Source organism: Streptomyces sp. NPDC001068 (assembly GCF_042897315.1).
Classification (GTDB): domain Bacteria; phylum Actinomycetota; class Actinomycetes; order Streptomycetales; family Streptomycetaceae; genus Streptomyces.
Window position 1 is genome coordinate 283,848 of record NZ_JBIAYD010000013.1, and the last position, 56,462, is coordinate 340,309.

At 69.7% G+C, this 56,462-nt stretch carries 57 protein-coding genes and 1 pseudogene (2 of these 58 cut by a window edge); 38 read left to right on the forward strand and 20 right to left on the reverse strand.

Annotated elements, in window-relative coordinates:
• From ACFY3I_RS34075 to ACFY3I_RS34100, 6 genes are all read right to left on the reverse strand, one after another.
• On the reverse strand, window positions 1-222 hold the 5' portion of the coding sequence (locus ACFY3I_RS34075) for a hypothetical protein (protein ID WP_390864857.1). The gene continues 165 nt to the left of window position 1, outside the view; 222 of the gene's 387 nt are visible here — the first part of the coding sequence; it begins with the start codon at window positions 220-222; its stop codon lies off the left edge, out of view.
• A gap of 75 nt (window positions 223-297) precedes the next feature.
• Window positions 298-708: a hypothetical protein gene (locus ACFY3I_RS34080; RefSeq protein ID WP_390864858.1), complete on the reverse strand. Its 411-nt coding sequence runs from the start codon at window positions 706-708 to the stop codon at window positions 298-300.
• 334 nt (window positions 709-1,042) lie between these two features.
• Window positions 1,043-1,489 carry a hypothetical protein gene (locus tag ACFY3I_RS34085; RefSeq protein ID WP_390864859.1) on the reverse strand — a complete coding sequence of 149 codons (447 nt, stop codon included), beginning with the start codon at window positions 1,487-1,489 and terminating at the stop codon, window positions 1,043-1,045.
• Between the two features lie 59 nt (window positions 1,490-1,548).
• Complete coding sequence (locus ACFY3I_RS34090) at window positions 1,549-2,097, reverse strand: SigE family RNA polymerase sigma factor (protein ID WP_390864926.1); 549 nt, start codon at window positions 2,095-2,097, stop codon at window positions 1,549-1,551.
• Window positions 2,098-2,150: 53 nt separating this feature from the next.
• On the reverse strand, window positions 2,151-2,375 hold the full coding sequence (locus tag ACFY3I_RS34095; protein ID WP_390864860.1) for a hypothetical protein: 225 nt from the start codon (window positions 2,373-2,375) through the stop codon (window positions 2,151-2,153).
• Between the two features lie 106 nt (window positions 2,376-2,481).
• A complete protein-coding gene (locus ACFY3I_RS34100) occupies window positions 2,482-2,946 on the reverse strand; it encodes a hypothetical protein (RefSeq protein WP_390864861.1) in 465 nt (154 codons plus the stop codon).
• 362 nt (window positions 2,947-3,308) lie between these two features.
• Here ACFY3I_RS34100 and ACFY3I_RS34105 point away from each other — a divergent pair, with 362 nt between their 5' ends.
• Window positions 3,309-4,034 carry a DUF1990 family protein gene (locus ACFY3I_RS34105; RefSeq protein WP_390864862.1) on the forward strand — a complete coding sequence of 242 codons (726 nt, stop codon included), beginning with the start codon at window positions 3,309-3,311 and terminating at the stop codon, window positions 4,032-4,034.
• Window positions 4,035-4,117: 83 nt separating this feature from the next.
• Entirely contained in the window at window positions 4,118-5,104 is a 987-nt protein-coding gene (locus ACFY3I_RS34110; protein WP_390864864.1) for a YihY/virulence factor BrkB family protein, read from the forward strand.
• Between the two features lie 405 nt (window positions 5,105-5,509).
• Here the strand turns inward: ACFY3I_RS34110 and ACFY3I_RS34115 are convergent, their stop codons facing one another.
• The 3 genes from ACFY3I_RS34115 to ACFY3I_RS34125 form a co-directional block, all read right to left on the reverse strand.
• Complete coding sequence (locus ACFY3I_RS34115; protein ID WP_390864865.1) at window positions 5,510-6,508, reverse strand: slipin family protein; 999 nt, start codon at window positions 6,506-6,508, stop codon at window positions 5,510-5,512.
• Between the two features lie 151 nt (window positions 6,509-6,659).
• Window positions 6,660-7,055, reverse strand: a complete 396-nt coding sequence (locus ACFY3I_RS34120; RefSeq protein WP_390864866.1) for a DUF5994 family protein — start codon at window positions 7,053-7,055, stop codon at window positions 6,660-6,662.
• 84 nt (window positions 7,056-7,139) lie between these two features.
• On the reverse strand, window positions 7,140-7,412 hold the full coding sequence (locus ACFY3I_RS34125) for a hypothetical protein (protein WP_390864867.1): 273 nt from the start codon (window positions 7,410-7,412) through the stop codon (window positions 7,140-7,142).
• A gap of 791 nt (window positions 7,413-8,203) precedes the next feature.
• Here ACFY3I_RS34125 and ACFY3I_RS34130 point away from each other — a divergent pair.
• A pseudogene (locus ACFY3I_RS34130) lies at window positions 8,204-8,614 on the forward strand (MarR family winged helix-turn-helix transcriptional regulator); the annotation flags it as partial.
• 137 nt (window positions 8,615-8,751) lie between these two features.
• Here ACFY3I_RS34130 and ACFY3I_RS34135 read toward each other — a convergent pair.
• Both ACFY3I_RS34135 and ACFY3I_RS34140 read right to left on the reverse strand, forming a co-directional pair.
• Window positions 8,752-9,204: a nuclear transport factor 2 family protein gene (locus ACFY3I_RS34135; protein ID WP_390864868.1), complete on the reverse strand. Its 453-nt coding sequence runs from the start codon at window positions 9,202-9,204 to the stop codon at window positions 8,752-8,754.
• Between the two features lie 64 nt (window positions 9,205-9,268).
• Window positions 9,269-10,243 (reverse strand): aldo/keto reductase, encoded by a 975-nt coding sequence (locus ACFY3I_RS34140; protein WP_390864869.1) that lies wholly within the window; start codon window positions 10,241-10,243, stop codon window positions 9,269-9,271.
• Window positions 10,244-10,337: 94 nt separating this feature from the next.
• Here ACFY3I_RS34140 and ACFY3I_RS34145 point away from each other — a divergent pair, with 94 nt between their 5' ends.
• Window positions 10,338-10,910: a TetR family transcriptional regulator gene (locus ACFY3I_RS34145; RefSeq protein ID WP_351328743.1), complete on the forward strand. Its 573-nt coding sequence runs from the start codon at window positions 10,338-10,340 to the stop codon at window positions 10,908-10,910.
• 152 nt (window positions 10,911-11,062) lie between these two features.
• Entirely contained in the window at window positions 11,063-11,833 is a 771-nt protein-coding gene (locus tag ACFY3I_RS34150; RefSeq protein ID WP_390864870.1) for a DUF4142 domain-containing protein, read from the forward strand.
• Window positions 11,834-12,036: 203 nt separating this feature from the next.
• Here ACFY3I_RS34150 and ACFY3I_RS34155 read toward each other — a convergent pair whose 3' ends face one another.
• Complete coding sequence (locus tag ACFY3I_RS34155; RefSeq protein WP_390864871.1) at window positions 12,037-13,029, reverse strand: LacI family DNA-binding transcriptional regulator; 993 nt, start codon at window positions 13,027-13,029, stop codon at window positions 12,037-12,039.
• 113 nt (window positions 13,030-13,142) lie between these two features.
• Complete coding sequence (locus tag ACFY3I_RS34160; RefSeq protein ID WP_390864872.1) at window positions 13,143-14,078, reverse strand: hypothetical protein; 936 nt, start codon at window positions 14,076-14,078, stop codon at window positions 13,143-13,145.
• A gap of 787 nt (window positions 14,079-14,865) precedes the next feature.
• Between ACFY3I_RS34160 and ACFY3I_RS34165 the strand changes: the two genes are divergently transcribed.
• From ACFY3I_RS34165 to ACFY3I_RS34175, 3 genes are all read left to right on the forward strand, one after another.
• Window positions 14,866-15,519, forward strand: a complete 654-nt coding sequence (locus ACFY3I_RS34165) for a TetR/AcrR family transcriptional regulator (protein WP_390864873.1) — start codon at window positions 14,866-14,868, stop codon at window positions 15,517-15,519.
• Window positions 15,520-16,023 carry an acetoacetate decarboxylase family protein gene (locus ACFY3I_RS34170; protein WP_390864874.1) on the forward strand — a complete coding sequence of 168 codons (504 nt, stop codon included), beginning with the start codon at window positions 15,520-15,522 and terminating at the stop codon, window positions 16,021-16,023. It abuts the gene before it with no gap.
• Window positions 16,024-16,164: 141 nt separating this feature from the next.
• Window positions 16,165-17,100 carry an alpha/beta hydrolase family protein gene (locus ACFY3I_RS34175; RefSeq protein ID WP_390864875.1) on the forward strand — a complete coding sequence of 312 codons (936 nt, stop codon included), beginning with the start codon at window positions 16,165-16,167 and terminating at the stop codon, window positions 17,098-17,100.
• Window positions 17,101-17,166: 66 nt separating this feature from the next.
• Here ACFY3I_RS34175 and ACFY3I_RS34180 read toward each other — a convergent pair whose 3' ends face one another.
• Both ACFY3I_RS34180 and ACFY3I_RS34185 read right to left on the reverse strand, forming a co-directional pair.
• Window positions 17,167-17,853 carry a TetR/AcrR family transcriptional regulator gene (locus tag ACFY3I_RS34180; protein ID WP_390864876.1) on the reverse strand — a complete coding sequence of 229 codons (687 nt, stop codon included), beginning with the start codon at window positions 17,851-17,853 and terminating at the stop codon, window positions 17,167-17,169.
• A gap of 52 nt (window positions 17,854-17,905) precedes the next feature.
• Entirely contained in the window at window positions 17,906-18,856 is a 951-nt protein-coding gene (locus ACFY3I_RS34185) for an amidohydrolase family protein (protein WP_390864877.1), read from the reverse strand.
• Between the two features lie 272 nt (window positions 18,857-19,128).
• On the opposite strand from ACFY3I_RS34185, the gene ACFY3I_RS34190 reads away from it, so the two are divergent.
• From ACFY3I_RS34190 to ACFY3I_RS34255, 14 genes are all read left to right on the forward strand, one after another.
• Window positions 19,129-19,971, forward strand: a complete 843-nt coding sequence (locus ACFY3I_RS34190) for an IclR family transcriptional regulator (RefSeq protein WP_390864878.1) — start codon at window positions 19,129-19,131, stop codon at window positions 19,969-19,971.
• A 19-nt stretch (window positions 19,972-19,990) separates the two neighbouring features.
• Window positions 19,991-20,638, forward strand: coding sequence for a TetR/AcrR family transcriptional regulator (locus ACFY3I_RS34195; RefSeq protein WP_390864879.1), 648 nt, complete (start codon window positions 19,991-19,993; stop codon window positions 20,636-20,638).
• Window positions 20,639-20,845: 207 nt separating this feature from the next.
• Entirely contained in the window at window positions 20,846-21,655 is an 810-nt protein-coding gene (locus ACFY3I_RS34200) for a 2-keto-4-pentenoate hydratase (RefSeq protein ID WP_390864880.1), read from the forward strand.
• Between the two features lie 514 nt (window positions 21,656-22,169).
• A complete protein-coding gene (locus ACFY3I_RS34205; RefSeq protein ID WP_390864881.1) occupies window positions 22,170-23,408 on the forward strand; it encodes an NAD(P)/FAD-dependent oxidoreductase in 1,239 nt (412 codons plus the stop codon).
• A gap of 50 nt (window positions 23,409-23,458) precedes the next feature.
• On the forward strand, window positions 23,459-24,355 hold the full coding sequence (locus ACFY3I_RS34210) for an acetaldehyde dehydrogenase (acetylating) (RefSeq protein ID WP_390864882.1): 897 nt from the start codon (window positions 23,459-23,461) through the stop codon (window positions 24,353-24,355).
• The gene (dmpG, locus tag ACFY3I_RS34215; RefSeq protein ID WP_390864883.1) at window positions 24,352-25,431 is read left to right on the forward strand and encodes a 4-hydroxy-2-oxovalerate aldolase; all 1,080 of its coding nucleotides are present in this window, start codon (window positions 24,352-24,354) and stop codon (window positions 25,429-25,431) included. Before ACFY3I_RS34210 ends, dmpG begins: the two co-directional genes overlap by 4 nt.
• Before the next feature lie 483 nt (window positions 25,432-25,914).
• Window positions 25,915-26,826 (forward strand): VOC family protein, encoded by a 912-nt coding sequence (locus ACFY3I_RS34220; protein ID WP_390864884.1) that lies wholly within the window; start codon window positions 25,915-25,917, stop codon window positions 26,824-26,826.
• A 12-nt stretch (window positions 26,827-26,838) separates the two neighbouring features.
• Complete coding sequence (locus tag ACFY3I_RS34225) at window positions 26,839-28,167, forward strand: aromatic ring-hydroxylating dioxygenase subunit alpha (RefSeq protein ID WP_390864885.1); 1,329 nt, start codon at window positions 26,839-26,841, stop codon at window positions 28,165-28,167.
• Complete coding sequence (locus tag ACFY3I_RS34230; protein ID WP_390864886.1) at window positions 28,164-28,733, forward strand: aromatic-ring-hydroxylating dioxygenase subunit beta; 570 nt, start codon at window positions 28,164-28,166, stop codon at window positions 28,731-28,733. The genes ACFY3I_RS34225 and ACFY3I_RS34230 overlap by 4 nt, the downstream gene beginning before the upstream one ends.
• 43 nt (window positions 28,734-28,776) lie before the next feature.
• The gene (locus tag ACFY3I_RS34235; RefSeq protein ID WP_390864887.1) at window positions 28,777-29,130 is read left to right on the forward strand and encodes a bifunctional 3-phenylpropionate/cinnamic acid dioxygenase ferredoxin subunit; all 354 of its coding nucleotides are present in this window, start codon (window positions 28,777-28,779) and stop codon (window positions 29,128-29,130) included.
• A gap of 1 nt (window position 29,131) precedes the next feature.
• Complete coding sequence (gene hcaB / locus ACFY3I_RS34240; RefSeq protein ID WP_390864888.1) at window positions 29,132-29,926, forward strand: 3-(cis-5,6-dihydroxycyclohexa-1,3-dien-1-yl)propanoate dehydrogenase; 795 nt, start codon at window positions 29,132-29,134, stop codon at window positions 29,924-29,926.
• 98 nt (window positions 29,927-30,024) lie between these two features.
• Window positions 30,025-30,894 (forward strand): alpha/beta fold hydrolase, encoded by an 870-nt coding sequence (locus ACFY3I_RS34245; RefSeq protein WP_390864889.1) that lies wholly within the window; start codon window positions 30,025-30,027, stop codon window positions 30,892-30,894.
• The gene (locus tag ACFY3I_RS34250) at window positions 30,895-32,325 is read left to right on the forward strand and encodes an MFS transporter (protein WP_390864890.1); all 1,431 of its coding nucleotides are present in this window, start codon (window positions 30,895-30,897) and stop codon (window positions 32,323-32,325) included.
• Window positions 32,326-32,384: 59 nt separating this feature from the next.
• Window positions 32,385-33,239 (forward strand): NAD(P)H-binding protein, encoded by an 855-nt coding sequence (locus ACFY3I_RS34255; RefSeq protein WP_390864891.1) that lies wholly within the window; start codon window positions 32,385-32,387, stop codon window positions 33,237-33,239.
• A 65-nt stretch (window positions 33,240-33,304) separates the two neighbouring features.
• On the opposite strand, the gene ACFY3I_RS34260 is transcribed toward ACFY3I_RS34255, so the two are convergent.
• A complete protein-coding gene (locus ACFY3I_RS34260) occupies window positions 33,305-33,769 on the reverse strand; it encodes an SRPBCC family protein (RefSeq protein WP_390864892.1) in 465 nt (154 codons plus the stop codon).
• A gap of 337 nt (window positions 33,770-34,106) precedes the next feature.
• Between ACFY3I_RS34260 and ACFY3I_RS34265 the strand changes: the two genes are divergently transcribed.
• Entirely contained in the window at window positions 34,107-35,264 is a 1,158-nt protein-coding gene (locus ACFY3I_RS34265) for an alkane 1-monooxygenase (RefSeq protein WP_390864893.1), read from the forward strand.
• A 142-nt stretch (window positions 35,265-35,406) separates the two neighbouring features.
• Here ACFY3I_RS34265 and ACFY3I_RS34270 read toward each other — a convergent pair whose 3' ends face one another.
• From ACFY3I_RS34270 to ACFY3I_RS34280, 3 genes are all read right to left on the reverse strand, one after another.
• The gene (locus ACFY3I_RS34270) at window positions 35,407-36,021 is read right to left on the reverse strand and encodes a TetR family transcriptional regulator (RefSeq protein WP_390864894.1); all 615 of its coding nucleotides are present in this window, start codon (window positions 36,019-36,021) and stop codon (window positions 35,407-35,409) included.
• A 214-nt stretch (window positions 36,022-36,235) separates the two neighbouring features.
• Complete coding sequence (locus ACFY3I_RS34275) at window positions 36,236-36,886, reverse strand: response regulator (RefSeq protein WP_390864895.1); 651 nt, start codon at window positions 36,884-36,886, stop codon at window positions 36,236-36,238.
• Window positions 36,883-38,028, reverse strand: coding sequence for a sensor histidine kinase (locus ACFY3I_RS34280; RefSeq protein WP_390864896.1), 1,146 nt, complete (start codon window positions 38,026-38,028; stop codon window positions 36,883-36,885). Before ACFY3I_RS34280 ends, ACFY3I_RS34275 begins: the two co-directional genes overlap by 4 nt.
• A gap of 132 nt (window positions 38,029-38,160) precedes the next feature.
• Here ACFY3I_RS34280 and ACFY3I_RS34285 point away from each other — a divergent pair, with 132 nt between their 5' ends.
• From ACFY3I_RS34285 to ACFY3I_RS34325, 9 genes are all read left to right on the forward strand, one after another.
• Complete coding sequence (locus ACFY3I_RS34285; protein ID WP_390864897.1) at window positions 38,161-38,889, forward strand: class I SAM-dependent methyltransferase; 729 nt, start codon at window positions 38,161-38,163, stop codon at window positions 38,887-38,889.
• The gene (locus tag ACFY3I_RS34290) at window positions 38,886-39,530 is read left to right on the forward strand and encodes a DedA family protein (RefSeq protein ID WP_390864898.1); all 645 of its coding nucleotides are present in this window, start codon (window positions 38,886-38,888) and stop codon (window positions 39,528-39,530) included. Before ACFY3I_RS34285 ends, ACFY3I_RS34290 begins: the two co-directional genes overlap by 4 nt.
• A gap of 164 nt (window positions 39,531-39,694) precedes the next feature.
• Window positions 39,695-40,258, forward strand: coding sequence for a TetR/AcrR family transcriptional regulator (locus tag ACFY3I_RS34295; protein WP_390864899.1), 564 nt, complete (start codon window positions 39,695-39,697; stop codon window positions 40,256-40,258).
• Window positions 40,259-40,361: 103 nt separating this feature from the next.
• Window positions 40,362-41,198 carry an oxidoreductase gene (locus tag ACFY3I_RS34300; protein WP_390864900.1) on the forward strand — a complete coding sequence of 279 codons (837 nt, stop codon included), beginning with the start codon at window positions 40,362-40,364 and terminating at the stop codon, window positions 41,196-41,198.
• A gap of 631 nt (window positions 41,199-41,829) precedes the next feature.
• Window positions 41,830-42,603 (forward strand): ChbG/HpnK family deacetylase, encoded by a 774-nt coding sequence (locus ACFY3I_RS34305; RefSeq protein WP_390864901.1) that lies wholly within the window; start codon window positions 41,830-41,832, stop codon window positions 42,601-42,603.
• A gap of 35 nt (window positions 42,604-42,638) precedes the next feature.
• On the forward strand, window positions 42,639-43,640 hold the full coding sequence (locus tag ACFY3I_RS34310) for an aldo/keto reductase (protein WP_390864902.1): 1,002 nt from the start codon (window positions 42,639-42,641) through the stop codon (window positions 43,638-43,640).
• Window positions 43,641-43,777: 137 nt separating this feature from the next.
• Entirely contained in the window at window positions 43,778-44,617 is an 840-nt protein-coding gene (locus ACFY3I_RS34315) for an alpha-galactosidase (protein WP_390864903.1), read from the forward strand.
• A gap of 183 nt (window positions 44,618-44,800) precedes the next feature.
• Window positions 44,801-46,867, forward strand: a complete 2,067-nt coding sequence (locus ACFY3I_RS34320) for a glycoside hydrolase family 52 protein (RefSeq protein ID WP_390864904.1) — start codon at window positions 44,801-44,803, stop codon at window positions 46,865-46,867.
• 199 nt (window positions 46,868-47,066) lie between these two features.
• A complete protein-coding gene (locus tag ACFY3I_RS34325) occupies window positions 47,067-47,885 on the forward strand; it encodes a hypothetical protein (protein ID WP_390864905.1) in 819 nt (272 codons plus the stop codon).
• Between the two features lie 66 nt (window positions 47,886-47,951).
• On the opposite strand, the gene ACFY3I_RS34330 is transcribed toward ACFY3I_RS34325, so the two are convergent.
• The gene (locus ACFY3I_RS34330; RefSeq protein ID WP_390864906.1) at window positions 47,952-49,124 is read right to left on the reverse strand and encodes a helix-turn-helix transcriptional regulator; all 1,173 of its coding nucleotides are present in this window, start codon (window positions 49,122-49,124) and stop codon (window positions 47,952-47,954) included.
• 323 nt (window positions 49,125-49,447) lie between these two features.
• Between ACFY3I_RS34330 and ACFY3I_RS34335 the strand changes: the two genes are divergently transcribed.
• The 6 genes from ACFY3I_RS34335 to ACFY3I_RS34360 all read left to right on the forward strand — a co-directional run.
• On the forward strand, window positions 49,448-50,470 hold the full coding sequence (locus ACFY3I_RS34335; protein ID WP_390864907.1) for a LacI family DNA-binding transcriptional regulator: 1,023 nt from the start codon (window positions 49,448-49,450) through the stop codon (window positions 50,468-50,470).
• 410 nt (window positions 50,471-50,880) lie between these two features.
• Window positions 50,881-51,867: an ABC transporter permease gene (locus ACFY3I_RS34340; RefSeq protein WP_390864908.1), complete on the forward strand. Its 987-nt coding sequence runs from the start codon at window positions 50,881-50,883 to the stop codon at window positions 51,865-51,867.
• On the forward strand, window positions 51,867-52,841 hold the full coding sequence (locus ACFY3I_RS34345) for a carbohydrate ABC transporter permease (RefSeq protein ID WP_390864909.1): 975 nt from the start codon (window positions 51,867-51,869) through the stop codon (window positions 52,839-52,841). Before ACFY3I_RS34340 ends, ACFY3I_RS34345 begins: the two co-directional genes overlap by 1 nt.
• A gap of 131 nt (window positions 52,842-52,972) precedes the next feature.
• Window positions 52,973-54,664 carry an extracellular solute-binding protein gene (locus ACFY3I_RS34350; protein WP_390864910.1) on the forward strand — a complete coding sequence of 564 codons (1,692 nt, stop codon included), beginning with the start codon at window positions 52,973-52,975 and terminating at the stop codon, window positions 54,662-54,664.
• Between the two features lie 52 nt (window positions 54,665-54,716).
• Window positions 54,717-55,913: a Gfo/Idh/MocA family protein gene (locus ACFY3I_RS34355; protein WP_390864911.1), complete on the forward strand. Its 1,197-nt coding sequence runs from the start codon at window positions 54,717-54,719 to the stop codon at window positions 55,911-55,913.
• Between the two features lie 116 nt (window positions 55,914-56,029).
• A protein-coding gene (locus tag ACFY3I_RS34360; RefSeq protein WP_390864912.1) for a sugar phosphate isomerase/epimerase family protein crosses the window boundary here: on the forward strand, window positions 56,030-56,462 show its 5' portion. Its footprint extends 314 nt past the window's final position; the window shows 433 of its 747 coding nt (coding positions 1-433); the start codon lies at window positions 56,030-56,032; its stop codon lies beyond the right edge, outside the window.

The following is a 56,462-nucleotide window of genomic DNA, read 5'->3' on the forward strand; positions in this document are numbered from 1 at the left end:
GTTGGAGTACATGTACCCGACGACGCGGCTGGAGTCGGGGTAGAGGCGGGCGAGGTCCTTGTAGCCGTAGACCGGCGCTCCCACGCGGTTGTTGCACCACCAGTGGCCGCCGCTGTACCAGCAGCCGGACGCCGCCGAGGCGCTGGGCGCCGCGGTGGTTCCGAGCGCCAGTGCCAACGCCGTGGCCCCGAACAGGGTGGCAAGGGTCTTCCGTGTACGCATGTGGGGTGACTCCAGGGTGCGTTGCAGAAGTGGATCATGGATGGGCGGCCGATGACGCGGCTCGGCCGTCGCCGGTCACCCGAAGCAGTCGGGGAGCGGGTTCGTCTCGCTGGAGATCGCCGTGTCCTTCATGAAGCCGAGCTGGCCGTTGTCCGCGACCGTCATCTCCCAGCGCGTGGAGTGCGGCCCGCCCACCCATGCCTGGTTGTCCTCCTTGCAGTAGAACCAGCTCGGGTTGGAGTACATGTAGCCGACGACGGTGTTCGGGTCCGGGTAGATGTGGTTGTTGCCGACGGTGCCGTACACCCGCGCACCGGAGACGTTGTTGCACCACCACTTGGTGGAGCCGTCGTTCCAGCACGGGCTCGCTGCGGCCGCGGAGGGCGCGGTAGCCACCGCGACTCCCACGGTGAGCGCCGTGGCCGCCAGCAGGGCGGCCACCCTCCTGGACCTCGTGCCCCTGCCCGCCCGACCTTCCTTGCGCATGTGCTCCTCCTCGGTTTCACAGACTGAGTCCGTCCGTCCGAGTCTGGAGTGGTCGCCGTACTCCGGTCACACCTTTCGACGACGGTCGAAAGGCTCGCCCGGCAGAGGCGATCCGAGGCGATGCGAGGCGATGCGAGGCGATGCGCGATGACCCGCGATGACCCGCGGTGGTCGGCGCTGATCCGCCTCAAGGAGGCCGTGATCGGGGCGGACACGCACCGTGCGGGGGTGGACGCGTGGTGAAATGCGGGGAGTTGGTGGCCCCGGTTCCGACGGGGCCACCAACCCCTCTCGACCTCTCAGCCTCTTTCCGGCCGGGCGGGTCCCGCCGGGATCAGCGGAAGCAGGTGGTCACGAGGACCGTGTCACCCGCACGCACCACCGTCGGGGCGTGCGGCGAAATCGCGACCACCGAGTCCTCCGGCTGCTCGCAGTCGGACATCTTGACCCGGGTGAAGGTGGGCGTGAGGCCGAAATGGACCAGCGCCCCCCGTGCCCTCGACGCGCTCACGCCGGCCAAGTGCTCCTTGGCGACCGTGCCGTCGCCGGTGCGGACGAGCAGCGTGGTGTCGTCGGCGCCGGTGCGGTCGGCGGTGGTCTGCGCCGAGGTGTGCGAACCGCTGCCGACGACGCCGGCGGCCAGGGCGGTGCCCGCGCCGCAGGCCACGACCAGCGCGGTGGCGATGCCCGCGATGGCGGTGGCCCGCTTGCGGCGCGCCCCGCGCTCGATGACGGCCGTGTCGAAGCGCGGCGTCTCGGCGGTTTTCACGAAGTCGTTCATGGCGTTCACCAGTTCCTGTTCGAAGAATGTGCAGCCAGAAGGCCGCGAGTCCAGTGGCCTCATCGGATTCCTTCCGTCGGCTGCTGTGGTGAGGGGGCGGCGAGTGCGGGGAACTGGACTCTGAGCTTGTCGATGCCGCGAGCGAGCTGGGACCGCACGGTGCTCGGTGAGATCTTCAGGTCTGCCGCGATCTCGTCATCCGACAGGTCGTGGAAATACCGCAGCACCACGACCGTCCGCATGCGCGTCGGCAGACCCTGCAGGGCCCGTACCAACTGGTCCCTCGTGTCCACCTGCCCGTACTGGTCCCCAGGGGCGGCACGGTCGCCGCCGTCCTGGTGCGGGACCGTGCGACGGAACCTCCGCCACCGGTCGTTGACCAGGTTCACCATGATCCGCCGCACGTAGGCCTCCGGAGCGTCCTTCGCGGCGATGACACGCCACTTGCGGCAGGCCCGCTCCAGGGTCTCCTGGACCAGGTCCTCCGCGGTCTCACGGTCTCCCGTCAAGACCAGGGCCCCGCGGAACAGCACAGCCGACCGGGCGACGACGAAGTCGTGGAAGTCGTACGCCGACGACTCCGACTCCGCCGGTGCGGGCTCACTGATTCCGACACGGACATCGCGCTCGGTTGCCAGATCCACATCCCCATCCCTTCCTGTCACCCCTCCTCGACGGGGAAGCGGTCTCGTCTGCTGCACGCATGACGTGAGACCTGGGTCACAGCGCCGGCCCCGAACGGCTCGGCGCCCGTGTGGAAGATCTCGATCACGACCGCGAAGGTGAGGAAGTCGAAGACGGAGCTGACGGGCCCGAAGAACAGCATGACGCGACGGATGCTGTCGATCCGGCCCTGGATCCGGTCGAGGACCTGCAACACACGCACCACACCTCGGTCGGACCCGCTGCCGAGGTCGACGTGACCGAACTGGTGCCGGCGGAATACGGAGGACTGGCGGCATCCGGCACACAAGGGATTCTGTCCCCAGAGCTCACGGGGTTCTGTCCGGCCGCTCGGTGCCGAACCCGACAGTCCGGGGAGCCGTGCGCACCGGTGCTCCAGTCGGAGACTCGAGCCGACGGGTGGCGATGTGCACGCCGTCCATCAACCGGCCCCCTGACGCCTCGACCGCGCCCAGGCAGAACCGCACCCACATGTTGAGCTGCGCCTCCTTGGCCACGCGCAGACGCGAGTACAGGAGGTCGACCAGATGGCTTCCGGCACGTGCCCACAGCTCGACTTCGAACTCCAGCGGTGCGCCGTATCCGCCGCGTGCCCGGAAGTGGACCTGCCCAGCCTCCCTGTGGCCGCGCAGGGTCACCAGACAAAGACGGTCCCGGTCGCGGCGGACGACCCGCACGGGCCCGTTCCAGGGGCCCGGAATGACCACCACGAGTTCGTCCGCGAGGCCCAGTCCGCCCACGCGGGCGGGCGGCTGCTGGGAGCGTATGCCCACAACCTCCCTGGGTGCGAAGCGCCCGAAGTCCTCGCAGAGCCGGAGAATGAGTCGTTCGGCATCGACTTGTGCCGAGGCGATGCGCACCATGAAGCGTCGGTGGAGCAGGGGGCCGTAGCCGTTCTCCGAGAGCTGGACCCGGTCGTCAAACGTCTCGGCGGGTACCCGCGGCGGGCAGTCCCGGTCGTCTCCAGGTCGCTCACCTCCGCGGTGGAGGGGAGTCGTGGCCCACAAATAGCGCCACGTGACCAGGATCGTTCCCAGAGCCCATTGTCCGAGGACAGTGAGCGCGCGGGGTTGGTGACAGCGTGACACCGGGGTCTCTTGTACTTTCGGTAGTTTATGCCCGGCAATGCGCATATTTGACCCCTGTCGCCTCCCGCGATCGCGTCTTCGGACGCGTCGACGCAGCTCGCCTTCTGCGGAGGCTCGCGGACGCTCGCGTCAATTACGCCGTCGAGGAGGTGCGGCGCCCGGCCTGGAACATCGACACGTACAGTGCGCCCCTGCCGGCGGAAGGTCCAGGGTTTCCGGATCCGGGCGGAACGTGGGAGCGGGCCTGCCGGTTCGTCCGGGACTACGAGTTCTCGCCTCCGCGAATCGTGCGGGCGGTGTACGACCCGGAGAAGCCCCTCCTCGGCCGGGACATGTTGCTCGAAGCGCGCTTCTACGGCCTGCATTTCTACTGCGGTGTACGCGTCACTGAGGTCGTCGACCGCTGCCGCGGCGATGCCCGAGTCTGGGGATGGGCGTACGAGACTCTCGAAGGACACCTCGAACGTGGAAAGGTGGCCTACGAGGTGGTGAAGCACTGCGACACGGGCGAGGTGTGTTTCGTCGTCTCCTGCTATTCGCAGGGTTCCCCGGCCCTGGGCCGAGTCGTCCGACTCGGTTGGCAGCTCTTCGGGCGGCCGACCCAGTTGCGTTCCTACCGGGAGTGCATCGCGCGCCTGCAACGCTTTGTGGAGAGCGCCCCGCATCAACCCCCGGGGCGGTCGACACGGACGGGGCAACTGGTGTGGGCACCGTCCGACGCCTGGCCGTATCGCCTCGACGCCCTCGCGATTCACTGGGTAGCCCCCGGCTGAGCGCCGATGGCTCCGCCCGCGTCTGCGAAGAACGGCTGCGGTCTCGGACACATGGTTGAGCCGGGCGGGGATACCCCAGTGGTATGCGACGGACAAAGGGACCCGGACAGCAGGCCGAGAGCCCTGCGCCGGACAGGCCCACCGCACTTCCGAAAGGGTCCCTGTGGGCAGTGGTAAAGGGCACGGCCAGGGAATTCCAGAACGATGAACTAGCCGACCGTGCCGCGGCGTTGACGTACTACGGAATCCTGTCGCTCTTCCCGGCGCTGCTGGTTCTGGTGTCGCTGCTCGGTATCGCCGGCAGGTCGGCGACCCAGCAGGTCCTGGACAACGTCGAGAAACTGGCGCCGAGTTCGGCCCGGGACGTCATCACCGACGCGGTTCGTCAGCTTCAGGCGTCCGGCGGCATCGGCTCGATCGTCGCCGTGGCCGGCGTCGTGTTGGCGGTGTGGTCGGCCTCCGGCTACGTCGCGGCGTTCATCCGCAGTGCCAACGTGGTGTACGACATGCCCGAGGGCCGGCCGATGTGGAAGGTGCTGCCGATTCGGGTCGGCGTCACCGTCGTACTGCTGGTCCTGACGGTGGTGAGCGCGTTGATCGTGGTGTTCACCGGTGGTCTGGCCCGCGCCGCCGGTTCGGCGCTGGGGATCGGGGGCTTCGCGCTCAAGGTGTGGTCGATCGCGAAGTGGCCGGGGCTGGTCGTGCTGGTCATGGCCATGGTGGCGATCCTGTACTGGGCGGCGCCGAACGTGAAGGGCCGCGGCTTCCGATGGGTCACTCCTGGCAGTGTGCTGGCCCTGTTGGTCTGGATGATCGCCTCGGCGGGCTTCGCGTTCTACGTGGCGCACTTCGCGTCGTACAACAAGACGTACGGCACGCTCGCCGGGGTGATCGTTTTCCTGATGTGGCTGTGGATCAGCAACATCGCGGTCCTGCTGGGCCTGGAGTTCGACGCGGAGCTGGCCCGCCGGCGTGCCATCGTCGGCGGACTGCCCAGGGGCGAAGAGCCGTACCTCCCGCCGCGTGACACCCGCGCGTGGAGCGCGGAGGAACACCGTCGCCTGGGCTGAAGCGGTCCGCGACGCAGGAGCCGGCTCGGCACATGTGGAGACCGCGCAGGGTCAGCGGCCCTTCACGTGAACCTTGGGGTCGCCCCTCACGCGAATCCCACCGCTCCCCGTCCTTTGCGCGTACCACAGTGATCTCGCACTGCGGATGCCCAGGCCAAGGCCCAGGCATCGCCGCCCGAGGCAGCGGGCGAAACCCTTGCCTGCCACGAAATGTGTCACCCGGGTGATCCGCAGTGGCATGGTCCTACGCCGTGCCGCAAGTCAGCGCCGGGCGACTTCCCTTGTCGGTGGAGCGTTGGACGGATGGTCAACTACGCCCACCGACTCGGCGACGGACGACCGGTGGACGACTGGCCGTGGCACACGTCTTCTCACTCCCGGCGAATGCACGGGACCGGGCGGGGATCAGCCGTGGACACGTGACCCGTCGGGGTCGGAGTCCGCTCGTGCGGGCCAGTTGTCCCGCCGTTCCCGCGCCACTGCCGCGCGACTGCCGATCCGCTCGCCGCCGGAGCCGACGCGTTCTCCGCTCAGAGGCAAGGCAGGGACGACCGGCTTGACAGGGACGGTCAGTTCGGGCTGCGCGGAGCGTGAACCACTCCGGCGCACGAGCCGTCCGTTGGCCTCGGCCTCGTCGTCGGTTTCCCTGCTCTGGTGGTCGAAGAAGCGGAGCATCTCCACGGGGAAGGGCATGACGAGGGTGCTGTTCTTCTCGGCGGAGACGTCCACGACGGTCTGCAGCAGGCGCAGTTGGAGTGCTCCGGGGGTGTCGGCCATGGTCGCGGCGGCGTCGGTCAGCCGCTGGGACGCCTGGAACTCTCCGTCGGCGGCGATGACCCGGGCCCGGCGTTCCCGCTCGGCCTCGGCCTGCTTGGACATGGAGCGCATCATCGACTCCGGAAGGGCGATGTCCTTGATCTCGACGCGTTCGATGCGCAGTCCCCAGGGTTCCTCGGTGGGCGCGTCCATCACCTTCTTGAGTTCCGCGTTGATGTGGTCTCGGTCGGAGAGCAGCGTGTCCAGGTCGGCCCTGCCGATGACCGAGCGGAGCGACGTCTGGGCGATCTGGGAGACGGCGCTGGGGTAGTCGCGGACGTTCACCAGGGCCTTGACGGGGTCGATGACCCTGAAGTAGACGACCGCGTCGACGGTGAGTGTCACGTTGTCGGCGGTGATGGAGCCCTGCGGCGGGATACCCAGGACCTCGGTCTGCACGGACACCTTCCGCATCCGGTCCCCGATCGGCCGGATCACACGCAGGCCCGGCCCGCGGATGTCCGGGAGCAGCCGCCCGAAACGGAACACCACACCCTTCTCGTACTGCTGGACGTTGCGCACGCTCAGGCCGAGCAGGACCAGCCCGACCGCGGCGCAGACCGCCAGCACGGTGATCAGAACACCCATGGTTCTCACATTCCTTCGCGTCGATGGTGTCCCCGAACCAGAGAGGCCCGGGAAGCACACGGCACCGGAGGACCCGGCCCGTTGTAACGTGGTGCGGCGGCCGGGGTCCCGGGCCGCGGGTTGCGCGAATCGCCGAGCGGTGGGCGGTATGTCAATCCGGCCGGGCCCGAGTGATGCCGGTTGCGGCCAGAATTTGCTCGGCCGAGACGGCGCCGTCGTCCTGCACCGCCATGGCCATGGCGGCGCGTGCGGGCGCGGGAGCCGTCCCCGGAGGGATCACCAGGAACAGGAAGTGGTCCTGGTTTCCACGGGTGACGATCATCGTGCTGTCGTCGGTGGCGGACCAATCGATACGGACCGGATGCCCCTCGACGACCAGGCGGCTCGGTGCGCTGTCCCACCCGCCGGCGTCGATGCCGACGCGGGCGATGGGTCCCAGCCGGGCGGTCAACGCGACGAGCAGTCCGTCAAGCTGGCTCTCAGGGTCGCGCGTTCTCGGCCACCAGGCGCCGTCGAATGTCCCCGTGCGACGGGCGGTCGTCTCCATCCGCAGGACCGCGGTGCCGGGGAGCACCGGCTCACCGCTGGTATCTGCCAGAAGCCTGACGGGTCGCGTAGCGAGCATGGCGACTCACTTCCCTTGTGCCCGAGTCCGCCGCCATGGCCGGAGCCGTCCGCGTCCCCCGTCGCGGTGGTCGCCGATACCGTTCGTTCCGGCACGACCGCCAGCCTTCTGCTGGGCTGATGGCGCAGGTTCCAGGACAGCGGCCTGGGCGCGGCCGCAGGGGAAATCGCGGATGCGGTCGTCGTGCCGGTCGTTGAGCAGATGGATCAGGAGCACGCCCACGGCCACCATCACCAGGACCACGATCACGGTCACGGTCACGGTCACGAAGGTTTCCACGGCCCTCACATCCCCCGCACCGGATGTGCTGTCGGAAGGGCTACTGGCTTGATGCCGGGTACCGGAGCGGTGACGGCCGGCATCCGCGGGCTGCGATCGGAGCGCACTCCCCGTGTCCGCCTTCGGCCGTCTTCGGCATCCCAGACGGACTGTATGCCCGGGTCGGTCTCTGTCACGGTGCGCAGGCGCGCCGTCTCCTCCATCAGTCGGCCTGTGGTCGACGTGCGCAATAGGTCGTTCGCGGCGGCCATCAGCGAGGCGGCTGAGGCCAGAGTCGCCTCCGGACCAGGGCAGCGGGGCCACCAGGCGCCATGCAGGAGTGCCGGTGTCGAGCCGGTGGAAGTCGACGACATGGGGAGAGGGGGAGCGGCGGGCGGGTGTCCGAGTATCGGCGGGTACGAAACGGTCGCAGTCATGACGCGAACCCTGCTCCGGACCGGTCGGAATCGGTCCGGCGTGAGCAATCGCCGAAAATGACACCGGCATGGAGGCCGGTGCGCGGAATACCCTCGGTAACTCCAGGTTACTCCTCCGGCTTGCCGTACGGACTTCGCCCGGCGGTTGCGGTCGGTTGCCTGGGCCGACCCGTCCGCCGACCGCAGTGCGGACCGTCGCGGAACAACCTCCGCACCGACAACTCGATCAGTACCGGACGGCCGCCCACAGCCACGTCGGCCAACGTGCGGCCTTAGCGACTGCGCACCCGCGCAGACCCCGGCCCGCGGTTCGGGCACGCGACCGCCGACTCGGCGGTGTGATACGCGTGTGGTGTCCGACGCGGTCTTGCGTCACTGGGCTATCTGCTGAAGGAGGCGTCGAGCGCGCTCCGCGTGGCCATGGAGGAGGTGCTGCGGCCGCTCGGGATGAGCGTGACGCACTACTCCTGCCTGGAACTGCTGGCTCAGCGGCCGGGCTTGTCGAACTCCGAACTCGCGCGAGGCGCGTTCGTGACCCGGCAGTCGATGAACGTCCTGCTCCAGGCGCTGGAACGGGACGGCTACGTGACCAGGCCCGCGCAGGCTCCCGTCGGGAAGGTCCTTCCCACGCGGCTCACCCCTCGCGGCCGACGGAGCCTGGCGAGCGCGACCGTGGCCGTCCGGTCCGTCGAGGTCAGAATGCTGGCCGGCATGACGGAGACCGAGCGGTCAGACGCGTTCCGCCTCCTGCGGAACATGATCGACTCTCTGCGCGACGGCGACGAAGAGGAGCGAGCCCGAGGGAGGCGCCGCGATGTCCGGGCACTCCGGGCCCGGAGCCGCCGGCGAACAGCACGGCGTCGTCGAGAGGACGTCCGGCGGCCCGGCCTATGGCGGCGCGGGCAGGGGCGCGCCCTTAAGTGTCAGGGGGTGAGGAGCATCTGGCCGAAGTGCAGGTTCAGGGCCTGGATGCGCCAGCCGTCGGCGGTGCGTGTGTAGCGCAGGTCCTCACTCTGGTGGACTTCATTGGGGTGGCCGTCGTCGGCGACGGCCACCCACAGGAGCCAGTTGCCGGTGGCGGTGTCTCCGTCGACCTCGATGATCGGGTTGGTGAAGCTGTGCATGGCGAAGGTGCCGCCGGCGGTGCGCTCGCGGAGCATCTCGACGATGGCGTCGATTCCGTGGGCGTCGACGTTCATCGCGGCTGAGGTCCAGGTGGCGTCTGCGGTGAAGACGCTCGCCAGCTTGTCGAATGCGACCTCCTTGCCCAGCCAGCCCTTGTTGACGTGGTCGGAGTAGGTGGCGGTGAGCTTCTTGATGTCCTCGATGTCCTCCAGGCGCTGAATGCGCTGTTCGAGGGTGGTGTAGTCGTTCATCGTGCTGTCCTCTGTCGTGTGGTGGAGGTGGGTCCGGCGCGGGTCTGGCGGATGCGGGGCGGGGTCAGATCCAGGCCGGGGCGTGGGCCTCGTTGATACGGGCTCCGCGGGCACCGTTCGGCAGGATCTCCCTGATGCGGCCGATTTCCGTCGCGGTGAGCCGAAGGTCCGGCGCGGCGGCGTTCTGTGCCACGCGTTCGGGGTTGCGGCTGCCGGGGATCGGGACGATGTGCTCTCCCTGGGCCAGCAGCCATGCCAGCGCCAGTTGTGAGACCGTGGTGTCCCTGGCCGCGGCCAGTTCGGCCAGCTGCTCCACGGCGTCGAGGTTCGTCTCGAAGTTGCCGGGCTGCCACCAGGGGTAGACGCCGGCTTCCGCGTGCCGGCTGTCGGTGGTGTCGTACCGGTCGGCGCGCTTCACCGCGCCGGTGAGGAAACCACGGGCGAGCGGTGAGTAGGCCACCAGGCCGATGCCGAGTTCGTCGAGCGTGGGGAACAGCGCCTCGACCTCCCGCGCGAACAGCGAGTACTCGGTCTGCAGCACCGAGACGGGGTGGACGGCGTGCGCCCGGCGCAGGGTCTGCGGGCCGGCTTCGCTCAGACCGAGGTACCTGACCTTGCCGGCGTCGACGAACTCCTTCATCGTGCCGACGACGTCCTCGATGGGGACGGCGGGGTCGACCCGGTGCTGGTAGAGCACATCGATGTGGTCCATCCCGAGGTGGCGCAGGCTGTTGTCGACGACCTCGCGGATGTGTTCCGGACGGCTGTCGAATCCGTACTCGCGGGTGAAGCCGAACTTGGTCGCGATGACGACATCGTCGCGGAAGCCCTTGACCGCTGCGCCGAGCACCTTCTCGTTCTCGCCCCAGCCGTAGAGCTCCGCGGTGTCGAAGAAGGTCACGCCCAGGTCGTAGGCGTGGCGGATGGCGGTGGCGCCCGCGGTGGCGTCGGCCGGTCCGTAGGCCGAACTGATGCCCATGGATCCGTAACCGATGGCGGAGACCGTGAGGCCCTGACCGCCGAGTGTGCGCTGGTGCATCTGTCTCTCCTGGATAGCGCTGCCTGCTGATTGCCTTGTCACTGTATGACGAAGGTGTCAGTGACTGTCAACTGTGGCAATGTATGATGCGTCCATGGGGTTGAGAGAGCAAGCGCGGGAAGCCATTCGCGGGGCCATCGCGGAACACGCGCTGGCTCTTTTCGACGCCAAGGGCTTCGACGAGACGACGGTCGAGGACATCGCCGTCGCTGCCGGTATCTCCAGCCGCAGCTTCTTCCGCTACTTCCCGACCAAAGAGGACGCCGTCATCGTCGACCCGGCGGGCCCTGGCCTCCTCGTGCGGGACGCGCTGGCCGCCCGGCCCGCCGACGAGGTGCCCTGGCAGGCCATGCGGGCCGCCCTTCAGCCGATCGTCGACATCGCCGACGCCGACCCCGAACGCACCCTGCGTGCCATGCGGGTGATCATCGCCACCGCGTCCCTGCGTGCGCGCAATCTCGAAAAGCACATCGTCTGGGCGGAGATGATCACGCCCGTCATGGCCGCACGCCTTGCCGCGCCCCGTGGCGGCGACGTTCCCGCGCAGGCGGTCATCGTGGCCGGGCTGTCCTGTCTCGACGTCGCCTTCGCGGGCTGGATCGCCGACGACGGTGCCGGCAGCTTCGGTGACCTCCTCGACCTGGCCTTTGCGAGCGTTGGCGGCTGATCCTGCGTGCCGCCGGGGTCACCGCCGGCCGGATCCCTCGCACCGGATCCCGCTGGAATCAATGACCAAGGCTGTCGAGACGCGTGGGCCTTCCGTCCGTAATGCTGTTGGGCACCTGTCCCCGGACGGATCTACGACCTGCAGGAGTTTCAGTGCGCCTCTCTTGGACTGTGGCGGGAGCCTTCGTCGTCGGTGGTGCTGCGAGCCTTGCGCTCGCGGCGTTCGTCTACCCGGGCACCCTGGGCGCCGGCGCTGCCTCGACCTCGCACGACACCGTCATCGCCCAGACGCAGTGGGGTCCGCTCACCGAGTCGGACCGGGACTTCGTCGTCAAGGTCCGCGCGGCTGGGCTGTGGGAATACCCGGTCGGGCAGATGGGATTGCAGAAGGGCACTTCCAAGGCGGTCGTCATCGCGAGTCAACACCTCGTCGACGGACACTCCGCACTGGACACGACCTGCCGCAAGATCGCACCCATGCTGAACATCACGCTGCCCAACGTCGCGAGCCCCCAGCAGCAGGGGTTCGTGTTCACGCTGACAGCCGACAACGGCGAGCAGTTCGACACGGACTTCGCCAACATCCTGCGGATGACCCACGGATCGATCTTCAACACGGTGGCGAAGATCCGCTCCACCACCAAGAACACGCTGGTTCGCGCCCTGGCGGACCAGGCCAACGACACCGTGCTCGATCACATCACGGTCATGGAGAAGACCGGCCTGGTCGACTTCGAGCAGACCCTCGCGAAGCAGACCACCCCGCCTACGCTGCCCGCGTCCGACCTGACCCCGCCTCCTCCGGCCTTCGGCCAGCCGACGGTCGTCCTCGCCCCGCCGCCCAGCGCCACGTCCACTCCGGTGAACATCGACGCGATCTCCGCAGGCGGCGCGGCTCCCGGTTCCGTCCTGCCGACCGGCTGAGGGCCTGCGTTCAGGAGATCCGCCATCCTGTCGGCCAGGCCAGGCCAGGCCAGGCCAGGCCAGACCAGACCAGACCCAGAGGCGCAGGGCCTCGGCGATCCGCCGGGCTGTCCTATCCCTGTCGCTGGGCCAAACTCCTTGGTTCCGGACGCAGTTCGCGCCCGGCACCACGACGAGGGGCCTTCCCACGGCCGGGTCGGCCGCTACGTCGAGGACCGCACGACGAGGTCCGCGACGACACGTTCGACACGGCAGGACGCGCGGCCGTCCATCTGCTGAAGGAGAAGCCGGGCCGCGCTTTCGCCCACTTGCCGGGCGGGGTAGCTGATCGTGGTCAGTCGTGGTCGCACGAGCGAAGCGAAGTCGATGTCGTCGTGGCCGATGACAGCGATGTCTGCGGGTATCTCCACCCCCGCCTGCTCGGCACCGTCCATGACACCGACAGCGGTGACGTCGTTGACGCACATCACGGCATCCGGCCTGAGGCGCGCGGCCATCAGGCGCTCGAAGCCGAGCACTCCGGCTCGGCGGGTGTGCTCCCCGGGGATGACCAGGTCCTCGGGAATGCTCAGTCCCGCCGCTGCGGCCGCGTCTTTGATGCGTTCCAGGCGAGGGTCACCGCCGGTCGCGTCCTCGGGGCCGGCGATCACACCGACGCGCCGCCGTCCCGAGGCGGCCAGCAGGGCCAGCGCCCGCTGCACCGCGGCGGTGGAGTCCGGCATGACGAGATCGACATCACTGAACTCGACGTCGGCACTGACCACAGCGGGGACACCCGCCCGCCGCAGATCCTTGAACGCGTCCCGGTCGAGCCGGAACGGTGTCATGACGACGCCCGCGAACCGCTGGCCGACGACCTCGCGCAGCAGATCCTCCTCGGTTTCCCGGCGGGCGGCGGTGTTGCTGACGACCACGTGGTAGCCGCGCGCCCGCAGTTGGTCCTGCAGCGCGCCGGCCAGGTGCGCGTAGAACGGGTTGGCGATGTCCGGGACGATGAGGGCGACGAGGGTGGACCGTCCGGTGCGGAGGCTGCGTGCCACCGGGTTCAGGGTGAAACCGAGCCGCCTGACGGCCTCTTCGACAGCATGCCGTGTCTCTTCGGCAACTGGACGCTTGCCGCTCAGGACGTAGGAGACGGTCGCCGAAGAGACCCCGGCCGCACGGGCGACGTCGGTCATGGTCACTCGGCGCCGCATCGACCCTCCCGCCTGCATCCGTCGCCTCTCGCTGTCCGGCCCCCGGTCGCGACTGGAGAACGCGGCACCGCATCGCACGTGACGGCTGCCACTGTATGCGGTCAGCGCCGTCGTCACCGCCGTCGGTTCCCTCGGTGAGCGGTCCGACGCCAGGAATGTGCGCGCAGTCCGCTCCTCGCCGACTCCATCTGATCCCCGGAAGGCGAATGCGGATGACCCGCCTGGTCCGGAGAATGCTCGGAGTACGTTTTCAGCCCGTAGCCGAGTAGGGCTGATATGAGTGCGCGTCCGGGAAGGTGATAAAGGGCCTCCAGTTCACGCACCGCGCCTTCGCATCGCCTGCACCTGCTTCGGTGATCGGAGAATTCCGGGCTTATGTCGAGTTGGGACCGCCGTGCTGCGGTGTCCATGATGCGTACGTATCCGCGACATTCAGGACTTGCGTCGTCGATCTCCAGGTAGGCCTGCAGATAGTTGCGGCCCAGCGTGAGCAAGGCGTGATCATAGTGGTACGCGAACTCCTCCACGGTCGTTCCCGCGTGCAGGCAGGCCACCTCGGCGCTGCTGCCTTCGACCTCGATGTACCAGAGCAGTTCTTGCTCGTGTTGAGGTGTGCGACGCAGGGCTCGGAGCATGACGTTGCGACGCGCCCATCCAGGAACGGCGAGAGCCGGATCGACTCCGCGGCTCGTCAGCCACCGGACGAAGTCGGGGTGCAGGCGGTGTCCGCGCTCGTCGCCAGCCCACTCCGCGGCGAGTTCCTGAATCAAAATCAGCATGCTGTGCCGGACGGCCCGTGGTCTGAAACGGCCTGCGGTCGCGGCCGTCTCCGTGATCGAAATCGCCTGCCATGCGAGCTGGTTGGCATAGCGTTCTTCGGGCGCACACTGCCAGGCATGACGAAAGAGTGACGGCATATGGCGGCCGCGAAAGAGCTGTACCGTCTCGTGTGCGGGTGGTTCCGTGCGGGCCAGTTGAGCAATCAGCTCGGCGTCGGAGAACGGAAGTTGACTTTCCCGGCCACGCGGGTGGTTGTTCTGTCCGGACATGAACACCCCTGACGAATCGTGAGGAGGTCGGCAACGTCGAACGCGCGGCCCGCGGCTCCGGTCAAAGTGCCTAAAAAAACTATGACAGGAAGCCTCGCGCTGATTCGGGAGGATAGCGATTTCCGCGCTCGGATCCATACCGCTGCGCGCGGAGCAGGCATCTCCTGGCGGAAGTCTCGAACACGCAGAGGAACACGCTCGGTTGCCCTGCGCCGGTGCACGGGCGACCTGCGTGTCGAAGCGCTTCACGCGGTTTCACCTTTGCGTGCGAGGTCTGGTCTCCCGCCGTGTGCCCGGCGTCGAATGCGGGGTCACGGCTCCCGGACATCACTTACTGTGACGGTTCGTCAGATCGGAGTGCACGACTCGGCCGGCTGCGCTCCTCTCGTAGCGTAATCGATTACGTCATCGGCGACAGCCTTGACGGATCTGTGTCCGAGCTATCTATGCACGTCAGTCGGCTGCGTTGCCCCCGAGGGGAACGTGGCCGTCCCGCTGACGCCGAACCGCCTGTCGAATGCGCTCTCTGGCCAGTTCCTTCAGGGAGGCCGGCGCGTCGACCTGAAGGGTGTGCCTGGTGGAGGCGACGGGTTCCGCATGGCGACCGTCTTGTGACCAGTCGGTCATGACGCCGGCGGATCACAGGCCGGACGGCGCGCGACGCGCTCTCAACGGGTGCGTGGACCCTCGCCAACAGGCATGCCAGTCAGACTCGTTGACATGTGACAGAGGACGCTCCACCATGACCGGGCGGTCACATGACCGTCCGGTCATAGGAGGTGTGCCCGTGCCCACGCCCACCTGGACCCGGCTGTCGCCGGCCCGCCGTGAGCGCGTCCTTGTCGCCGCGATGGACGAGTTCGGCACCCACGGCTACTCCACCGGCAGCCTGAACGTGATCGCCCGTGAGGCCGGTGTCGCCAAGGGCTCACTGTTCCAGTACTTCTCGGGCAAACTCGACCTCTTCACCTACGTCGCCGAGCAGACCTCGCTGCGCGTCTACACACACATGCGACCCTGGCTCGAGGGCTACGACGGGACCGGCGACTTCTGCACCCACCTCGTCGACGCGCTGGAGGCCTGGCTCGACTATTTCGCACGCCGGCCGCTGGAGCGCGGCGTGGCCGCCGCCACCAACATGGAGATGGACCCGGCGGTCCGGGACGCGGTCCGCGTGCCGGTGAACGCCGTCTACCTGGCGGGTCTCCGTCCTCTGCTGGACCGGGCCGTCGCCGTCGGAGACCTGCGCAAGGACGCCGATCTCGATGCTCTGCTGGCGATCCTTCTGGTTCTCCTGCCGCATCTCGCGCTGGTCTCGCACGTCGCCGCGCCGGACCACCCCCTTCCGCTGAGCGGAATTCCTCCCGAGGACCGGCGCGAGCATCTCGAACGTCTCATCACGCCGCTGCTCGCCGACTTCAGAAGAGGAGACGAGCGATGAGTGACTTCGACCACGACTTCCTCGTCATCGACGGCTCCCCTCCTCTCCACCGGCCTTTGCGTCACTTCCTCGCTCACCATCACCGCCGTGCGCCTCCAGTCCCCCACGGAACGGACGCGATACCAAGAACTCCTGACCGCCGTCCTGACCCGTGACGGTGCACGCCCCCGTGTCCGCGTCACCGGCATCTGGGTCGACAGCGAGGTCTCCATGGCCGGCGGTCGCGCCCTGTGGGGCATTCCCAAGGAGATGGCGACCTTCGAGGTTCACCGCGCGCGGCTCACCTCTTTCGCTGCCCGAACGGACGAGGGGGAACTCGCCGCCGGACGGAACGCCGTGCGGAGGCACCTGCCCGGACGCCGGCTCATGGCCTACAAGCTCGCCCAGACAGCGGACGGCCGGATCAAGACCAGTCCGGTCCGCAGCAGCGCCGCCCTGCGACTGGCGGATGCCGAGTGGACGGCACCGGCCGGCTCGGTGCGCTCGGCCGTCGAACCCCCCTGATCAGCCTCACCCTGCGGGACTTCACCCTGCGCTTCGGGCACTGAGCGGTCCTCGCGGCGCTCACCTCCGACCGCACACCCGGACGGCACGGAGACGTACCACCGGACATCACTGTTTCGTCCCCACAGAAAAGGTGATCTCGTGTTCCGTACAATCCTGCGGTCCTTGACCGCGGTGCTGCTGACCGCCACAGCCGCCATGACCCTCTCGCCGGCGGCTCACGCATCGCAGCCGGCCGTCCAGGTGCGGGCGACCGACCCCTCCTCCACGGGGTCGTATCCCGTCGCCTACACCGACGTCACCGTGTCGGCCTCGGGCCGCTCCTACAGCGCGCGGGTCTGGTACCCCGGCACGACCGCGGGGGCGAACGCGCCGGTCGCGGCCGGTGCCCACCCGGGCCTCGCGTTCGGTCACGGCTTCTTCCAGGCCATCACCCAGTACGAGACCCTGCTCAAGCACTACGCGTCCTGGGGCGTCATCACCGTCGCCCCGAAGTCCCAGGGCGGCCTGTTCCCGAGCCACTCGGCCTTCGCCGACGACCTGAACGCCGCACTCACCTGGCTCACCAGCCAGAACAGCACGACCGGGTCGAGGTTCGCGGGCGCGGTGAACACCAGCCGTCTCGCCGTGTCCGGGCACTCGATGGGCGGGGGAGCGGCATTGCTCGCCGCGAGCCGCAACCCGGCCGTCAAGTCCGTCTCCACCCTGGCGGCCGCGGAGACCAACCCCTCGGCCGTCACCGCGTCAGGCACGCTGACCATGCCCGTCCAATACCTCGGCGGCAGCGCGGACACCGTCGCCGGTGTCGCCGCCAACCAGCAGAAGATGTACGACGCCAAGCCGTCCGCGGCCCAACTCCGCGTCATCACCGGAGGGTTCCACTGCGGATTCGAGGACAGCTCGGGCATCGGCTGTGACAGCGGGACCATCACACGCGCCGCGCAGCAGAAACTCACCGACGGCATCACGACTGCCTGGCTGTTGTACACACTGGGCGTCGACACCACGCTGTACGACCAGGTGTGGGGTTCCGCGGCCCAGAATCTCGACGGTGTGGTGTACTCCGCGAAGCCATGAGCACCGTGGGCTGAGCGCCCCGTAGCGCGGGCGGCCCACGGAAAGCCCCGTGGGCCGCCCGCGTGGTCATCGGGCCCGTCCGAGCGGCTCTTGGTGCGCGGGCGGCCGAAGGAGGGCCGGCAGGACGACGGCTGTGATGTAGGAGGCGAGTGTCTCTGGTGCCGGCGCCTGGTCGTGGAAGAGGTCGTGGACGATCACGGCTCCGAAGAGCATGGTCGGCACGAAGGCGAGAGCCGGACAGTTCTGATCGACCTCGCCCCGGTCGACGGCGTGCTGGACCATCCGGCGCAGAGCCGCGGTCGGCGGCGCGAGGAGATTCCTGTGCACCGCCTGGAGCAGAGCGGGGTCCGCCCGTGCCGCTACGGCCACGCTCCGTAGCAGGGCCGATCGCCGGTAGACCGTGTCGTCGCTTTCCAGCGCGGTCAAGGCCCGCAGGTCGCCGAGCAGGGAACCGGTGTCGATGGTGTGGATCTCGTCGGGCATTTCGTGCCGGATGGCGCTGACGACCAGGTCGGGCTTGCCGCTCCATCGGCGGTACAGGGTGGCTTTGCTGCACCGGGTGTGTGCGGCGAGTTTGTCCAGGGTGAGGGCCTCGTATCCGCCGTCCTGGATGACGCGCAGGACCACCGCGTAGATCTCCGCCTCGCGTTCGGGGGTCATGCGCCGGCGGTGCGGTGGCGCTGGGTTCGTCATGATGGTGGCCTCCAGCACGTCCGGCGGCAGTCGATCACTCGTCGCGCGCAATGCGGTCATCTGCCGGGTGATCCCACGGCCGGCTCGTCCTCGCCTCAGGAGCCGTGGGATGTCAGGCGAAGCGGGGGAAGAGCCGTGTGGCGTTGGTGCGTTCGACGGCGGCGAGTTCCCCGGGGGTGAAGCCGTCGAAGCCGGTGAGGTTCTCGATGTTGTCGTCGACGACGGCGACGGGGGCGGCGGGCCAGTCCGTACCGAAGAGCACGTGGTCGGCGCCGGTGACCTCCAGAGTCGGCAGCAGTGAGGTGCGGCTGCCGGCCAGCGCGGTCTCGTAGTACAGGCTCCGCAGCGCCTCGGACACGTGGCCCGCGTCGATCGCCGCGTCCTGGGGCGCACGTCCTGTCGCGCTGTGCGCGGCGATCCGCCAGCCGAGGGTGGGCAGCGCCCCGCCGGCGTGGGCGAGGATGAGCGTGAGACCCGGGTGGCGCCGGAAGGCACCCCGGTAGACGGCATTGACGATGTTGCGGGCGGTGTCCAGCGGGAACTCGACGACGGATGCCACCCGGCCCATCCCGAGCACGTCGATGTGCGGGCAGCTCTCGGGGTGGACGAGGACCGGGGTCCGCCGGCGGGCCAGCTCGGCGAGGACCGGTTCGAAGAACGGCTCGCCGAAGTACTGACCCTTCGCGTTGGAGGGCAGTACGACACCGTCGAGGCCGAGCGTGTCGAGGGCGTACGTGATCTCCTTCACCGCGTCGTCCGGCGCGTCGAGCGGGAGCGAGGCGAAGGCGCCGAAACGGTCGGGGCGAGCCCGTACGACGTCGGCGAGCTCCTCGTTGATGTCCCGGGCGAGCCGGACGGCGAGGCCCGGTTCTTCCATGCCGGCCAGGACCGACGGGAACGACAGCACCTGGGCGGCGATTTCGCGCTCGTCCATGAATCCGAGCGCACCGGCCACCGTCCACGGCGCGATGCGGAACCCGCCGGGGAAGACGGTCTTCTCCATGAGGCGGGCCACGGTTCCGCCCATGTAGTGCGTATGTACATCGATTCGGTCGCGGCTCATGCGATCGGCTCCTCGAACGGCGTCTTCTTCGTATCTGTGCGGTCCTGCCTGCACACCCGGACACGAATACGGCCAGTGCCCCGGATCGCGCCAGCGCCGGTTCCGTCCTCCGGAACGCGGGCCGGTCCGCCAGGGGGCGCGGTCCCCGTGTCCGGAGGCCGGGTGACAGCCGGGCCAACCGCGTGAATCCTCCGGGTGGCCTCGACCAGGCCGTCGGTAGTACGGTACTAGAGCGCTCCTTCTAGTGCGAGCGTTCTAGTACGGGAGGCCCCATGGACAGCGCCTTTTCCCCTCAGGCGGAGACGGACGCGGGCGCCGCATACTCGCTGGGGCCGACGGCGGGAGACGGCGAGCCGCTGGGTGGCGCCTCCTCATCGATCCTGTGGAAGGCGTTCGCCATCCTGGGCGTCTTCGACCGGGACCGTAATCTGCTGACCCTGAGCGAGATCAGCCGTCGCAGCGGCTTGCCCAAGTCGACCGCGCACCGCGTGGTCAAGATGCTGGTGGAACTCGGTGCGCTGGCCAGGGGAGGGGAGGACTACCGGCTGGGCCCGCTGATGTTCTCGTTCGGCAGCCGTTCGGGGGAGATCGTGCTGCGGGAGGTGGCGATGCCCCACCTGGTGCAGGCCGCCACCCGGACCGGTCACCTCGTCCAGCTCGGCGTGCTGCGCGGCCGCGACGTCCTGTACCTCGCCAAGGTGGGCGGCCGTGGATCGCTGAACCCGGTACCGGTCGGCGACCGGCTGGAGGCGCACATGACAGCGCTGGGCAAGGCCATCCTCGCGTTCTCCGACGAGCGGACGGTTGCCACGGTTCTCGACGGCCCGCTGGCACGGCGCACCCCCGCCACCGTCACCGACCGGCAGGCTCTCAGCGGCGCGCTGTCGCAGGCACTCGCCCGCCGTGTGGCGACCGACCGCCAGGAGGCCGTGCCCGGCCTGCACTGCCTGGCCGTCCCCATCGTCACCCGGGGCCGGGCCGCGGCGGCGATCTCCGTGTGTTTCCCCGCGTCCGTCGGCGCCGGTGAGCAGTTCGTCCCCGTCCTCCAGGAGACCTCGGCGCGGATTGCCCGTGCCCTGCTGCAGACCGACGCGCTCGAAGCCCGAGTGTCATGATCCGCGTAGACTCTCCAGCATGAGCATGATCGACAAGGGTGAGGTCGGTGCGGACCCGACGCCGGTCGACGGCCCCTCGTCCCGCGAGGCGATCCTGGACGCCGCGGAGCGGCTCATGGCCCACCACGGCTACGCGGACACCTCGATCTCCGCGATCTGCAAGGCGTCCGGACTGCCCGTGGGCTCGCTCTACCACCACTTCGGCAACAAGAGCGGCATCTTCGCGGCGGTGCTGGAGCGAGGCAACGGACGGTTCTACGGCGGGCTGGACGCCATGGTGGAAGCGACGGCGGGCCCGGAGGAGCGTCTCCGGCAGTACTTCGACCTCGCTCCCGAACTCCTGATGAACAACGTCGCGTACTTCAAGATCCTGCACAGCTCGCTCACCGGCGGCGACCCCGGCGTACTGGAACGGCTGGAGGAGAACAACGAGACCGTGGCCCGGCGGCTGGCCGCTGTCATCGAACCGGTGGTGCGTGCGGCGGGCGTCGCCGACGCGGCCGGTCTCGCGTTCCGGCTCGCCCGCTTCTCCGCCGTCTACGCCGCAGGAGCGATGCTCACCGCGGGGTACGTCCGAGAGCGCCTGATCGCGGAAATGGCGCCGCTGCACGGCGTCGTCCGCGCCATGATCACCGCGGCGGCGACGGCCGAGCACCCGAAGGGCTGAACCGGCCCGCGCCCCGGCTCGGCCCCGGGGTCGCTGTCGCGCCGGCGCCCCCCAGGAGATGTTGCCGTTCCGCTCGACGGAACGAATGCTGCGTCCGGCCGGAGTCATTGCCTAAACCGGAGGCGAACGCATCCGCACGCCCACGTTTCTCCGGGAGGCTCCCATGCCGCTGCCCTTCAACCCCGTCACGCTCCCGGGACGCCGCTCATGACGCCGGAGATCGAGAAAGCGGCCGACGTCCTGCTCGCGGCCGAACGCTCCGCGACACCGTGCCCGCCCGTCCGCGACCTCCTGAGAGAGGGCGGTGCCGTGTCCGCCTACTCCGTTCAGCGGCTGAACATCGCGCGCAAGCTGGTGGGGGACCGCCGTGTCGTCGGCCGGAAGATCGGTCTGACATCGCCCGCGGTCCAGCGCCAACTCGGCGTGGGCCAACCGGACTTCGGCACCCTCCTGTCGGACATGGCGGTGGCCGACGGCGGCACGGTCGGCCACCGCCGGTTGCTGCAGCCGAAGGTGGAGGCCGAGGTCGCCCTCGTCCTCGGCGCCGACCTGCCGCACGTCGAGCCGACCGTGGCCGACGTGCTCAGGGCCGTCGACTTCGCCCTGCCCGCCCTGGAGATCGTCGACAGCCGCATCGCCGAATGGGACATCACCTTCGCCGACACCGTCGCGGACAACGCCTCATCGGGGCTCTTCGTCCTCGGCGGCGCCCCGGTGCCGCTGACCGCCGTCGATCTCAGGTCGGTGCGGATGACCTTGCTGAGCGACGGCACCAAGGTCTCCGAGGGATCGGGCGCGGACTGCCTCGGGGGTCCGCTGAACGCCGCGGTGTGGCTGGCGGCCACCCTCGCGCGGCTCGGCGATCCCCTGCGCGCCGGAGACATAGTGCTCACGGGTGCGCTGGGCCCCATGGCCGTCGCGCAGCCGGGACGGACGTTCGAAGCCCGGATCTCCGGCCTGGGATCCGTGCGGGTCGCCTTCGCGGCCGACGACGCGGACGAAACCGCCCAGGGCTGATCCAGCACGGCGAAGCGGACGAGAGCGGACCGGCAAGCGGCTGAGCCGGTCCGCATCGAGTCCGCGCACTCCCGCGCACGATCCCCTCGTGCCGGAGCGGCATGACAGAAGTGCCTCTCGCACCTACGGCACGCGGTCCGCCCACGCACGCCTCCGGACTGCGCACAGTTGCCCATGGCCCGCGCTCCGCCCGCATGATCGCCGTTCCGGCCAACGGCACGATCGGTGCCCAGCGTCCGCCGCGTGAGCTGTCATGAGAACGGGCTGCCCCTGTGTCGGCGCCGACCCTCCGGGTCGCCTCTTCGACCGGACGGGCGGCATCCGCCCACCGCGGCCCCGGACGGGCGCCGGGCCGCCCCGGACACCGTCCAGAACCGCCGCGAAGCATCACAGTGACCTCGGAAGGACACGTCATGGCCACTGCCCCCCTCCCTCGAACCGACCGGACGGAAGCACGCCGCACACGCCGGTGCCCGGCCACCGCGACGCCCACTCGCCGCACTGAGGAGGCCCGATGAGCGTCAGGAGCGCCGGCGGCGTGCCGGACCGGATCGTCGTGGTCGGCGCCGGAGTGGCCGGCATCGCCGCCGTGGAACACCTCAGATCACTCGGGCACAGCGGGAAGATCACCTTGATCGACGCGGGCGAACAGCCCTACGACCGGCCGCCGCTGAGCAAGGCGTTCCTGCTGGGCGAGGCCGACGTCGAGCAGATCCGGCTCGTCCCCGAGACCTGGTTCGACGACAACGACGTCGAACTGCGCGCCCGACGCTCGGCGGTCCGGCTGCGTCCGGCCGAGGGCTCGGTGGAACTCGATGACGGCTCGCACGCGCCCGCCGACGCGGTGCTGCTGGCCACCGGTGGCATCGCCCGGCGCCTCCCGGTCCCCGGCGGGGACCTGCCCGGGGTGCGCGTCCTGCGTACGGTCGACGACGCCCGCGCTCTGCGCGAAGCCCTGGTGCCCGGCGCCCGTGCCGTCGTGATCGGCGGCGGCCTGATCGGCGCCGAGGTCGCCTCCAGCGCCGTGGCCCTGGGCTGTGAGGTCACCTTGATCGAGCCGGTCGTACCTCCCCTGGAGCCCGCCGTCGGAACGGAGATCGCCACCCTCCTGCACCGTCAGCACACCCAGGCCGGGATCCGCTTGGTCACGGACACCGTGGCCCGTATCGAGGAGGACCGGGGCCACCTCCTCGTCGCCACCGGTGCGGGCCAGGAGTACGCCGCGGACGTCGTGGTCACCGGCATCGGCATGACGGTGCCCGGCGACCTGGCCCGCAGCGCCGGTCTCGACACCGCGGACGGAGTGATCGTCGACCGCTTCCACCGAACGTCCCACCCTGCCGTCTTCGCCGCCGGTGACACCGCCCGGATCCGCCGGCCGGACGGCACCCTGCACCGCCGCGAACACTGGCAGGCGGCGCGGCAGGACGGACGGACCGCGGCGGCCGCCATGCTCGGGCAGCCGCTGCCGGCCACCGATCCGGACTGGTTCTGGAGCGACCGCCACGGCGTGCACGTGGAAGGCGTGGGAGACCTCCGCACCGGTGGCCGACGCGTCCTGCGCGGTGCACCGGACAGCCTCCCCCTGGCCGTGTTCGACCTCGCCGACGACGGACGCCTGCTCGGCGCCGCCGCCGTCGACGACCCCCGCGCCATCGCCGCCGCCCGCCGGCTGATCAGCGCGGGTGCCGTGCCGGATCCCGACCTGCTGGCCGACACGTCCGTCAACCCTCGCGCGTGGCTTCGCCGGTGAACCCCACACCGTCGGTCCACCGCCTCTCGAAGGATCTCGAAGGAGACAGCATGCCCCTCCGTTGCGCGATCGTCGGATCCGGCAACATCGGTTCCGACCTGATCGCCAAGATGCGGCGGTCGCCGGTGCTCGAACCGCGCCTCCTGGTCGGTATCGACCGCGCGTCCGACGGCCTGCGCCGCGCCCGCCGCGCAGGCGTGGAGACCACCAGTGACGGCGTCGAAGTTCTGCTCGAGCGCGCCGACGAGTTCGACCTCGTCCTGGAGGCGACCTCGGCTGCAGCGCACCTCGCGAACGCACCCCGCTACCGGGAAGCGGGCCTCGCCGTGCTGGACCTCACCCCGGCGGCCGTGGGCCCTTACGTCGTTCCTGCCGTCAACCTGGACCAGGTCGTCGCGGAACCCAACCTCAACATGGTCACCTGCGGCGGCCAGGCCACCGTGCCGATCGTCGCGGCCATCAGCGATGTCGCCTCCGTCTCGTACGCCGAGATCGTGGCGACTCTCGCCAGCCGGGCCGCGGGTCCGGGCACCCGGGCGAACATCGACGAGTTCACCGAGACCACCTCCGACGCCTTGGTGAAGGTCGGCGGGGCGGCATCGGGCAAGGCGATCATCGTGCTCAATCCCGCCGAGCCACCCGTCATCATGCGCAACACGGTCTTCGCCGCCGTCGACCCCTGCGCCGACCACGACGAGCTGCGGGCGTCGATCGACAAGACCGTGGCGCTGGTACAGGGCTATGTGCCCGGATACGAGCTGGCCGCCCCCGTACAGATCGACCCGGAGCAGGGCCCCGGCGGCAGTACGAAGGTGAGTGTCTTCGTCCGGGTCCGCGGGGCCGGCGACTACCTCCCCATGTACGCCGGAAACCTCGACATCATCACCGCCGCTGCCATCGCGACCGCCGAGCGCCTCGCCCCGCAGCTGGAAAGGACCCGCGCATGACCGCCGACCGACCGGGCCTCCTCGGCTCGCCCGTGATCCACGACGGCGCCGCCCGCGATCCCCTCGCGGATCGTACGATCAGCGTCTGCGACACCACCCTGCGCGATGGTTCGCACTCCGTGGCCCACCAGTTCACCGTCGACGACGTACGCGCCGTCGCTCGCGGCCTCGACGCAGCCGGAGTGCACGTCGTGGAAGTCACCCACGGCGACGGCCTGGGCGGGTCGTCCTTCAACTACGGCTTCGGCGCCGAGAGCGACCTCGACCTGATCAAGGCCGCACGCGCGGAGCTGACCACGTCCAAGCTCGCCGCACTGCTCCTCCCCGGCATCGGCACCATTGACGACCTCAAGGCGGCCACCGCCGAGGGCATCGACATCGTGCGGGTGGCCACCCACTGCACCGAGGCCGACATCGCCGTCCAGCATCTCGGAGCAGCGAAGCAGCAAGGGCTGGAAACCGTCGGCTTCCTGATGATGTCCCACATGACCAGCCCCTCCGCACTGGCGGAACAGGCACAGATCATGCGCGACTCCGGAGCCGACACGATCTACGTCGTCGACTCCGCCGGGGCTCTCCTGCCGCACCAGGTCGTGGAGCGCGTCGAAGCACTGCGCGACCGGCTGGACGACGACGTCATCCTCGGCATGCACGCCCACAACAACCTCGGAGTCGGCGTCGCCAACGCCCTCGCCGCCGCCGAGGCCGGTGCCGGAATCCTCGACGGGTCGTGCCACGGTCTGGGCGCGGGTGCGGGCAACGCCGCCACCGAGGTGATGGTGGCGGCGCTCGAGCGGGCCGGCGCGGACACCGGCATCGTCACCCGGCTGCTCATCGACGTCGCCGAGGAGGTAGTGGCGCAGCGCTGCGCGGGCAAGCTCCCCCGTCTCGACCGGGGCAGCCTGCTCCTCGGATACGCCGGCATCTACAGCTCGTTCCTGCTGCACACGCGTCGGGCCGCGGCGCGCTACGGCGTGCCGGAAGCGGAGATCATTGTGGAACTGGGCCGGCGGCGAGTGGTCGGAGGCCAGGAGGACATGATCATCGACGTCGCGCTGGAGCTCAGTTCACGCTAGGCGCCGCCCATTCGCGGATCCTGCGTTCACAGACGCCCGTGTGCGGCACCCGAGGTCGTCGGGTGCCGCACACGGGCGTCCTCGTGCCGCCGCAGTGGCCGGTCCACTCGGACGAACCAGATGCCCGCGGCTGCCTCCGCGCGGCCGGGACGACCGCCATGCCTGCCCACGGCGCCGGTCGCCGGAATGCGCCGTTTCCCGAGGTCACAGGAGCGCCACGGCCTTGACGTGTCGCAAGGAGCGGGGTTTGTGACGTGCTCGTGTCGGGCGCGTGTCGGGTGGCGAACAGATTCCGTTCCGGTCTCCGGAACCGTGCGTGTCCCTGCGCCTGATTCGGACCGAGACTCGGGAGACGTACCCACCGGGCACCGATCCCGGAGCGGCCGAGCGGTCCTCGATGTCACGCAGGACCGGTATCGAGCCCGCGCAGCGGCGGTTCCGCCGTGAAGACCAAGACACAGCATCCAACGAAGGGTGAAGTGCATGTCCACCATCCACGCCCTGGGCTACCTCGTCGTGAGGGGCCCGGTCGCCGAGTGGCGACGCTATGGCGCCGATGTCCTCGGCGCACAGGTCTCCGACAGCTCCACCGACAGCGAGCTGCGGCTGCGCATGGACGACCGGGCCTACCGGATCCTGGTCGAGGACGGCGAACCCGGCGGCCCCACCAGCCTGGTGGCGCTGGGCTTCGAGACGGCGAACGCGGTCGGACTCGACGCGCTGATCGCGCGGCTGGGCGCCCAAGGCATCGAGGTGACGGAGAATCCCGAGCTGGCCGAGCGACGCCAGGTCCGCCGGCTGTTCACCTTCGAGGACCTCGACGGCAACACCCTTGAGGCGTACTACGGCCAGCACACGGACCACCGCGCGTTCGTCTCGCCGCGTGGGGTGAACTTCGTGACCGGCGACATGGGTGTCGGACACACCTTCCTGCTGTCGTCCGACGCTCAGAAGGCCTCGGAGTGGTACATCGACGTCCTCGGCTTCCGGCTGAGCGACACCATCGACTTCGGTGTCTCCGAGGGCATCTTCCTGCACTGCAACTCGCGCCACCACACCATCGCGCTGGCCACCTTCCCCGGCGCCCCGTCCGGCATCGGCCACCTGATGATCGAGGTGGACCGCCTCGACTCCGTGGGCCGCGCCCTGGACCTGGTGGCCGCATCACCGGAGGCGCTGACCATGGCGATCGGCGAGCACACCAACGACCGGATGACCTCCTTCTATGTGAAGACCCCTTCGGGCTTCGACGTCGAGTACGGCTGGAACGGCCTGCTGATCGACGACGCCGACTGGACCGTGGGTCACTACAGCTCCCCCAGCAACTGGGGGCACAAGTTCACGGCCCCGCCGCCCGCGCCGCCGGCTTCCGCCGACGCCGCGCCGAGCCTGTAAGGGAGGCCACCTGTGATCGACATCTCCTCCTTCGACCCCGCCGGCGGCCTGCTGGATCCGCGGATCTACACCGACCCGGACGTCTACCAGCGCGAACTGGAGCAGGTCTTCGGCCGCTCCTGGCTGTTCCTGACGCACGAGTCGCAGCTGCCCAAGCGGGGCAGCTTCATCCAGACGTACATGGGGGAGGACCCGGTCCTCGTCGTGCGGCAGCGCGACAACAGCGTCAAGGCGTTCCTCAACCAGTGCCGCCACCGCGGCATGCGGATCTGCCGCGCGGACGAGGGCACCAGCAAGACCTTCACCTGCAGCTACCACGGCTGGGCGTACGACCTTGAGGGCAACCTCATCAACGTCCCCGAGGAGGACCGCGCCTACCGCAACGACATCGACAAGTCGAAGTGGGGGGCGCTGAAGATCCCGCGGGTCACCAACTACAAGGGCCTGGTCTTCGGCACCTGGTCCGCCGACGTGCCGGAGTTCGAGGAGTACCTCGGCGAGATGGCGTACTACCTCGACACCGTCCTCGACATGTACGACGGCGGCATCGAGCTGGTGCCCGGCCCGATGAAATGGGTCATCGACTGCAACTGGAAGTTCGCGGCCGAGCAGTTCGCCAGCGACATGTACCACGCGCCGATCTCGCACGCCTCCGCCGCCGTCGCGATGTTCGAGGACCCGGCGCTGCAGGGGATGATGTCCCCGCCGAAGGAGGCCCCGGGCCGCCAGTTCGCCGGCAACGGCCACGGATCGGGATCCTTCTGGATCCCCGAGTTCGGCCCGAACCCGCAGTACGGCCCCTCGTTCAACGCGTGGAACATCGCCAACCGCGACAAGGTCTTCGCGAACATCGGTGTCGAGCGGGCCCACAAGGTCTTCGCGCACAACACCTGCTTCCCCAACTTCTCCTGGCTCGGCCAGTCCAACACCATGCGGGTGTGGCACCCGCGCGGCCCCGGCCAGATCGAGGTCTGGGCCTGGACGTTCGTCCCCAAGGACGCGCCGCAGGCGGTCAAGGACGACATCGTCAAGAGCAGCCAGTTCACCTTCAGCCCCGCCGGTGTCTTCGAGACCGACGACGGCGAGAACTGGACCGAGGTGCAGATGGTGCTGCGCGGCTGGAAGGCCCGGCAGAACACCTTCAACGCACAGATGGGCCTCGGCTACGAGGAGCGCGACACCCACGGCCTGCCCGGCAGGTCGAACGACGTGTACAGCGAGACAGCGGCCCGCGGTTTCTACCAGCGCTGGAAGGACCTGATGCTCGGCGTTTCCTGGGCCGGCATCACCGAGCTCGACGCCGCCCGCCGGGCCTCCGAGGAGGAGGTGCACTCCGTATGACCACCACCGAGCAGCAGCCGCAGACCACGGCGGCCTCCGCGCTGCGGACCACGTCGCCGGAACTCCAGCACCGCGTCCAGCAGTTCCTCTTCGCCGAGGCGGAACTCCTGGACGACCACCGCTACCAGGACTGGCTCGCCCTCTGGGCCGAGGACGCCCACTACTGGATCCCCACCCGGATGACCCGCACCATCCGGGAGCGCCACCAGGAGCTGTCCCCGCTGGGCGCCGGCGCACACGTCTCCGACGACTACGACCAACTGCGCGGCCGCATCCGTGCCATCGTCTCCGGCATCCACTGGTCCGAGGAGCCGCCGTCCCGCACCCGGCGCCTGCTGACCAACGTGCGGATCGACGAGCGCGCCGACGGCACCCTCGATGTGCGCACCAACTTCTGGGTCTACCGCAGCCGACTGGAGCGCCACCAGGACTGGTTCGCCGGCGAGCGTTTCGACGTGCTGCGCCCGGCGGAGGCGGAGTTCGGCTACCCGTACCGGATCGCCGACCGAAAGATCGTTTTCGAGCAGACCACCCTGCTCGCACCCAGCGTCAGCATCTTCTTCTGACCGTCGTCCGGCGACGGCCCGAGGAAACCCAACAGGAGAGATCATGACCATGACCGACGTGCAGACCCGCTGGGTGCGGCTGTGCGCTCTGTCCGAGCTGGAGGACGACGAGGGGCTGCGCATCGCGACCGTCCCTCCCGTGTCGGTCTACCGCTCCGAGGACGAGCTGTTCTGCATCGACGACACCTGCACCCACGAGGACTTCTCCCTCGCCGAGGGCTGGGTGGAGAACTGCGTCGTCGAGTGCACCCTGCACATGGCGAAGTTCGACCTCCACTCGGGGAGGTCGCTCTGCCCGCCCGCCGTCAACGCCGTCAAGGTCCACGAGATCAGGGCCGAGGGCGACGACGTGCTGGTCAACCTGCCCGTCGCCTACACCCTCCCCGAGGAGGACTGAGATGGGCTGGCTGGAGAACACCTCCGTCCTGGTCACCGGCGGAGGGTCCGGCATGGGCCGGGCGATCGTGGAGCGGTTCGTGGAGGAGGGCGCCCGCGTCGCCGTCTTCGACCGCTCGGCGGACAAACTCGCCGACGTCGCGGAGCAGTTCGGTGACGCGGTGCGAACCGTCCAGGGCGACGTCACCTCGACCGCCGACAACGCGGCCGCGGTGGACACGGCCGTCGGTGCCTTCGGCGGACTGGACGTCTTCATCGGCAACGCCGGGGTCTGGGACTTCTCCCGGTCCCTGCTGGACAGTTCACCCGAGGACCTGGCCAAGGGCTTCGACGAGCTGTTCGCCGTCAACGTCAAGGGCTACCTGCTGGGTGCCAGGGCATCCGCCGAGGCTCTGCGCACGTCGCGCGGCAGCATGGTCTTCACCCTGTCCAACGCGTCGTTCTTCCCCGGCGGCGGCGGCCCGCTGTACACCGCTTCCAAGCACGCCGGCACCGGACTGGTGAAGCAACTCGCCTTCGAGCTGTCCCCCGAGATCCGGGTCAACGGCGTGGCACCCGGCGGCATGGCGACCGACCTGCGCGGTCCGGACTCGCTCGGGTTGAGCGACACGAAGATCACCGATGCCCTGCCGCTGCGCGAACTGATGATCAAGCACTCGGCCCTTCAGCGCGAGATCACGGCGCAGGACTACGTCGGCACCTACGTGCTGCTGGCGTCGCGCCGGAACTCGGCCAGCGTGACCGGGACCGTCTTCGACATCAGCTCGTTCGGCACCCCACGCCGACCCGGTCCCTGAACGGAACCGGTACCCCCGGGCCTGGTGCGCGGTTCCGGCCCGAACCGCGCCCCGGGCGATTCCACCACTTGTCCGCCTACGTACGAGGAGCACTGCGCGTGACCTCCGCATCCCCGGCCCTGACAGCCCAGAGCACCAGCCGGTTCGTACAGACCAAGCGTTTTCGCATCCACTACCACGAAGCAGGCCAGGGACACCCGATCGTCCTCCTTCACGGCAGCGGTCCCGGAGCGACCGGGTGGAGCAACTTCCGCCCCACCATCGAAGCCCTCAGCGGCGGGCACCGCGTACTGGCGGTCGACATGCCCGGATGGGGCGAGAGCGACACCCAGACCGCCGATACCGGCCGTGACCACGTCGACGCCCTGACCGACTTCCTGGACGAGGTCGGCGTCGACCGGGCCGCACTCGTCGGCAACTCGATGGGCGGCATGACCGCGATCTCCACCGCGATCCGCCACCCCGACCGGGTCAGCCATCTCGTCACCATGGGAGCCCCCTGCCCGGGCCCCAACCTCTTCTCGGCCGGCAACGGACCGAGCGAGGGACTGAAAGTACTCATCGAGGCCTACCAGGAGCCCACCGCCGAGAACATGAAGCGTCTCGTCCGCATCATGTGCTTCGACCCCGCCATGGCCACCGACGAACTCGCCGCACTGCGCTCCGCCGCCGCGACCGCACACCCCGAGCACCTGCGCAGCTTCCTGGAAGGTGCGCAGGTTCCGCCCCACGAGTCGCCCATGGCCGCGTTCTTCGGCCTCACCCCCCAACTGGGCGGGATCAAGGCTCCGACCATGGCCATCCACGGACGCGACGACCGGGTGGTGCACTTCGAGAACAGCCTGCGCCTGACGACGGTGGTGCCCGACTCCCGCCTGGTGCTGCTCAACCGGTGCGGCCACTGGGCCCAGATCGAGCACGCGGCCGAGTTCAACCGCCTGGTCGCCTCGTTCGTCGGCACGGTCTGAGTGGCTCCCGACCCATCGCCCGCCGCCCACCGCCTGACGTTCACGGTGCTGGCGGTGGGCGTCACGGCCTTCTCACTGGTCCAGTCCCTCATCATCCCGGTCATGGGCGGACTCGCCCGGCAGTACGGCACCGACCCGGCCACGATCACCTGGCTGCTCACCGCCTATCTGATGTCGGCGTCCGTCTGTACCCCGATTCTCGGCAGGCTCGGCGACGCGTGGGGCAAGAACCGGGTGCTCGTCGGGTGCCTGACCGTCCTGGCCGTCGGCTGCGCCGTCTCGGCGCTGGCACCCGACCTGGGCTGGCTGATCACCGGTCGTGCCGTCCAAGGAGTCGGCGGAGGCATCCTCCCCGTCTCGTTCGGCATCATCCGTGACGAGTTCCCGCCCGAGAACCGGCCCTTCGCCATCGGCTTCGTCTCCTCGCTGCTGGCCTTCGGCATCGGCTGCGGCACCGTCGTGGCGGGACCGATCGTCGACGCGCTCGGCTACGGAGCGCTGTTCTGGCTGCCGTGCCTGGCGAGTGCCGCGGCCGCCGTGGTCGCCTTCCGGTTCGTGCCGCCGTCGCCGGCGCGAAGCCGTGAACGGATCAGCGTCCTACCGGCCGTCCTGCTGGCCACCTGGCTGATCATGCTCGTCCTCGCCATCAGCGAGGCTCCGCGCTGGGGCTGGAACTCCCGGACGGTCCTCGGCCTGCTCGCCGGGGCGATCGTGCTGCTGACGGTGTGGGTCCGCGTCGAGACGACGTGTCGCCCACCGCTGATCGACCTGCGGCTGATGCGGCGGCCGGGCGTGGGGGCCGCCAACCTCGTGGCCCTCCTCACGGGCTTCGGCCTGTACGCCTTCAGCAGTCTGGTACCACAACTCGCGCAGACCTCGCCTGCCGTGGCCGGCTTCGGTCTCGACTTCGGTGCCGGCGAGTCAGGGCTGATGATGCTGCCCGGGTGTCTGCTGAGCTTCGTGGCGGGACTGCTGGCCGCTCCGGCGGCGCAGCGGTTCGGAGCCAAGCGGCTCATGCTGATCGGAGCTTTGACCGGCGCCGCGGGCACCGCCCTCCTCGTCTTCCGGCACGACCAGGCGTGGCACCTCTACCTGGGGACGAGCATCAACGGCTTCGGTATCGGACTCACACTCGCACTCCTGGCCAACGTGGTCGTGGCCACCGTACCGGCGTCGCAGACAGGAGTGGCCTCCGGAACGAACGCCAACCTGCGGACCATCGGTGGCGCCATCGGCTCGGGAGTGCTCGCGAGTGTGATCGCCGGCAGTCAGAACGGCGCGGGCGTTCCGACCGAAGAAGGCTACGTGCACGGGTTCGCCGTCATCACGTGCCTGCTGCTCGCCGCGGGTGCAGCCGCTCTGTCCATCCCTCCGCTCCTGCAACGCGACCGGGAAGCACGGCCGGCCACGGAATTGGCGTCCGCTTCCTGAATTCCCCCCTTTCATAGCGTCAGAGTCACGTTTCGAATGACAGATGGGTCAGATATCTCATGCGTATGGTCGTCACGGGAGCTTCCGGCAAGCTGGGCAAACTGGTGATCGAGGGGCTTCTGGCGGAAGTGCCCGCCGAGCGGATCGTCGCGGTCGTGCGTGACCCGGCCAAGGCCGCCTCACTCGCCGCGGCCGGTGTCGAGGTGCAGACAGCCGACTACAACGAACCCGGCACGCTGAACGGCCTGTTCCGTGCGGGCGATGTCGTGTTGCTGATCTCGGGCAGCGAGATCGGCCGGCGGGTGCCGCAGCATGCTGCCGTGGTCGAAGCGGCCGAGCGCGCCGGAGTGGCCCGCATCGCGTACACGAGCCTCCTCGGCTGCCCGCAGGCGAAATTCGCCCTCGCCGACGAGCACAAGGCGACCGAACAGATCATCCTCGACTCGGGAGTGCCGTACACACTGCTGCGTAACGCCTTCTACACCGAGGTGTACACGGACCAGATTCCTGCCCAGCTGGAGCACGGCCTCGTCGGCAGCGCGGCGGACGGGCGCATAGGTGCAGCGACTCGCGCGGACCTCGCCGCCGCTGCGGTGGCCGTTCTGGTTCAGGGCGGCCACGAGAACCGGGCGTACGAGCTGAGCGGGGACGAGGCATGGACGCTGACCGAATACGCCACCGAGCTGGCGCGTCAGACCGGAAAGCCCGTGAAATACGTGGATGTGCCCGGCGACGTCTACAAGGGCATCCTCGAGAAAACGGGCCTGCCGTCGGAAACCGCGGACATGCTCGTCAACGTGGACGTGGCCGCTGTGGCAGCTGGGTTGGCCGAGGGAGGAGGTGACGATCTCGCCCGCCTCATCGGACGCCCCACCACACGTCTCGCGGAGGTGATTGCGGCAAAAATTTCTTGACGATCACCAAGGCCTTGGAAAGTAATCAACCTGACCTGGCTCCGGTAGTCGCGTTCTCCGCGTGATCACTGGGGCGAGTCGCTCCTCGGCGGGCTGCTCATGGCCTCGTCAAGCGCTTGCGGCAGTCGCTCGGACACCTCGTCGCCGAGGCGCTCGAATTCGCGTTTCAGGAGAGGGGTGGCGATCCGCGCCAGCCCGTGGAAGTCCACTCGTGCCCTGTAGGTCAGCCTCGTGCCATCCGCGTGCTCCTCGAAACGCAGATCATCCGTGGACGTGGCCGTCTTGTTGCGGCCGACGAAAGTGAGGTGGTCTTCTTCGAAGCGGGTGAGGGTGTAATCCAGTTCCGTGCGGCGGCCCCGGAACTGTGACACATTGTGCCACTCGGTGCCGACGGCCACCGGCGCACTGCCGATCTGTTCGCAGGTAACGGTGCCTGGGTCCCACATTTCGGTGTGTGAGAAATCGGAGAGATAGCGTACGACGTCGGTGAGAGGATGCCGAAGGGTCACTACGCGTGTTACTTCAATCATCGTCGCCTCCGCGCGGTTGTTCGGCCGGCGGGCTGAGATTCGTCAGCCGCACCCTTTCTTCCGCTACGGGAGCGCTCCTGGATGCAGGCCGGTGAGGTGGCGGTGATGGCCCGGCGTCGGCGTGCACCGTGGTCGGCCTCGCGGCCCGTCGTGCCGCCCGGATCGCGGTGAGAGAGCACGGGACCGATACTGACGGCCTATCAGAACGTTGACACGGCGCCACCTTTGTCAGCGGCGCAGCAGTGGTGGCACTCTCGGGGCTCCCCACAAAAGCGTGCTTCCGCCGGGTCCCGGGCGGGGCCGGCGGAAGCACGCGCCCCTGCGCGAAGGAGGCCCCGTGTCGGGACAAGCGGATGTCGACTCGATCCACTGGAAAGACCCCAGACGCTATCTGTGGCTGATCGCGCTGGCCGTTCCCACGCTTCCCTTCCAGGCCGGAGCCCTGGTGGGGCTGACCGGTCTCGGTGTGTTCTGGTGGTGGGGGCCCGTTTTCGCCTTCGTCCTGGTTCCGGTTGTGGACACTGCCCTCGGGCGGGACGGCGCCAATCCTCCCGAGGCGGTGATGAAGCGGCTGGAGGCCGATCGCTACTACCGATGGTGCACCTACCTGTACCTGCCTCTGCAGTTCGGTGCCCTCGTGTGGACGTGCGAGGTCTGGTCCCGCGGCGGACTGTCCCTCGCCGATCACGTCGGACTGGCCGCGACCACCGGGGTCGTAGCCGGTGTGGCCATCAATACCGCCCACGAACTGGGCCACAAGCGGGAGAAGCTGGAACGCCGGTTGAGCCGTATGGCTCTTGCCCAGACCTGGTACGGGCATTTCTACGTGGAACACAACCACGGCCATCACATACGGGTCGCCACTCCGGAAGACCCCGCCAGCTCCCGCATGGGCGAAAGCTTCTGGCAGTTCCTGCCCCGCACGGTCATCGGCAGTGCCCGTTCCGCCTGGTCTCTCGAAAGCCGCAGGCTGACCCGACGAGGGCGCCGGGTGTGGAGCCCGCACAACGACATCCTCACCGCCTGGGCGCTGTCGGCAGCCCTCTTCTCAGCCCTGACCGCCGTGTTCGGCTGGACCGTGCTGCCTTACCTCGCCCTGCAGGCTGTCCTCGGCTTCTGTCTCCTGGAATCGGTCAACTACCTGGAGCACTACGGGCTGCTGCGTCGACGACTGCCGGACGGGCGCTATGAAAGGGTCGCGCCACGACACAGCTGGAACAGCAACAACACGGTCAGCAACCTGTTCCTGTTCCAGCTTCAGCGCCACTCCGACCATCACGCCAACCCGCTGCGCCGCTACCAGACACTGCGACACTTCGACGAGGCACCCCAACTGCCGTCCGGTTACGCCACGATGATCGTGCTGGCCTGGATCCCGCCCCTGTGGCGCAGGGTCATGGATCCCCGGCTGCTGGCGCACTACGGCGACGATGTGACACGCGTCAGCATGCGCTCGACGGGAGGCACCCGAGCAGTGGCCGGCTCCGACGAATGACTCTTCGTCTCCACGCGGCCATGGACCGAAGCGTGCACCACCGGCAGACCGACGCGGTGGCGGCGTCCGGCCGAGGGCGACCCCGCCGCGGTGTTCCCGCCGGCCGCCCACGCCGAGGGAGCAGCCAGGGGTCCGACGGCAGCTACGATCCGGATACGCCGTGGACCTCGGCCGGTGCCGGATTCCGCTCTGCCGTGCCCGGCCCTCCATGCCCCAGCACGGCACACGCGGCACGGGCCACCCGCGCGGGCGAGGCCCGCACGTCGGGAGACGGCAGCAGCATGTGACTGATCGTCAGTCTGACGGTGAGGTCGGTGGCTTCGAGGCGCAGCTCGGCGGGAACGTGGGGCGCGACCTCGGCCAGCCACGCGTTCACGAGGTCCCAGGACTGCGAGAAGACCGGTTCGGCCCGGCTGGAGAGGAACGGAAGAAGAGCGTCGGTGCCGCCCTGGGCCGCCCCTATCACCGCACGGACGAAGGGATTACGGGTGCTCTCCGCCAGAGCGTGAGCCACGCCCGCCTCCAAAGCCGCGGCCACATCATGCCGGTGCGTCCCGAGAACCTGGGCCACCCCCAGCAGGAAGCGACCCGACTCACGCTCCACGAGCGCGGCACCGATCCCCGCCCGGTCCCCGAACTCGGCGTAGATCGAAGGCCGGGACACCTCGGCCCGCATGGCGAGATCACCCACCCGCACCCGGTCCCACCCCTCCCTCGACGCCAGTTGCCACGCCTCTTCGAGGACCCGCTCACGCATCTCCCTCCGCCACGCCACCCGGGGCGGATCGGGAGGGGCAGTCGTGACCGGACGACGGATCGGCACGGGACGATCGGGCTCCATGCCAGAAGTCTGCGGCACTCCGGACACACCTCGCCACAACCGGGGTCCGGGCCGTCCCCGGCAGCTCCGGAAACGGCCCAGCTGTGCCAGGGCCAGGGGGCTTTCGATGGTGGTGAGGGCGGGGCGGAGCTCAGAGTGAGGGATCCGCGTCGCGGGCCAAGAGCGCGGCCTGGACACGGTTGGTGACCTCCAGGGCGGTCAGGATGCGGCTGACGTGGGATTTCACGGTGCTTTCCTGCATGCCGAGGGTTTTCGCGATGTCGGCATTGGTATCTCCTCGGGCGAGCAGGGACAGGACGTCCCGTTCGCGTGGGGTGAGGGCGTCCACGCGAGCCTGGGCCCGGGTGGCCTGCGGGCGGCTCGTGTGGTGGTAGAGGTCGATGAGGCGGCGGGCGGCGGTGGGGTGGAGCATGGCGGAGCCGGCGACGACGAGGTGGACGGCGCGCAGGATTTCGGCCGGGTCGGTGTCTTTGAGGAGGAAGCCGTCGGCGCCCGCGGCCAGCGCGTCGTAGACGTACTGGTCGAGGTCGAAGGTGGTCAGGGTGATGACCTTCGGAGGGTGTGCCAGGGCACGCAGGCGCTTGGTGGCGGCGATGCCGTCCATGCGGGGCATGCGGACGTCGACCAGTGCGACGTCGATGCGGTGAGCGGTGGCCTGCTCGATGGCATGGAGTCCGTCGGCGGCCTGTGCGACGACCTCGATGGCGTCGTCGCTGTCGAGGAGGTCGGTCAGTCCGAGGCGGACAAGGGCGTCGTCGTCGACGACCATGGCGCGGATCACGTGCGGGGACCGTTCTGTTGGGTGACGGGGTGGGGGATGCGGGCGGCAAGGCGCCAGGTTCCGGCGCCGCCGGGCCCGGCGCTCAGGTGCCCGCCGAGTGCTTCGACCCGCTCGCGCAGGCCGATCAGGCCGAAACCGGAGGGAACCGGTTGTCCGCTCGCCAGGCCGGTACCGGGCGGGTTGGTGACCTCGACCAGGGTGGCGGGTGGCGCGTAGGCGATGCGGACGTCAGCCGGTGCGTCCGGAGCGTGCTTGCGGGCGTTGGTCAACGCCTCTTGGACGAGCCGGTAGACGGCCAACCGGTGCGCGGCGGGCGCCTGCGCCGGGCTGCCCTCCACCGTCACGCTGACTCTCTGTCCTGCCGACCGCGCCTGCCCGATCACTTCCTCGACGTCACGCAGGACAGGTGCGGGCGGATCCGCGGCATGCGCCGGCTCGGTGGTGCGCAGGGCGCCGAGCACGTCGCGCAGGTCGGTCAGGGCGTCGGTCGAGGCGGTGCGCAGCAGGCTGAGCCGTTCGATGAGAGGCTCGGGCAGCGTGTCCTTCCTGGTGGCCAGGATGCCGGTGTGGAGAGCGATCAGGCTGAGTCGGTGTGCGAGCACATCGTGCATCTCCGCGGCGATCGCGGAACGCTCCGCCATCCGCGTGGCCTGCTCACGGAGTTCCCGTTCGGTGCGCAGATGCTCCACCTGGGCATGGAGCGCCTGGACCAGGCGGCGCCGGTTGCCCATCCACAGTCCGCCGATCACGGCCAGCAGCAGGAAGAGCATGGAGCCGTACTGCTGCGGGATCCACAAGGACGCGGCCGGCCGCAGGACGGCATTGCCGACGAGCGCGACCACCGAGCAGACCACGGCTGCCCGGACACGCCGCCGTTCGGCGAGGTCGAAGAGGGCGACAAGGAACACCGGCAGCACGGGCCACCCCCACACACCGGTGGCCGCTGTCGTCAGCGTCGGAGCGACCCACCAGAGCCTCCGGCGCCACACCAGAGCCGCCCCGCACGCCAGCGCCACGGCGCTACGGAGGGTGACGTAATGACCGCCGGAAGCCGACGCCCCGTTCTGCACGGCACCCAAGGTCAGCAGCACCACCAGTCCGCAGCGCCCGTACTCGGCCCAGCTATGGCGTTCCCGGTTCACCTGTGCAGCGTAGACAGGCGGCCGCCGGTTTCACTGCCGACCTTCTGCCGGGACGACCCCCTACTTTCGTAGGGGAAGGCGGTCGCACAAGGGATGATCCGCAGGGGAGCGGGCGTCTCTAGCGTCGAAGACATGGATCACAGGACCACCTCACACGACCGTGTTCTCGCGCAGCGCAACGCCGAGGGCTGGATGTTCCTCATCGAAGCGGCGCGCGATCTGCGCACCACGGGAGCCGTCGCTCCCAGCGGCAGAGCACTCGCCCGCCTGCTCACCGACCCGGTCCAGGAGCACGGAGCACGGCCCCTGAACGTGCTGGAGGCGGGCGCGGGCACCGGATCGGTGACCCGCACCCTGGTCTCCCGCCTCTCCCCGGGCAGCCGGTTGGACATCGTCGAGGCCAACGCGCGCTTCGCTGCCCGGCTGCGCCACCTCGTGCGCACCCATCCGCGGCTGGCCGGCGAGGGAGAACGGGTCCGCGTCCACCACGCCCTTGTCGAACAGCTCGACACCGGCCGCCCCTACGACGTGATCGTCTCCGGACTGCCGTTCACCAACTTCACCCCCGCCCAGGTCGACACGATCATGAAGCGGTACATGGAGATGCTCCACCCCGGAGGCGTCCTCACCTACTTCGCCTACCGCGGCACCCGGTACGCCCGCGCGCTGACCGCCTCCCGCACCGAGGCCCGCCGTCATCGCGCCGTGGAAGAAGTCCTCGCCGGTCACCGGCGCCGGTATGCCACCGGCTGCTGGACCGTCTGGGGCAACCTGCCCCCGGCCGACGTCTGGCAGCTGCGCCGCCCCACTCGTGCGTCCGTACCGGTGGCGCCGGCCATCCCGTCCGCGGTGGTCCGGTGAACACGCTGACCGGACTCATCGGCCAGGTTCCCGTGCCCGTCGCCTACACGATCCTGGCCGCCGCAGTGGTCGCCGAGTCCGTACTGCTGCTCGGCGCGTTCGTCCCGACCCTGACCCTCCTGCTTGCCTCCGGAGCCCTGGCCCACGCCGGCGACCTGAACCTCGTCCTGGTCATCGCCGCCGCCGCGGGCGCGGTCGTGGCCGGTGACGCCCTCGGCCATCGCACCGGGCACCTGCTGGGCAGCCGCCTGCGCACCGGCCGCCTCGGCCGGCGCATCCCCGCCGCCGCCTGGGAACGGGCGCACACCCTCATGGCCCGGCGCGGTGGACAGGCCGTGTTCCTCGCCCGTTTCGTTCCCGTCGTACGGACCCTGACCCCGCACCTGGCGGGGGCGACGCGCCTGCCCTACCGGCGCATCGCCCCCTACAGCCTGCTCGCCGCGTCGTTGTGGGCCGGTGCCGAGGCCACGGCCGGATACGCAGCGGCTACTTCCTTCCAGCACGTCTTCGCCTACGGCGGCCGGGCCCTCGCCGCCGCGGCAGTGATCGCCGCCGTCGCAATGGCCGCGCACCGGATCCGGCACCGCACCCGCACCCGCACGCGCGCCCGCGCCCGCAGGGACTGTCCCGTAGCTCGATGAGGGGCCGGCGGGTCACCGCCGAGGGGGCAGCTCGTCAGGTTCTGAAGCGACTCGCAGCCTCGATCATGAGCCGGCCCGGTGAGGCCGGCCGGGTGTCGCACGTCACGCACCCAACACCGACGCGACCGTGCAACGTTCTGACATTCGATGCAATACTTGTCAGTATGTTGGAGGAAGAGAGAGTCGCCGCCATCCTGGACGCGGCTTACATCTGTTTCACCCGCCACGGGGTACGTCGCACGACGATGGACGACATAGCCCGGCAAGCGGGCATGTCCCGACCCGCGGTGTATCAGTACGTGCGGAACAAGGAAGACGCGTTCCGGCGTCTGGCGGAGCGCCTCTTGGGAGACACCCTGCACGAGGCCACGCTGGCCGCAGGCGGCCCCGGATCGCTCACCGAGCGCCTGTCGGGTGCCTTGGCCTGCAAGCTCGCGCTCGTGGCACGCCTGTGGCAGGACAGTCCCGCACACGCCGCCGAGCTCCTCGGCCCGGACTCCAGACTCTCGGCAGACAAGATCGAGCTCTTCGACGGCGCCATGCGAGAGCTGCTGGCCTCTGTCCTGGCGGCCGAGCATCCGCACAGCGACGTGGCAAGCCTTGCCGAGATCCTGCTGGCGTTCACCCGCGGACTGGAAACAGGTGTCCACGGCCCACGTTCCACCGAGAGCCTCCTGCGCGACGGCGTCGCCCTGATCACCACGGGAATCGACGGCTACCGGCCGTGAAGAGAGTCTCCGCGAAATGAGCCAGGCCTCAGGCGGCACGGAGCAGCAGCCGCGCAGCCACCCAGTTCACCCCGACCGGCTTCATCCTTCTAAGGAAGTCATCATGACCATCCCCGTACTCGTCACCGGGACCTCATCCGGGATCGGCCGGGCCGCAGCAGAGCGTCTCGCTCGCCGCACGGATCTGACCGTCTACGCAACCGCTCGTCGCCTGGACAGCATTCAGTCCCTTGCTCCGGCGGGCGCCCGTCTGCTGGAACTGGACGTCACCGACGAGGACTCCATGCGCAAGGCGGTCGCTTCCGTCGAGGCCGAGCACGGCCGGGTGGGCGCCCTCGTCAACAACGCCGGCTACGGCGAATACGGAACGATCGAGGAGACCGGCCTCGATGGCGTACGCCGCCAGTTCGAGACCAACGTCTTCGGCCTGGCCCGTCTGACACAACTCGTCCTGCCCGGCATGCGCGCCGCGGGAAGCGGCCGGATCGTCAATGTGGGTTCCATGGGGGGCCGCATGGTCTTCCCCGGCGGCGGTTATTACCACGCCAGCAAGTACGCCGTCGAGGCCCTCACCGACGCCCTGCGCTTCGAGACGGCTCCCTTCAACATCAAGGTGAGTCTCATCGAACCGGGCCTGATCCGCACCGCGTTCGGAGACACGGCCGCCCACACTCTTGCCGAGTCATCCCGGCACGGCAGTCCCTACAGCCGCCTCAACGCCGCGGTCGACGAGCAGATGGCCGCCTCGTACCGCTCCCGCCTTCTGTCGGCCGGCCCCGAGGCGGTCGCCAAGGCCATAGAACGTGCCCTCACGGCGACGCACCCCCGGACGCGCTACGTGGTCACTCCGGCCGCCAAGGCACTTGTCCACACTCGTCGGCTTCTGGGCGGACGCGTCTTCGACAGCTATCTGCGCATGCAGTTCGGTGGTGCACGGTGACCAGCGGCGGCCCGTTACGGGCGGCGAACGGGGGCCGCCGCCCCGCCGTTTTCGTTCGCGACTCGATGCCCGGCCCTGTGGCCCGGGGACCTCCGTCCTGCCTCTCATTCGCGCGGGGGAATAGCCGCGGTGCTAGTCCACCGCCCATCGCGTCACGCCGCCCGGCGACCGGCTCGACCTCGTCTTCCGTCTCGTCTTCCAACGGAGTATTACCAGGCTCCGAGTGATCTGCGCGGTCATGGAGTCCGCTGCCGCACGCCGGCTGGCCCCGCCCGCCACGCGATGAGTTCTCACGCCCCTCACCCGTGGCACCTGCATCTCCATTCCGATGGCAGCTGTCACGTGGCCACCGAGAAGATGACCGGCGCTCGCGGCCGGTCGACTGCGGCCCTTCAAACGGCGCTGCCGCCCGCAGTCACGGTCGCCGTCGTGGGGACGCGCATCCGGCCGCTCTCCGGGACGGGCGGTCCAGGTCCGGATTCGGCACGGTCGTCCATGGAGTTGATCACCGGGACCATGGCCGGTCCACCCCTCATGGACAAGGCTGTCCACCGGTAGGCGCCAGGCCGCCGGATCCGGTACGGGCCAGAGGTGCGGCGCGGACGGAGCGGCCCAGGACGGAGAGGCCCAAGTGACCGGTCTGGTGGTGCGCGTCGACGACGCGGGGCTCAGCGAGAGCGTGAACGAATCGATCCGTGAGGCTCTGCGCGGTCCCGCCGCGCGCAGTGTCTCGCTCATGGTTCCGGCCCCCGCCGCCGCTCACGCTGCCCGGATCCTGAAACCATTGCCCGCGGTCGTGCGTGGTCTGCACGTCACGCTCACCAGCGAGTGGGAACAGTACCGTTGGCGCCCGGTCCTTTCGGCCCGTGCCGTGCCCTCGCTCGTCGACACCGACGGTTTCCTGCCACGGACCGCCGAGGAACTGCACCGGCGCGGGGGAGTTGACCCGCGCGAGGCAAGAGCCGAGATCGAGGCGCAGCTCCTGCGGGCCCGAGAATGGGGATTCGACGTCCGCTACGTCGACGAGCACATGGGCGTCGGCTGGGTGCGCGGCGCGGGGGAGGCGATCCGTGCCGTCGCCGCCGCGCACGGCCTGATCGACGCCGACCGGACGGTCCCGCCGCTCGACGGCCCGCCGAACGAGGTACCGAACACCGACCGGCCAGGGGCCTGGCTGCCGGACGCCGTCCGAAAGGCCGGTCCCGGCCCGCGGGTTCTGATCACCCATCCGGGTCGCGACGACGGCGACCTGCGCGCCCTGCGCGGCATCGGCTTCCGCGACGGCGGGGTCGGCGCCCTCCGAGACGCGGACCGGCGGATGCTCGCCGACCACGCGCTGTGGACGGACGTCCGTGCCGCCGGCGCCGACCTCACCGACTACGTGGCTCTGGCGGCCGCGTTCTGACATCCCCGCCATCCGCCTTCTCGCAGAGGACATCCATGCCGCACAGACCCGATCCTGCCCGCTACGACACCATGACGTACCACCGGGCAGGCCACAGCGGTCTCCGACTCCCTGGCGTCTCCCTCGGTCTGTGGCACAACTTCGGGGTGAACACACCGTTCGAGACCCAACGCGCCATCATTCGCAGAGCCTTCGACCTCGGCATCACGCACTTCGACCTCGCGAACAACTACGGCCCCGAGCCGGGCGCCGCTGAGGAGTCGCTCGGCCGGATCGTCGCCGCCGACCTGCGCCCGCACCGTGACGAACTGATGATCTCGACCAAGGCGGGGTTCGACATGTGGCCCGGCCCCTACGGGGAATGGGGCTCGCGCAAGCACATGCTCGCCTCGCTCGACCAGAGCCTGCGGCGTACCGGCCTCGACCACGTCGACATCTTCTACTCGCACCGCCCCGATCCCGAGACCCCCGTCGAGGAGACCATGGGGGCGCTGGCCACCGCCGTGCACCAGGGCAAGGCGCTCCACGCGGGCGTGTCCAACTACTCTCCGGAGCAGACCAGGGCCGCCGCCCGTGCCCTCGCCGACCGCGGCGTGCCGCTGCTCGTGCACCAGCCCTCGTACTCGATCTTCAACCGATGGGTGGAAGAGGGGCTGCTCGACGCGCTCGAAGAACTCGGTGTCGGATCCGTCGCGTTCTCGCCACTGGCCCAGGGACTGCTGACCGACCGCTACCTGAAGGAGATCCCGGCCGGCTCCCGAGCAGCCGGCCCGAGCCCGTTTCTCTCCGCGACCCAGGTCAGGGATGAGACCCGGGTCAGGATCGCCGCACTGGACGCGATCGCCCGCGAACGCGGCCAGAGCCTGGCCCAGATGGCCATTGCCTGGGTACTGCGCGGCGGCAGGGTCACCTCCGCCCTCGTCGGTGCGAGCAGCGTGGCCCAGCTCGAGAACAACGTGGCCGCCCTCGGCAACACCTCCTTCACCGACGAGGAGCTCGCGGCGATCGGACGGCACGCCGACGCGCCCGCCGAGTGACTGGGCGGCCGACCCCGTCAGCCGACCCGGCGATCCGTCACACCCTCTCTCACCGGCGGCCATCGGTCACGATCCACCATGCTGCCCCACCGCCGGGAAACCTAGGCTCGAGGTGTCGATCATCAAGGAGAGACTTCATGACCGAGGTCCACCACGACGCGGCCGCACGTCCGTGGATGCCCGGCACCCCCGCCGGCTCCCACATCGTCCGTCTCGACGAGGAGAGGCGGCTTCGGTACCTGCACCGGGGCGCCCGGCTCACCCCGGAGCGGGCCGCGACCCTGCCGTACGTCACGGAGGTCGCCACCGACTTCGACGGCGAACACGCCGAGGAGTATCCGGCCGAGGCCGGCGCCCGCTTCGGGGTCCCGGACAGTGACCTGCACTGGGCCAACCCCGCTTGGGTACTGAACGAACCGGGCCGCCACAGCACCCAACCACGCAACCAGCTCGTCCTGGACTTCGGGCGGCCCGATGTCTCCGCGTGGGCGCACGACTGGCTCGACCGTCTGGTCCGCGACCACGGGGTGGACCAGCTGAGATGGATCATGAACGGTGCGGTGTACGCCGTCACCCATATCGCCAAAGAACCGGACGCCGGGCTGTGGCTCCCGCACGGTCCCTGCCCCCAGGGCTTGACGGGGGACCGCACCTCGAGAAGCCGGCGGGTCGACCCCCGGCTCGGCGGCGGCAACCGCGCCTTCGGCGTGCACCGGTCCGACCTGACGGAACACCTCGCCGGCCACCGCATCACCCGTGTGCTCGCCCGATTCGGCCGCGCCTTCGACATCCGCGGCCCCGAGAGATCCCGCAGTGCTGTGCACACCGACGACGGCGCAGTCCTGTCGTTCGAGACCGACCGCGAACGCTCGGCTCCCTCGTCGTCGGCCACGCGGGCGTCGGCCGCGAGAACCGCCTCGCGTTCCCCTTCGACGGCGTCCTCTCGGTGGAGCACGAGGACCCGGTTGGTTCGGTGACCGGTCGCGCACCGAGGCCGGCCTCGGGATCGCGCGCCCGACCTGGCCCCGCTGATCGTCGGCTGACAAGTCCGGCGCCCGGACCGCCTCTTCCCTCCCTCCGACACCCCGCCGGCGGAGCGCCTGCCGCGTCACGCGCGCACCGCGTCTGTGGACCGGCCTTCTTCCCAGGAGCGCACCACCGTGGATCTCACCAACGTCCAGCACAGCCCGATGGGGGCCCATGCCTCCTTCACGCTCGGCCATCCCGGTTCGAACGGCGGCCTCGGTCTCGGCCTCGCCGGTCCCGCCGGCCAGAACGTGTACATCGCCGTGGAGGACGCGCCCGGCTCCGGCAGCTTCGTCGCCCTGCCCTTCTTCGCCACCGACGACGGTGATCCCCTGGCGCGTTTCCAGGGCGGCGAAGACGGGCGCACCGCCGAGTCGACGGGCCCGCTCACCGCGCTGCCCGCCGACCGCGTCCGGCGCACCCTGGACGCGGTCACCGACCGCTGGACGGCCGGCCCGCTCGACTTCGCCGTCCACTCGCCGCTCGGGGCCCTGCCCGAACCCCCCTGCCCCGGAGATCCCGACGCCGGGCAACGCGACGCCGACCCGGAACTGCGGCTGGCTGTACTGCCCGCCGTACTGGCCGAGTTCACCGTCGACAACACCTCCGGCACCGCCCCGCTCCGTGCGTTCGTCGGCTATGCGGGGTCCGACCCGTACTCCGGCATGCGTCACCTGCAGGCACCGGGCCTCACCGGTGTCGGTGAAGGCATCCGCACGGCGATCGTCACCGATGCCCCGGACGCACGCACCGCGATCGGCTTCGACATCCCCTTCCTCCTCGGCGACGGACACTCCCAGCCGGCCGGATTCGGGCTCGGCCAGACGGGCCTGCTCGTCTTCGAGGTGCCGGCCGGACAACGCCGCACCCACCGGCTCGCGGTGTGCTTCCACGAAGCCGACCACGTCACCGCCCCCGAACGCTGCCGATACCTGTACAACCGCTACTACGCGGACCTGGACGCGGTGGCGTCTGCGGCGCTCGGCAACTTCGAGACACTGCTGGCCCGTTGGCGAAGGGCCGCCGACGACCTCGGCGCGACGTCGCTCAGCGAGGAGCGCGCCTGGATGCTGGCCCTCGCGATCCGCAGCTATTACGGCAGCAGCGAACTGCTGGAGGACGCCGAAGGGCGACCCGTCTGGGTCGTCAACGAGGGGGAGTTCCGGATGATGAACACCCTCGACCTCACCGTCGACCAGTCATTCTTCGAGGTCCGCCAGCACCCTTGGACGCTGCGCAACGTTGTGGACCGGCAGTTGGAGCTGTACAGCTACAGCGACCGGTACGGCATCAGCTTCACCCACGACATGGGTGTCGCCAACGTCTGGTCACCACCCGGAAGTTCCTCCTACGAACGCCCCGGCCTCACCGACTGCTTCTCCTATATGACGGGCGAGCAACTACTCAACTGGGTGCTGGCCGCCGCTGTCTACACCGGCACCGGGGACATCGAATGGTGCACCCGACGGGCCTCGGCGCTGCGCGACTGCCTGGACAGCATGCTCGCCCGCGACCCAGGCGCCACCGGCGTGCAGACCGTCGACTCCGACCGCGTGGCGGGCGGCGCAGAGATCACCACCTACGACAGCCTCGACACCTCGCTCGGACAAGCCCGTTCCAGTACGTACATGGCCGTCAAGGGCTGGGCCGCCTACCGGTGGCTGGAGCGCGCGCTTCGCGCGCTCGGCGACACCCCCGCGGCCGAGGAGGCCCGCTTCCGGGCCGACCGCGCGGTCAAGACGCTGACCGCGGCGGTCGGCGCGGACGGCACCCTGCCCGCGCTGCTGGACGATCCGGAGGGGGCCCGGATCATCCCGGTGGTGGAGGGCCTCGCCCTGGCCCACCTGACCGGAACCGACATCCGGTCCGAACCCCGGCTGGCCGCCGTCCTGCGCGACCATCTTCGGGCCGTACTGGACTCGGGCCGCTGCCGCTTCGACGACGGCGGCTGGAAGCTCTCCCAGACCAGCGACAACTCGTGGCTGTCGAAGATCTACCTGTGCCAGTTCGCCGCCCGTGCCCTGCTCGGTCTGCCCGACGACGAGGACATGGCCGCGGCGGACCGCGCGCATGCCGCGTGGCTGCGTCATCCCACCGAGTCGCGCTGGTCCTGGAGCGACCAGATGATCGCCGGTGTGGCCGCCGGCAGCCGTTACTACCCGCGTGGTGTCACGGCCGTCGTCTGGCTCTCGGAGCGCTGAACACCGGTGCCCGCCGGCACACCATCGTCCATGTGGCCGCGCCCATTCGTCATGGGAGGACGTCCGGGGCGCGGCCATCCTGGACAGCGGAACACCGACGGGCCCCGTAGGCCGCCCGGCACACCGACCCGGGGCGGTCGCAGCCGCGCACGCCCGTCTCCCGCCTCACTCCGAGTCCATGAACCGAGGGAGCCGACCAGTGAACCTCTTCCGCCGAGCCGCCGGACTTCGCACCGGTCTGACCGCCGCCGCCTTCGCGGGCCTCCTGCTCGCGGGCGCGGCCACCACCCCGGCACAGGCCGCCACCCAGCAGAACTGCGACGTCGAGGGCACCGTCATGTACGGCAAGTACTACGCGCACAACAGCGAATGGGGAAACACCTACAACGGCTGGGGCTACGGCAACCAGTGCGTCTCCCACGACGACGCTCAGGGCGGCAGCAACTGGGCGTCGAGCTTCAACTGGTACAACAACGGGTCGATCTCGGACGACGAGTGGCACATCAAGGCCTTCCCCTCGGTCGTGAGCGGCTGGCAGTGGGGATACGCCAACCCCGACCACGGAGGCTTCCCGGTACGCCTGGGCGACGAGCACGAGATCCTGACCAGCTGGGACTTCTCCGTGAACGCGAGCGACTGGAAGGGCGACTCGATCTACGACATGTGGATCGACCCCTCCCAGAACCCGACCGGCCAGCCGCAGAACGAGGTGATGGTCTTCCTCAACTACAGCGACGGCACGATTCCCTCCTCCGCCGACAAGGTCGCCACCGTCGACCTGGGCGGTGCCGGCTGGGACGTCTACCGCAGCTACGGCACATGGCAGGTCATCAGCTTCGTGCGGACCCAGCAGACCTCCAGCGTCAGCAACCTGAGCCTGCGTGACTTCATGGACTACTCGGCGAACGTCGGCTGGCTCGACCGGAACCTCTACCTCGTCAGCGTCCAGGCAGGCCACGAGATCTGGCGCGGTTCGGGCACGACCACGACCTCGAACTACGCCGTCGACGTCTACTGACGTCCGCGACGGCGCCAAGGCCGCCGTCCGCCGTGCACGCGGGCGGCGGCCTCGGCGCGCGCCGGCTCAGAGGCCGACGAGCCGCAGCAGGGTCTGCACGGCCGGCCCGTCGCACCGCTGCGCCGCCGCCAGCGGATCCTGCCGGAAGACCTGCGGAGCGAGACCGTGGGTGGCGCGGAAGCGCCGCGAGAAGTGCAGTGGATCGGCGAACCCGCAGGCCCGTGCTACCTGAGAGACATTCAGATCGCCCGCGAGCAGCAGGGTTTCGGCGCGGGCGAGCCTGACCTGCTCCAGGGCGGTGACGGCACCGATGCCGAAGTGCGCCTGGAACATCCGGGCGAAATGCCCCCGGGACACGGACGCGGCGCCCGCCAGTTCCGCGAGAGTCAGCGGACGCGGCCCCAGGCTCCAGGCCTCGCGGACGTATCCGAGGGCCGCGGCGAGTTCGGGTCTGGCCCTGGCGAGCCCGGCCCTCGCCAGGTCCGTGGCGTTTTCCTCGGCGTACCCCCCGGGGACGGAGTCGGACGCGCGCACCGTGAGCACGGGCGGACGGCCGGGGAGGCTCCCGGCAGGTGTGCGCGGTGCCGGTTCGCCCACCGGCTCAGCGCCGCTCGGGCCCGCCTGCGTGCCGCCCTCCAGCAGGAGCGACAGCACCATCCACAGAGACTGCGCGGCCATCTCCTGCCAGCGTCCGGTGCGGGCCCTGCCCAGCCACAGCAGGTAGTCCAGAAGCACCGGCGAGGGATCGGGGGAGCGCGGCAGCCGGACCCAGGGCTGCGCCTGCTCCGGCGGAGTGCCGGGCCAGCAGAACGCCACTTCTCCGAGCGTGCCGGTGGCCGACGCCGCCTCGATCCAGTCCATGCGGTGGGGAGGCACCAGGGCCACGGCGCCCGCCGGGAGCAGCGGCCGGTGATCGACGTCGGCCGGGCCGGCCGACCGTGGCGGCTGCGCCGTCCCGATCGACCAGACCAGCCGCCACACCCGCTCTCCCGCGGGAGGGGAGCCGCCCTCGGCTCCCCGCGAGGTCCGGAAGCGCTTCTGGCCGGTCTCCGCGGCCGTGCGGGGGCCGACGTGGAACGGCCTGCCGTGGGCGAACCGTTCGGGCTGCCTCGGCCGATCCGCCGGGTGCCTGGTGCGCGGGTCACGGGCCGGTCGAACACCCGGGCCGGACTTGAGGATCGGCAGGGCGACGGCCCGGCCGGCCGTGACCCGGGCCGGCGCCGGTGCTGCTGGGACCATGGACACGTGATACCTCCCAAACCCGGACCCGTTCACGGGCTGCGCGGCTGATTTCGGGGAGGGCCGGCCCGTGCTCGACTGCCGGCGGCCCGCGGCACCTTCCGGTGTCGACGCTCGCCAACTCTGGCACGGTCACGCCGTGTTCGGCTCACCCGATGAAGGAAAAGTTTCGGTAACGTTGCCGACGGGAGTCTAGGAGCCCCGTTGGGGACGGTCAACATCCGTGCGACGCTGAGCGGCATTCGTCGCGCCGACCGCGGCGCGGGACGACAGGTCCACGGGGACGGGCGATCCCGGCGCGCCCACAGGAGAGGAACTGCCACATGACAGACGACACGCCGAGCACCGGCCGGGCGGGCCGGACTACCCTCGCCGCGGTCGCGGCGGACGCGGGAGTCTCGGTGGCCACCGTCTCCAAGGTCCTCAACGGACGCGGTGACATCTCCGCCCAGACCCGGAGCAAAGTCCAGAGCCTCCTGGTCCGCCACGGCTACCAGCCGGCGTCGACCCGGCGACGCGTCGGCATCGTCGACATGCTGATCGACAACATGTCCAGCTCGTGGTCGGCGGAGCTGGCCCGCGGCGCCGTCGAAGCCGCAGCCGAGCACGCGGTCAGCGTGGCCATCACGACCCGGCAGCTGCGCGGGACGGCGGAGTCCGGCTGGATCGACCAGGTGCTGCGGCGCGGCACCGACGGGCTGATCGTCGTGCTCGACTCACTCACCGTGGCCGAGCGCGAACTGCTGGACGCGGGCATCCCGTGCGTCCTGCTGGACCCCGTGGGCGAACCGCAGCCCGGATTCCACATGGTGGGCGCGACCAACTGGCAGGGCGGACTGGACGCCACGCTGCACCTGGTCGAACTGGGACACCGGGCCATCGCCTGTCTGGGCGGTCCGCCGGAGCACTGGTGTGCCAGGGCGCGCCTCGACGGGTACTACGCGGCGCTCGCCCGCAACGGCGTGCCGGTCCTGCCCGAGCTGGTGCGCACCGGGGAGTTCCAGGAGGAATCGGGGCACCGCCTCATGTCCGAACTGCTGGACCTGCCCGAGCCGCCCACCGCGGTGTTCGCCTGCGACGACGTGCTGGCCATGGGTGCGATCAAGGCGGCCGCCGAGCACGGCCTGGCCGTCCCGCACGACCTGAGCGTGGTCGGCTTCGACGACGTGCCCTTCACGCAGTGGACGGCGCCGCCCCTGACGACGGTGCGTCAGCCGCTCGCCGCGATGGCCGAGACGGCGGTGCGCATCCTCATGCAGCGCGACCGTACCTCCTCGGAACCCCAGCGGATGGAACTGGCGACCAAGCTCATCGTGCGGGGGAGCACCGCACCGCCGGCCGGCTGAGCGCGTCTCCCACGGTCCTGCCGACTCGGTCTCGGCGGCTGCGACTTGACGGAACGTGACATGGACGATCGTCCGCCGGCGGCACGATCCGCCAGCCGTCACGGCCTCTCACCGGATTGATTTTCGGAAACAAGGCGAAACCTGTGCGCGATGCCTTGACAGGCAGGGGCGGCCGGGCGGAGCCTCACTGCCGTCGAGATCACACGCTGACCGGCGGACACCTCTCCGGACATGGCTGCACGGAGCCGTCTCCGCCGCACCCGTCCACCCGCAGAACTCTTTCGGCCCCACGCCGAAACCAGCTCGGCACCGTCGGCACCGCTGGTTCGGACGGGCCGGTGATGCCGGTCCTGCGCACCTCACGCCGCACCCGGACGCCTCCGGGACACGGCAGGCAGGGAAGGAACACGATGTCCATACAACCGGTCGCCACCGAACGAGAACCGATCGGCACCGAGCGGTCCGCGAAGGGCCGCCGACGGCCCGGCCACCCGGCGACATCACTCGCCGCCCGCATGTGGCGGGCGCGGATGATGTACCTGATGATGCTGCCCGGCCTGCTGTACTTCGTGGTCTTCCGCTATGTCCCGCTGCTGGGCAACGTCGCGGCGTTCCAGGACTACTCGCCCTTCCTCGGCTTCTCCGGGAGCCAGTGGGTCGGGTTCCACAACTTCACCTCGATGTTCAGCGACCCGCAGCTGATCACCGCGGCACAGAACACCGTCGTCCTGAGCTTCCTCCAGATCGTCTTCGCCTTCCCCGCGCCGATCGCCCTGGCGATCCTGCTCAACAGCCTCATGAGCGAACGGATCAAGCGCTGGGTCCAGGCCGTGGTCTACCTGCCGCACTTCATCAGCTGGGTGATCGTCATCGCGATCTTCCAGCAACTCCTCGGCGGTGACGGCCTGCTGACCGACCTGATGACCACTCACGGGACGCAGTCGCTCGCGATCATGAACGATCCGCACTGGTTCAAGTCCCTGATCACGGCGCAGGTGATCTGGAAGGAGACCGGCTGGAACACCATCATCTTCCTGGCCGCGATCACCCGTATCGACTCCCAGCTCTACGAATCTGCGGCCGCCGACGGCGCCGGACCCTGGCGGCGCATGTGGCACGTCACGCTGCCCGGCCTGCGGGCCGTCCTCGTCCTGATGCTGATCCTGCGCCTGGGCAACGTCCTGACCGTCGGTTTCGAGCAGATCCTGCTCCAGCAGAAGACCGTCGGCGCCGCCACCGCACAGGTCCTGGACACCTTCGTCTACACCCGGGGCGTCGTCGGCGGCGACTGGGGGCTCGCCACCGCGGCCGGCCTTCTCAAGGGGGCCATCTGCACCGTCCTCGTCGTCGTCGCCAACAAACTCGTCAAGCGCACCGGTTCGGAAGGGGCCTTCTGATGGCCGGCACCACGACACGCCCCCGCCCGGCGGCCACCGTCCCGCAGACCGACAAGCCCCGCCGCACCACGCGTCCGCGACGCGGTGGCGCCGAACGCCCCGCCTGGTCCGAGCGGCCCTCGCTGCCCGCGGCGATCGCCAAGGGCCTCGTCCTGGCCGTGATATGCCTGGTCGTGCTCTACCCGATGGTCTACATCCTGGCCGTCAGCCTCAGCGACCAGAACGACGTATCGGGCAACGGCCTGCTCCCGTGGCCCAAGCACTGGTCGCTGGAGTCCTACCAGACCATCCTGGCGGGCGGGCTGGTCACCCGGGCGCTGATCGTCAGCATCCTGGTCACCGCCGTCGGCACGGTCGTGTCGATGGCGCTGACCGTGCTCACCGCCTACTCGCTGTCCCGCACCCGCGACGTTCCGGGATCCCGTTTCGTCCTCTGGCTCGTCCTCGGGACGATGTTCTTCAGCGCCGGCATCATCCCCAACTACCTTCTGGTGAAGCAGTTGGGCATGCTCGACAGCTACTGGTCGCTGATCATCCCGAACGCCGTCAACGCCTTCAACCTCGTCGTGGTCCGGAACGCGTTCATGGACCTGCCCGCCGAGCTCTTCGACTCGGCGCGCATCGACGGCGCGAGCGAATGGCAGATCCTCTGGCGGATCGTGCTGCCCCTCTCCAAGGCCGTGATCGCCGTGGTCTCGCTGTTCTACGCCGTCGCGCTCTGGAGCGACTTCTTCAGCGCCATGATCTATCTCAACGACACGGCCAAGTGGCCGATCCAGCTGGTGCTGCGCCAGTTCGTGCTCCAGGGCGAGTCGATGACGCAACTGGCGTCCAACCCGAACCAGCCGCTGCCGCAGCCGCAGACCCTGCAGATGGCGATCACCGTCGTGGCGACCTTGCCGATCCTGATCGTCTATCCGTTCGTGCAGCGTTTCTTCACCAAGGGAATCCTCGTCGGCGCGGTCAAGGGCTGAGCCCGACCACGCCCCTCGCAGGCCCCGGATCTCCCGCACTCCACGACGCAGCCCACCCGGCGGCGAGGTCCGGCATGCGCCGAACCGCTCACGTCCGCCCATCCGCTCACCGACCACGAAGGACCACGCGCATGAGACTGCCGAACGTACCCTCCGCGTCCTCCGGACCCTCCCGTCGCGCCGTGCTCACCGGCGCGCTCGGCATCGGTGCCGGACTCACCCTCAGCGCCTGCGGCAGCGGTGGCGGTGGCACGAGCCACGCCCCCGGCGAGGCGTTCAGAACCCCGGCCGCCGGCCCGTCCCCCAGCCCGATCCCGGGCGAGCACCGCGTCCCCGTCGTCGGGGTCCCCGCCGCGTACGACCGTTACCCCTCGGCCGCCGAGCAGTTCACCTCGGTCGCCAAGGCCCCGGGCCGCGGCGGCACGATGACGGCGCTGACGCAACTCGCCACCACCCAGCCCCCCGGCCACGGCAGCAACCGCTGGTGGCAGGAGCTGGAGAAGCGGCTCGGCGTCACCTGGAAGCCGACCCTCGTCGGCGGCGCAGACATCGGCGACCGCGCCCAGACCATCATCGCCAGCGGCGACATGCCCGACCTGTTCAACGTGAACCACTACTACTCGCCGGCGATCGACCGCAGCGTCAAGCAGGGCGCGTTCACCGAACTCTCCGACTACGTCGGCGGGAAGGCCATCCTCGACTACCCGAACCTCGCCCGGCTGCCCGCATGGGCCTGGCGCAACAGCTCCATCAACGGGGGCATATTCGGCGTGCCCCGTCCGACCCCGCTCGTCAACAACGTCGCCTTCTACCGCGAGGACTGGCGCAAGAAGCTCGGTATGGACATGCCGAAGAACGCCGACGACGTGTACACGCTGCTCACCGCGTTCACCAAGTCCCACCCGGCCGGCTCCGGCGGCAAGACGTGGGGCCTCTCCGACCTGAACAGCGGCTTCTTCGCCGCGATGTACCGCGTACCGTCCACCTGGCGTCTGCAGAAGAGCGGCAGGCTCGTCAAGGATCACGAGACCGACGAGTGGGAGGCGATGCTCGCGTACATGCGCAAGCTCTGGATCGGCGGCGCCTTCCACCCCGACGCCCCCACCATGCCCTGGGACCAGCAGCGCCAGAAGTTCCTGGACGGCTCGATCGGCATGCACGCGGAAGGCTTCAACGGCATGGTCGCCGTCGGCGGCGACCTCGGTGTCATCCAGCGCAACAGCCCCGGCGCCGACCTCCAGCCGATGCTGCCGCCCGGCTTCGACGGAGGCAAGCCGCTGATCTCCCAGGACACCGGCTACTGGGGGTACTACAGCATTCCCTCGAAGCTGAGCGGCGACAAGGACAAGGTCCGCGAGATCCTGCGGGTGTGCGACTACTTCGCGGCTCCGTTCGGCAGCAAGGAGTACACCTTCGTCAACTACGGCGTCGAGAACTACCACTTCACCTACACCCAGGACGGATCCCCGAAGCCGACCACCGACGCGCACCGGCTGTCCGAGCTGAGCATGGCCTACATGTGCCAGCCCTCCGAACTCAACTTCTTCTTCGCCGGCCGGCCCGCCCAGGTCGCCCGGGACGCCCAGTCCTTCCTGAACGACGCCATGCCGGTCAGTGAGCCCAACCCGGTGGTCAACCTCTACTCCGAGACCTCCATCTCCAAGACCCCCGTGCTCAAGCAGATCATCGACGACCTCATGATCGCCGTCGTCACCGGTCGCAAGCCCATCGGTGCCCTCGCCGAAGCACGCAGCGACTGGAAGAAGCAGGGCGGCGACCAGATGCGCGACGAGTACGAGAAGGCCCTGGCCAAGAAGAGCTGACCCCCGGCCGCACCGCACGCAGCCCGCACATCCCCTCGCAGGAGTCAATACCGTGACCATCAGCATCGGCGTCGTCGGCGCCGGGCAGTTCGCCCGCGCGTTCATCCCCCTCTTCCAGGCCCACCCCGGCGTCCACGACGTCCGCCTCACCGAGGCCTTGCCCGAGCGCCTGGCGAGCGAGGCCGCGCGCCACTCCGTCGCCACCACCTACGCGTCCTACGAGGACATGCTGTCCTCGGACGTCGACGCCGTCGCCGTCTTCACGCAGCGCTGGACGCACGGCCCGCTCGTCGTCCAGGCCCTGGAGGCGGGCAAACACGTCTACTCCAGCGTTCCGATGGCCGTCTCCGAGCAGGAGATCGAAGCCATCGTCGACGCGGTGCGCCGCACCGGGCTCACCTACATGATGGGCGAGACCAGCTACTACAACCCGGCCGCCGTGTACTGCCGGGGGCGCCGGGCCGAGGGCGCGTTCGGCGACATCTTCTACGCCGAGGGCGACTACGTCCACGACATGGACCTCGGCTTCTACGACGCCTACCGCTTCAGCGGCGGCGACCGCTGGAAGGAGACCGCGAGCTTCCCGCCCATGTACTACCCGACCCACGCCCTGGGCGGAGTGCTGGCGGTCACCGGCTCGCACGTCACGTCGGTGTCCTGCCTCGGCGTGAGCGACACCCGCGGCGACGGCGTCTTCGACCGCGAGGTCAGCCGCTGGGGCAACGACTTCTCCAACGCCACCGCCCTGTTCCGTACCGCCGACGGCGGCGTCGTACGCACCAACGAGATGCGCCGTGTCGGCTACCCCTCGCCGATGCGCGAATCCCGGTTCCGGTTCTTCGGCACCGAGGGCAGCTTCGAGCAGCTCGCCACCAGCACCCTGTGGCAGGACCGCGGAAAGGCGGAGGACATCGAGGAGTTGATGCGTACGGTCCCGACCGCCCGTCTGGACGACGCCTCGCTCGCCGACATCGACCCGTCGCTGCGCGACGCGTTCGTCAGCGGTTTCGCGCCCGTCCACGACACCGGCCGGCTGCCCGCCGAGTTCGCCGGACGTCCCAACGGCCATGAGGGCTCCCACCAGTTCCTCGCCGACGACTTCGTCTCCGCCTGCCTGAGCGGGAACCTGCCGCCGGTCAACGCCTGGACCGCCGCGCGCTACACGCTCCCCGGGCTGGTCGCGCACCGCTCCGCCCTCGAAGGCGGCGCACAGCTGCACGTCCGGGACTTCGGAGACGCTCCGGCCTGATCCGTCGGGCCTCTGCCTCCGGCCGGCCCCCGGCCGTCCTCCCCGGTCGGCGGCCGTCCGTCCGCCACCACCGTCACCCAGACCCGCGTCGCCACCGCACCCGAGGAGACACCGACTTGACCGCGACCACCCCGCTGGCCGTCCAGCTCTACGGCCTCGACAAGGCCATGACCGCCGACCGGCGCGGCACCCTGCGCCGCCTCGCCGAGATGGGATACCCCGGCGTCGAGCCGTACGACGTACTCGGCGACCCCCACGGACTGCGCGCGGAACTCGACGAGTTCGGCCTGAAGGCGTGCAGCGCGCATGCCTGGGTCACGGGCGAGCGGCAGACCGAGATCTTCCGGGCGCTCACCGTCGTCGGCACCGACACCGCGATCCTGCCGTACGTGGCCCCGGAACGCTTCGCCGACCGGGAGTCGATCGCCGCGGTGGCGGCCGAGATCAACGCGGCCGCCCGTGCCGCCGCCGACCACGGTCTGCGGATCGGCTACCACAACCACGACTTCGAGCTCTCCACCCTGCACGGCGGCCGGCCGGCGCTGGAGA

Excerpts from the sequence above, each read along its gene's own strand:
- ACFY3I_RS34190 (WP_390864878.1), top strand. The coding sequence starts at position 19,129 with ATGGACAGCGCCTTTTCCCCTCAGGCGGAGACGGACGCGGGCGCCGCA.
- ACFY3I_RS34155 (WP_390864871.1), bottom strand. The coding sequence starts at position 13,029 with ATGCGGCGCCGAGTGACCATGACCGACGTCGCCCGTGCGGCCGGGGTC.
- ACFY3I_RS34115 (WP_390864865.1), bottom strand. The coding sequence starts at position 6,508 with ATGGGTGTTCTGATCACCGTGCTGGCGGTCTGCGCCGCGGTCGGGCTG.
- ACFY3I_RS34080 (WP_390864858.1), bottom strand. The coding sequence starts at position 708 with ATGCGCAAGGAAGGTCGGGCGGGCAGGGGCACGAGGTCCAGGAGGGTG.
- ACFY3I_RS34195 (WP_390864879.1), top strand. The coding sequence starts at position 19,991 with ATGAGCATGATCGACAAGGGTGAGGTCGGTGCGGACCCGACGCCGGTC.
- ACFY3I_RS34295 (WP_390864899.1), top strand. The coding sequence starts at position 39,695 with ATGTTGGAGGAAGAGAGAGTCGCCGCCATCCTGGACGCGGCTTACATC.
- ACFY3I_RS34310 (WP_390864902.1), top strand. The coding sequence starts at position 42,639 with ATGCCGCACAGACCCGATCCTGCCCGCTACGACACCATGACGTACCAC.
- ACFY3I_RS34300 (WP_390864900.1), top strand. The coding sequence starts at position 40,362 with ATGACCATCCCCGTACTCGTCACCGGGACCTCATCCGGGATCGGCCGG.
- ACFY3I_RS34145 (WP_351328743.1), top strand. The coding sequence starts at position 10,338 with ATGGGGTTGAGAGAGCAAGCGCGGGAAGCCATTCGCGGGGCCATCGCG.
- ACFY3I_RS34160 (WP_390864872.1), bottom strand. The coding sequence starts at position 14,078 with ATGTCCGGACAGAACAACCACCCGCGTGGCCGGGAAAGTCAACTTCCG.
- ACFY3I_RS34210 (WP_390864882.1), top strand. The coding sequence starts at position 23,459 with ATGCCCCTCCGTTGCGCGATCGTCGGATCCGGCAACATCGGTTCCGAC.
- ACFY3I_RS34120 (WP_390864866.1), bottom strand. The coding sequence starts at position 7,055 with ATGGAGACGACCGCCCGTCGCACGGGGACATTCGACGGCGCCTGGTGG.
- ACFY3I_RS34180 (WP_390864876.1), bottom strand. The coding sequence starts at position 17,853 with ATGACCGCATTGCGCGCGACGAGTGATCGACTGCCGCCGGACGTGCTG.
- ACFY3I_RS34140 (WP_390864869.1), bottom strand. The coding sequence starts at position 10,243 with ATGCACCAGCGCACACTCGGCGGTCAGGGCCTCACGGTCTCCGCCATC.
- ACFY3I_RS34135 (WP_390864868.1), bottom strand. The coding sequence starts at position 9,204 with ATGAACGACTACACCACCCTCGAACAGCGCATTCAGCGCCTGGAGGAC.
- ACFY3I_RS34205 (WP_390864881.1), top strand. The coding sequence starts at position 22,170 with ATGAGCGTCAGGAGCGCCGGCGGCGTGCCGGACCGGATCGTCGTGGTC.
- ACFY3I_RS34185 (WP_390864877.1), bottom strand. The coding sequence starts at position 18,856 with ATGAGCCGCGACCGAATCGATGTACATACGCACTACATGGGCGGAACC.
- dmpG (WP_390864883.1), top strand. The coding sequence starts at position 24,352 with ATGACCGCCGACCGACCGGGCCTCCTCGGCTCGCCCGTGATCCACGAC.
- ACFY3I_RS34315 (WP_390864903.1), top strand. The coding sequence starts at position 43,778 with ATGACCGAGGTCCACCACGACGCGGCCGCACGTCCGTGGATGCCCGGC.
- ACFY3I_RS34230 (WP_390864886.1), top strand. The coding sequence starts at position 28,164 with ATGACCACCACCGAGCAGCAGCCGCAGACCACGGCGGCCTCCGCGCTG.
- ACFY3I_RS34200 (WP_390864880.1), top strand. The coding sequence starts at position 20,846 with ATGACGCCGGAGATCGAGAAAGCGGCCGACGTCCTGCTCGCGGCCGAA.
- hcaB (WP_390864888.1), top strand. The coding sequence starts at position 29,132 with ATGGGCTGGCTGGAGAACACCTCCGTCCTGGTCACCGGCGGAGGGTCC.
- ACFY3I_RS34335 (WP_390864907.1), top strand. The coding sequence starts at position 49,448 with ATGACAGACGACACGCCGAGCACCGGCCGGGCGGGCCGGACTACCCTC.
- ACFY3I_RS34350 (WP_390864910.1), top strand. The coding sequence starts at position 52,973 with ATGAGACTGCCGAACGTACCCTCCGCGTCCTCCGGACCCTCCCGTCGC.
- ACFY3I_RS34255 (WP_390864891.1), top strand. The coding sequence starts at position 32,385 with ATGCGTATGGTCGTCACGGGAGCTTCCGGCAAGCTGGGCAAACTGGTG.
- ACFY3I_RS34340 (WP_390864908.1), top strand. The coding sequence starts at position 50,881 with ATGTCCATACAACCGGTCGCCACCGAACGAGAACCGATCGGCACCGAG.
- ACFY3I_RS34260 (WP_390864892.1), bottom strand. The coding sequence starts at position 33,769 with ATGATTGAAGTAACACGCGTAGTGACCCTTCGGCATCCTCTCACCGAC.
- ACFY3I_RS34085 (WP_390864859.1), bottom strand. The coding sequence starts at position 1,489 with ATGAACGACTTCGTGAAAACCGCCGAGACGCCGCGCTTCGACACGGCC.
- ACFY3I_RS34110 (WP_390864864.1), top strand. The coding sequence starts at position 4,118 with ATGCGACGGACAAAGGGACCCGGACAGCAGGCCGAGAGCCCTGCGCCG.
- ACFY3I_RS34235 (WP_390864887.1), top strand. The coding sequence starts at position 28,777 with ATGACCATGACCGACGTGCAGACCCGCTGGGTGCGGCTGTGCGCTCTG.
- ACFY3I_RS34270 (WP_390864894.1), bottom strand. The coding sequence starts at position 36,021 with ATGCGTGAGCGGGTCCTCGAAGAGGCGTGGCAACTGGCGTCGAGGGAG.
- ACFY3I_RS34220 (WP_390864884.1), top strand. The coding sequence starts at position 25,915 with ATGTCCACCATCCACGCCCTGGGCTACCTCGTCGTGAGGGGCCCGGTC.
- ACFY3I_RS34345 (WP_390864909.1), top strand. The coding sequence starts at position 51,867 with ATGGCCGGCACCACGACACGCCCCCGCCCGGCGGCCACCGTCCCGCAG.
- ACFY3I_RS34285 (WP_390864897.1), top strand. The coding sequence starts at position 38,161 with ATGGATCACAGGACCACCTCACACGACCGTGTTCTCGCGCAGCGCAAC.
- ACFY3I_RS34330 (WP_390864906.1), bottom strand. The coding sequence starts at position 49,124 with ATGGTCCCAGCAGCACCGGCGCCGGCCCGGGTCACGGCCGGCCGGGCC.